General features: G+C 61.5%; 58 protein-coding genes and 1 tRNA gene (2 of these 59 cut by a window edge). 27 read left to right on the top strand and 32 right to left on the bottom strand.

Annotated features, from left to right (window positions below):
* Positions 1-111: the final stretch of a malate dehydrogenase gene (locus tag C8D92_RS10485; protein WP_095610333.1), read on the top strand. The gene continues 984 nt to the left of window position 1, outside the view; 111 of the gene's 1,095 nt are visible here — the last part of the coding sequence; its start codon lies off the left edge, out of view; the stop codon is at positions 109-111.
* A 104-nt stretch (positions 112-215) separates the two neighbouring features.
* On the opposite strand, the gene astE is transcribed toward C8D92_RS10485, so the two are convergent.
* From astE to C8D92_RS10460, 5 genes are all read right to left on the bottom strand, one after another.
* Positions 216-1,223, bottom strand: coding sequence for a succinylglutamate desuccinylase (gene astE / locus C8D92_RS10480; protein ID WP_116919331.1), 1,008 nt, complete (start codon positions 1,221-1,223; stop codon positions 216-218).
* Between the two features lie 4 nt (positions 1,224-1,227).
* Entirely contained in the window at positions 1,228-1,950 is a 723-nt protein-coding gene (locus C8D92_RS10475) for an ABC transporter permease (protein WP_095610335.1), read from the bottom strand.
* A 3-nt stretch (positions 1,951-1,953) separates the two neighbouring features.
* Complete coding sequence (locus tag C8D92_RS10470; protein WP_116919330.1) at positions 1,954-2,658, bottom strand: ABC transporter permease; 705 nt, start codon at positions 2,656-2,658, stop codon at positions 1,954-1,956.
* 57 nt (positions 2,659-2,715) lie between these two features.
* Entirely contained in the window at positions 2,716-3,468 is a 753-nt protein-coding gene (locus C8D92_RS10465) for a transporter substrate-binding domain-containing protein (RefSeq protein WP_095610337.1), read from the bottom strand.
* A 151-nt stretch (positions 3,469-3,619) separates the two neighbouring features.
* Complete coding sequence (locus C8D92_RS10460) at positions 3,620-4,411, bottom strand: ABC transporter ATP-binding protein (protein ID WP_095610338.1); 792 nt, start codon at positions 4,409-4,411, stop codon at positions 3,620-3,622.
* 366 nt (positions 4,412-4,777) lie between these two features.
* Here C8D92_RS10460 and C8D92_RS10455 point away from each other — a divergent pair, with 366 nt between their 5' ends.
* Positions 4,778-4,966, top strand: a complete 189-nt coding sequence (locus tag C8D92_RS10455; protein WP_116919329.1) for a hypothetical protein — start codon at positions 4,778-4,780, stop codon at positions 4,964-4,966.
* An 8-nt stretch (positions 4,967-4,974) separates the two neighbouring features.
* Here the strand turns inward: C8D92_RS10455 and C8D92_RS10450 are convergent, their stop codons facing one another.
* Positions 4,975-5,448, bottom strand: coding sequence for a DUF4442 domain-containing protein (locus tag C8D92_RS10450; RefSeq protein ID WP_095610340.1), 474 nt, complete (start codon positions 5,446-5,448; stop codon positions 4,975-4,977).
* Positions 5,449-5,604: 156 nt separating this feature from the next.
* Here C8D92_RS10450 and C8D92_RS10445 point away from each other — a divergent pair, with 156 nt between their 5' ends.
* The 4 genes from C8D92_RS10445 (at position 5,605) to C8D92_RS10430 (ending at position 8,799) form a co-directional block, all read left to right on the top strand.
* Positions 5,605-6,816 carry a multidrug effflux MFS transporter gene (locus C8D92_RS10445; protein ID WP_116919328.1) on the top strand — a complete coding sequence of 404 codons (1,212 nt, stop codon included), beginning with the start codon at positions 5,605-5,607 and terminating at the stop codon, positions 6,814-6,816.
* A 234-nt stretch (positions 6,817-7,050) separates the two neighbouring features.
* Entirely contained in the window at positions 7,051-7,587 is a 537-nt protein-coding gene (locus C8D92_RS10440) for a hypothetical protein (RefSeq protein ID WP_116919327.1), read from the top strand.
* A gap of 17 nt (positions 7,588-7,604) precedes the next feature.
* A complete protein-coding gene (locus tag C8D92_RS10435) occupies positions 7,605-8,408 on the top strand; it encodes a sterol desaturase family protein (RefSeq protein ID WP_095610343.1) in 804 nt (267 codons plus the stop codon).
* 175 nt (positions 8,409-8,583) lie between these two features.
* Positions 8,584-8,799, top strand: coding sequence for a hypothetical protein (locus C8D92_RS10430; RefSeq protein ID WP_095610344.1), 216 nt, complete (start codon positions 8,584-8,586; stop codon positions 8,797-8,799).
* A gap of 98 nt (positions 8,800-8,897) precedes the next feature.
* Here the strand turns inward: C8D92_RS10430 and C8D92_RS10425 are convergent, their stop codons facing one another.
* A complete protein-coding gene (locus tag C8D92_RS10425; protein WP_095610345.1) occupies positions 8,898-9,443 on the bottom strand; it encodes an NUDIX hydrolase in 546 nt (181 codons plus the stop codon).
* Between the two features lie 212 nt (positions 9,444-9,655).
* Here C8D92_RS10425 and C8D92_RS10420 point away from each other — a divergent pair, with 212 nt between their 5' ends.
* The gene (locus tag C8D92_RS10420; protein WP_095610346.1) at positions 9,656-10,042 is read left to right on the top strand and encodes a hypothetical protein; all 387 of its coding nucleotides are present in this window, start codon (positions 9,656-9,658) and stop codon (positions 10,040-10,042) included.
* A gap of 253 nt (positions 10,043-10,295) precedes the next feature.
* Here the strand turns inward: C8D92_RS10420 and C8D92_RS10415 are convergent, their stop codons facing one another.
* Positions 10,296-10,688, bottom strand: coding sequence for a DUF2306 domain-containing protein (locus C8D92_RS10415; RefSeq protein WP_116919326.1), 393 nt, complete (start codon positions 10,686-10,688; stop codon positions 10,296-10,298).
* Positions 10,689-10,811: 123 nt separating this feature from the next.
* On the opposite strand from C8D92_RS10415, the gene C8D92_RS10410 reads away from it, so the two are divergent.
* Both C8D92_RS10410 and C8D92_RS10405 read left to right on the top strand, forming a co-directional pair.
* Positions 10,812-11,351, top strand: a complete 540-nt coding sequence (locus C8D92_RS10410; protein WP_095610348.1) for a PadR family transcriptional regulator — start codon at positions 10,812-10,814, stop codon at positions 11,349-11,351.
* Positions 11,352-11,383: 32 nt separating this feature from the next.
* Positions 11,384-11,794: a DUF2141 domain-containing protein gene (locus C8D92_RS10405; RefSeq protein ID WP_095610349.1), complete on the top strand. Its 411-nt coding sequence runs from the start codon at positions 11,384-11,386 to the stop codon at positions 11,792-11,794.
* 476 nt (positions 11,795-12,270) lie between these two features.
* Here C8D92_RS10405 and C8D92_RS10400 read toward each other — a convergent pair.
* From C8D92_RS10400 to C8D92_RS10385, 4 genes are all read right to left on the bottom strand, one after another.
* Positions 12,271-12,346, bottom strand: a tRNA-Phe gene (locus C8D92_RS10400).
* A 322-nt stretch (positions 12,347-12,668) separates the two neighbouring features.
* Complete coding sequence (locus C8D92_RS10395) at positions 12,669-12,950, bottom strand: oxidative damage protection protein (RefSeq protein WP_095610372.1); 282 nt, start codon at positions 12,948-12,950, stop codon at positions 12,669-12,671.
* A 161-nt stretch (positions 12,951-13,111) separates the two neighbouring features.
* On the bottom strand, positions 13,112-14,191 hold the full coding sequence (gene mutY, locus C8D92_RS10390) for an A/G-specific adenine glycosylase (RefSeq protein WP_116919325.1): 1,080 nt from the start codon (positions 14,189-14,191) through the stop codon (positions 13,112-13,114).
* Between the two features lie 2 nt (positions 14,192-14,193).
* Positions 14,194-16,374, bottom strand: a complete 2,181-nt coding sequence (locus C8D92_RS10385) for an AsmA family protein (RefSeq protein WP_116919324.1) — start codon at positions 16,372-16,374, stop codon at positions 14,194-14,196.
* 262 nt (positions 16,375-16,636) lie between these two features.
* Here C8D92_RS10385 and C8D92_RS10380 point away from each other — a divergent pair, with 262 nt between their 5' ends.
* The 5 genes from C8D92_RS10380 (at position 16,637) to hisF (ending at position 20,021) form a co-directional block, all read left to right on the top strand.
* Entirely contained in the window at positions 16,637-17,098 is a 462-nt protein-coding gene (locus tag C8D92_RS10380) for an SRPBCC family protein (protein WP_095610375.1), read from the top strand.
* An 84-nt stretch (positions 17,099-17,182) separates the two neighbouring features.
* The gene (gene hisB, locus C8D92_RS10375) at positions 17,183-17,776 is read left to right on the top strand and encodes an imidazoleglycerol-phosphate dehydratase HisB (protein WP_095610376.1); all 594 of its coding nucleotides are present in this window, start codon (positions 17,183-17,185) and stop codon (positions 17,774-17,776) included.
* Between the two features lie 61 nt (positions 17,777-17,837).
* Positions 17,838-18,482, top strand: coding sequence for an imidazole glycerol phosphate synthase subunit HisH (gene hisH / locus C8D92_RS10370; RefSeq protein WP_095610377.1), 645 nt, complete (start codon positions 17,838-17,840; stop codon positions 18,480-18,482).
* Positions 18,483-18,507: 25 nt separating this feature from the next.
* Positions 18,508-19,251: a 1-(5-phosphoribosyl)-5-[(5-phosphoribosylamino)methylideneamino]imidazole-4-carboxamide isomerase gene (gene hisA / locus C8D92_RS10365; protein WP_095610378.1), complete on the top strand. Its 744-nt coding sequence runs from the start codon at positions 18,508-18,510 to the stop codon at positions 19,249-19,251.
* A complete protein-coding gene (hisF, locus tag C8D92_RS10360) occupies positions 19,248-20,021 on the top strand; it encodes an imidazole glycerol phosphate synthase subunit HisF (RefSeq protein WP_095610379.1) in 774 nt (257 codons plus the stop codon). Before hisA ends, hisF begins: the two co-directional genes overlap by 4 nt.
* A 218-nt stretch (positions 20,022-20,239) precedes the next feature.
* On the opposite strand, the gene C8D92_RS10355 is transcribed toward hisF, so the two are convergent.
* From C8D92_RS10355 to gpmI, 4 genes are all read right to left on the bottom strand, one after another.
* Positions 20,240-21,067 (bottom strand): divergent polysaccharide deacetylase family protein, encoded by an 828-nt coding sequence (locus tag C8D92_RS10355; protein ID WP_409456166.1) that lies wholly within the window; start codon positions 21,065-21,067, stop codon positions 20,240-20,242.
* Between the two features lie 8 nt (positions 21,068-21,075).
* Positions 21,076-22,497, bottom strand: a complete 1,422-nt coding sequence (locus tag C8D92_RS10350; RefSeq protein WP_095610380.1) for a S41 family peptidase — start codon at positions 22,495-22,497, stop codon at positions 21,076-21,078.
* A gap of 140 nt (positions 22,498-22,637) precedes the next feature.
* Positions 22,638-23,795: a murein hydrolase activator EnvC family protein gene (locus C8D92_RS10345; RefSeq protein WP_116919323.1), complete on the bottom strand. Its 1,158-nt coding sequence runs from the start codon at positions 23,793-23,795 to the stop codon at positions 22,638-22,640.
* A gap of 17 nt (positions 23,796-23,812) precedes the next feature.
* Positions 23,813-25,360 (bottom strand): 2,3-bisphosphoglycerate-independent phosphoglycerate mutase, encoded by a 1,548-nt coding sequence (gene gpmI, locus C8D92_RS10340; protein ID WP_095610382.1) that lies wholly within the window; start codon positions 25,358-25,360, stop codon positions 23,813-23,815.
* A gap of 150 nt (positions 25,361-25,510) precedes the next feature.
* Between gpmI and C8D92_RS10335 the strand changes: the two genes are divergently transcribed.
* Together C8D92_RS10335 and secB are read left to right on the top strand one after the other, a co-directional pair.
* Positions 25,511-25,930 carry a rhodanese-like domain-containing protein gene (locus tag C8D92_RS10335; RefSeq protein ID WP_095610383.1) on the top strand — a complete coding sequence of 140 codons (420 nt, stop codon included), beginning with the start codon at positions 25,511-25,513 and terminating at the stop codon, positions 25,928-25,930.
* Positions 25,931-26,064: 134 nt separating this feature from the next.
* A complete protein-coding gene (gene secB, locus C8D92_RS10330) occupies positions 26,065-26,562 on the top strand; it encodes a protein-export chaperone SecB (protein WP_095610384.1) in 498 nt (165 codons plus the stop codon).
* 135 nt (positions 26,563-26,697) lie between these two features.
* On the opposite strand, the gene trmL is transcribed toward secB, so the two are convergent.
* The 5 genes from trmL to traF all read right to left on the bottom strand — a co-directional run bounded on the left by trmL (position 26,698) and on the right by traF (position 33,602).
* A complete protein-coding gene (trmL, locus tag C8D92_RS10325) occupies positions 26,698-27,162 on the bottom strand; it encodes a tRNA (uridine(34)/cytosine(34)/5-carboxymethylaminomethyluridine(34)-2'-O)-methyltransferase TrmL (RefSeq protein ID WP_116919322.1) in 465 nt (154 codons plus the stop codon).
* Positions 27,162-28,340, bottom strand: coding sequence for an acetyl-CoA C-acetyltransferase (locus C8D92_RS10320; protein ID WP_095610386.1), 1,179 nt, complete (start codon positions 28,338-28,340; stop codon positions 27,162-27,164). The genes trmL and C8D92_RS10320 overlap by 1 nt, the downstream gene beginning before the upstream one ends.
* A gap of 65 nt (positions 28,341-28,405) precedes the next feature.
* Positions 28,406-29,530: a tRNA nucleotidyltransferase/poly(A) polymerase-related protein gene (locus C8D92_RS10315; RefSeq protein WP_095610387.1), complete on the bottom strand. Its 1,125-nt coding sequence runs from the start codon at positions 29,528-29,530 to the stop codon at positions 28,406-28,408.
* A gap of 68 nt (positions 29,531-29,598) precedes the next feature.
* On the bottom strand, positions 29,599-32,262 hold the full coding sequence (locus C8D92_RS10310; protein ID WP_133243125.1) for an EAL domain-containing protein: 2,664 nt from the start codon (positions 32,260-32,262) through the stop codon (positions 29,599-29,601).
* Between the two features lie 86 nt (positions 32,263-32,348).
* On the bottom strand, positions 32,349-33,602 hold the full coding sequence (traF, locus tag C8D92_RS10305) for a conjugal transfer protein TraF (protein ID WP_243402423.1): 1,254 nt from the start codon (positions 33,600-33,602) through the stop codon (positions 32,349-32,351).
* A 483-nt stretch (positions 33,603-34,085) separates the two neighbouring features.
* Between traF and C8D92_RS10300 the strand changes: the two genes are divergently transcribed.
* Together C8D92_RS10300 and C8D92_RS10295 are read left to right on the top strand one after the other, a co-directional pair.
* Complete coding sequence (locus tag C8D92_RS10300) at positions 34,086-34,619, top strand: LPP20 family lipoprotein (protein WP_095610389.1); 534 nt, start codon at positions 34,086-34,088, stop codon at positions 34,617-34,619.
* Positions 34,620-34,622: 3 nt separating this feature from the next.
* On the top strand, positions 34,623-35,813 hold the full coding sequence (locus tag C8D92_RS10295) for a flagellar assembly protein T N-terminal domain-containing protein (RefSeq protein ID WP_095610390.1): 1,191 nt from the start codon (positions 34,623-34,625) through the stop codon (positions 35,811-35,813).
* Between the two features lie 237 nt (positions 35,814-36,050).
* On the opposite strand, the gene C8D92_RS10290 is transcribed toward C8D92_RS10295, so the two are convergent.
* The 8 genes from C8D92_RS10290 to C8D92_RS10255 all read right to left on the bottom strand — a co-directional run bounded on the left by C8D92_RS10290 (position 36,051) and on the right by C8D92_RS10255 (position 42,996).
* Positions 36,051-36,512, bottom strand: a complete 462-nt coding sequence (locus tag C8D92_RS10290; protein WP_095610391.1) for a SufE family protein — start codon at positions 36,510-36,512, stop codon at positions 36,051-36,053.
* On the bottom strand, positions 36,512-37,054 hold the full coding sequence (gene sufT, locus C8D92_RS10285) for a putative Fe-S cluster assembly protein SufT (protein ID WP_095610392.1): 543 nt from the start codon (positions 37,052-37,054) through the stop codon (positions 36,512-36,514). The genes C8D92_RS10290 and sufT overlap by 1 nt, the downstream gene beginning before the upstream one ends.
* Positions 37,055-37,062: 8 nt before the next feature.
* The gene (locus tag C8D92_RS10280; RefSeq protein ID WP_095610393.1) at positions 37,063-37,419 is read right to left on the bottom strand and encodes a HesB/IscA family protein; all 357 of its coding nucleotides are present in this window, start codon (positions 37,417-37,419) and stop codon (positions 37,063-37,065) included.
* 13 nt (positions 37,420-37,432) lie between these two features.
* Positions 37,433-38,680, bottom strand: coding sequence for a cysteine desulfurase (locus tag C8D92_RS10275; RefSeq protein ID WP_095610394.1), 1,248 nt, complete (start codon positions 38,678-38,680; stop codon positions 37,433-37,435).
* A 5-nt stretch (positions 38,681-38,685) separates the two neighbouring features.
* Positions 38,686-39,972: a Fe-S cluster assembly protein SufD gene (gene sufD, locus C8D92_RS10270; RefSeq protein ID WP_116919321.1), complete on the bottom strand. Its 1,287-nt coding sequence runs from the start codon at positions 39,970-39,972 to the stop codon at positions 38,686-38,688.
* Positions 39,973-39,984: 12 nt separating this feature from the next.
* Positions 39,985-40,752, bottom strand: a complete 768-nt coding sequence (gene sufC, locus C8D92_RS10265) for a Fe-S cluster assembly ATPase SufC (protein WP_095610396.1) — start codon at positions 40,750-40,752, stop codon at positions 39,985-39,987.
* 64 nt (positions 40,753-40,816) lie between these two features.
* On the bottom strand, positions 40,817-42,262 hold the full coding sequence (sufB, locus tag C8D92_RS10260) for a Fe-S cluster assembly protein SufB (protein ID WP_095610397.1): 1,446 nt from the start codon (positions 42,260-42,262) through the stop codon (positions 40,817-40,819).
* A gap of 290 nt (positions 42,263-42,552) precedes the next feature.
* Positions 42,553-42,996 carry a hypothetical protein gene (locus C8D92_RS10255; protein WP_116919320.1) on the bottom strand — a complete coding sequence of 148 codons (444 nt, stop codon included), beginning with the start codon at positions 42,994-42,996 and terminating at the stop codon, positions 42,553-42,555.
* 122 nt (positions 42,997-43,118) lie between these two features.
* Between C8D92_RS10255 and C8D92_RS10250 the strand changes: the two genes are divergently transcribed.
* The 7 genes from C8D92_RS10250 (at position 43,119) to C8D92_RS10220 (ending at position 49,571) form a co-directional block, all read left to right on the top strand.
* Positions 43,119-44,039: an AEC family transporter gene (locus C8D92_RS10250; RefSeq protein ID WP_116919319.1), complete on the top strand. Its 921-nt coding sequence runs from the start codon at positions 43,119-43,121 to the stop codon at positions 44,037-44,039.
* Positions 44,040-44,183: 144 nt separating this feature from the next.
* Positions 44,184-45,050, top strand: a complete 867-nt coding sequence (locus C8D92_RS10245) for an MBL fold metallo-hydrolase (protein ID WP_095610400.1) — start codon at positions 44,184-44,186, stop codon at positions 45,048-45,050.
* A gap of 12 nt (positions 45,051-45,062) precedes the next feature.
* Complete coding sequence (locus C8D92_RS10240) at positions 45,063-45,482, top strand: protein tyrosine phosphatase family protein (protein WP_095610401.1); 420 nt, start codon at positions 45,063-45,065, stop codon at positions 45,480-45,482.
* 82 nt (positions 45,483-45,564) lie between these two features.
* Positions 45,565-46,857 carry an NAD(P)/FAD-dependent oxidoreductase gene (locus C8D92_RS10235; RefSeq protein ID WP_095610402.1) on the top strand — a complete coding sequence of 431 codons (1,293 nt, stop codon included), beginning with the start codon at positions 45,565-45,567 and terminating at the stop codon, positions 46,855-46,857.
* Positions 46,854-48,623, top strand: a complete 1,770-nt coding sequence (locus tag C8D92_RS10230) for a SulP family inorganic anion transporter (RefSeq protein ID WP_116919318.1) — start codon at positions 46,854-46,856, stop codon at positions 48,621-48,623. Before C8D92_RS10235 ends, C8D92_RS10230 begins: the two co-directional genes overlap by 4 nt.
* Before the next feature lie 82 nt (positions 48,624-48,705).
* Positions 48,706-49,164, top strand: a complete 459-nt coding sequence (locus C8D92_RS10225) for a YeeE/YedE family protein (protein ID WP_095610404.1) — start codon at positions 48,706-48,708, stop codon at positions 49,162-49,164.
* 2 nt (positions 49,165-49,166) lie between these two features.
* Entirely contained in the window at positions 49,167-49,571 is a 405-nt protein-coding gene (locus tag C8D92_RS10220) for a DUF6691 family protein (RefSeq protein ID WP_207775166.1), read from the top strand.
* 2 nt (positions 49,572-49,573) lie between these two features.
* On the opposite strand, the gene C8D92_RS10215 is transcribed toward C8D92_RS10220, so the two are convergent.
* Positions 49,574-51,088, bottom strand: coding sequence for an FAD-binding domain-containing protein (locus C8D92_RS10215; RefSeq protein WP_116919317.1), 1,515 nt, complete (start codon positions 51,086-51,088; stop codon positions 49,574-49,576).
* Complete coding sequence (locus C8D92_RS10210; protein WP_095610406.1) at positions 51,085-51,228, bottom strand: DUF2256 domain-containing protein; 144 nt, start codon at positions 51,226-51,228, stop codon at positions 51,085-51,087. The genes C8D92_RS10215 and C8D92_RS10210 overlap by 4 nt, the downstream gene beginning before the upstream one ends.
* A 107-nt stretch (positions 51,229-51,335) precedes the next feature.
* On the opposite strand from C8D92_RS10210, the gene C8D92_RS10205 reads away from it, so the two are divergent.
* Positions 51,336-53,015, top strand: a complete 1,680-nt coding sequence (locus tag C8D92_RS10205; RefSeq protein WP_228151121.1) for an HAD family hydrolase — start codon at positions 51,336-51,338, stop codon at positions 53,013-53,015.
* A 93-nt stretch (positions 53,016-53,108) separates the two neighbouring features.
* A complete protein-coding gene (locus C8D92_RS10200; RefSeq protein WP_116919316.1) occupies positions 53,109-54,386 on the top strand; it encodes an O-acetylhomoserine aminocarboxypropyltransferase/cysteine synthase family protein in 1,278 nt (425 codons plus the stop codon).
* Positions 54,387-54,430: 44 nt separating this feature from the next.
* Here the strand turns inward: C8D92_RS10200 and C8D92_RS10195 are convergent, their stop codons facing one another.
* Positions 54,431-55,230: the 3' end of a TonB-dependent receptor family protein gene (locus tag C8D92_RS10195; RefSeq protein WP_243402422.1), read on the bottom strand. The gene runs 1,261 nt beyond the window's last position; only the last 800 of its 2,061 coding nucleotides appear in the window; its start codon lies beyond the right edge, outside the window; it ends in the stop codon at positions 54,431-54,433.

Raw genomic sequence — 55,230 nt, 5'->3', positions numbered from 1 at the left:
ACGGAAGAATCCCATCGTAACCTCTCCGTCTGCCTGCGCTCGGGCATCACCCTCTACGACGACGGCATCTCACTGCCCAAGCAGTACCTGCAGACGGATCGGGTGCGGTAATCGTTTCGCCACGGAAAGACGCGGAAAACACGGAAAAGTGACGAGTTGCGACTCGTCCTCGCGCCCGAAGGGCGCCTGTCCGTGTCGTTCCGTGGTTTCCGTGGCTACTTCACCTCTCTCACCATCAACCCCACCCGATGCCCCTTGGGCACCTTCGGGTTCGGGAAGACAATGGCCTCCGGCCGGTCGCCCACTGTGTAGTCCGTTGTCCGGTCGCCCCAGATGATGATCCCGGGGGCGTATTCGGTGAAGTTGGGCGTGTCGTCGCTGACGTGGAAATGGAAATCCTCGCCGGTGTGAATGATCTCGTGGACGACTTCAAAACGGGTCAGTTTGCGGTCGGTGGCGGGCGCCGGTTCGCCGCGCAGGTGGCGGCGCAGGGCCCGGTCGATGCCCCGGAAGTCCTCAGGGTTGTTCTCGCCGAAGGGGCGGACCTTGCCCAGCTCGATGGTCAGGCTCTCGCCGCCCAGATCCACCGCAGTGAAGGCTGAGAAGGTGGTGGCGCCGGTGTGCTGGAGCAGTAACGTGTCCACGTCCGCATCCAGCAGGAAACGGCACTGGTCGTCGCTAATGGTTCGGTCCGGCACCCAGGGGTAGAGCGCGAACTTCTCCCGGTGGGAGGGGCGAATGGCCGTGTGCAGATCGTAATGCACCAGGCGCTCCGCGCTTTCGGCGAATGCCAGGCAGAACTGCTCCAGTTGTGCGGCCCGCTCGGTTTCATCGCACGGCTTGTAGTCCGGGTGTTGATGGGCGTCGCTGAACAGCCGGTTCATGTTGTACGTGACGAACCGCTGATCGGCGACCATCGCCGGTGGGTTGCCGAGGATCAGCAATGTCGGACAGGTGGCCGTGAGGTCGCCTTGCAGGAGTGACTGCACCAGCTCGTTGAGGATCTCGATGGGGGCGGTTTCGTTGCCGTGAACGCCAGCAGACAGGATGGTATGCGGGCCGGACACCTGCGCAGGGTGCACGCAAAGTACGCCGGTGGCCAGTCGTTGCAGGCGGCCCCCATCCGGCAGCGCGACATCGCCCACGGTCGTTGGCAGGCCCGCGTTGGCCAGAGTGTGGCTGAGCCAGTCCGGGTGGCCCTCGAACAGGTCGGTGTTGGTCATGGCGTTACTGATTCAGTGGTTTCAGGTGGCGGAGCATTCGACGCTCCAGACGCCTGAAACAATAAACAATCAGGAACGTCAGCGCCATGTAGATCACCGCGACGGCAATAAACGCCACGAAGGGGGCGTAAAACCGTGAGTAGATGTCCCGCGCGGCGCCGGTCAGGTCGACAATGGTCACCACGCTGGCGATGGCGCTGGCGTGGAGCATGAAGATGACCTCATTGCTGTACGCCTGCAAAGCCCGGCGGAAGGCGCTGGGCAGGATGATTCGGCGCATGCGCAGCAGCCAGGACATGCCGTAGGCCTGTGCCGCTTCGATCTCGCCGTGGGGTGTCGCCACCAGCGCGCCGCGGATGATTTCCGTGGTGTAGGCCGCTGTGTTGAGGGTGAACGCCAGCAGGGCCGGGTAGAAGGGCTCCCGGAAGATGTCCCACCAGAAGGTGTCCTGGATGCCGTCAATCTGCCCGATGCCGTAATAGATGATGTAGAGCTGGATCAGCAGTGGCGTGCCCCGGAAGATGTAGGTGTACAGCCACACCGGGCCGGAAACAAAGGGGTTCTTGACCGTTCTCAGGATCGCCAGCGGCACGGCCAGAAGCAGGCCAATGACCAGCGACAGGAAAACGAGCTGAACGGTTGTGACCAGGCCATCCCAGTAGTGACCGACCGTTGTGGCGGTAAAGATGGCGTTCTGGTTCAGCAGGTCGGCGAGAAATTCAGGCATGGTTCAGGCGCCTCCCGCAACGCCGACATTGGCGCGTTTGTTCAGCCATTTGATGGCCAGTTCCGAAATGGCGGTCAGCGTCAGGTACATGGCCGCCACCGGAATGAAGAATTTGAAGGGTTCGTGCTCGGCCTTACTGGCCTGTTCCGCGATGCGGACCATGTCCGACAGGCCGATGATGGAGACCAGCGCGGTGGTCTTGAGCAGCACCTGCCAGTTGTTGCCCAGCCCGGGCAGGGCGTGGCGCAGCATCTGTGGAAACATGATGCGGAAGAAGATCTGGACCCGGCTCATGCCATAGGCACGTCCGGCTTCGATCTGACCGCTGTCCACGGCCAGGAAGGCGCCACGGAAGGTTTCTGTCATATAGGCGCCGAAGATCAGTCCGATGGTCAGAACGCCGGAAATGAACGGGTCGAACTGAACAAAGAAATCGATTTCGTAGTTGTAGTACAGATAGTCGGACAGCCGGTTCATCAGCACCTGCCCGCCATAGTAGAACAGCATCATCATGACCAGGTCGGGGATGCCGCGAATGACGGTGGTGTAGAAGGTGGCAATGCCCTTGGCCGAGCGACTGCCGGACAGCTTCGCCGAGGCACCGAGGAGGCCGATACCCAGGGCCAGCGCCAGCGAGGCGAATGCCAGTTCGGTGGTGACGAGAGCGCCCCGGAGCAGCTCCGGGCCATAGCCATGAAAATCGAGCATGGACGCAGTGATCCGTGACGGTGCGGGGCCGGCACAAGGCCGGCCCCGGGGAGTGGTTTACATCTTGATGTTGTAGTCGAAGTACTTGTCCATGATGGTGTCGTACGTGCCATCATTCTTGAGCGTCTTCAGCGCGGCGTTGATTTTCTCCGCCAGCTCGGTGTCGCGCTTGCGCATGGCAACGGCCACGCCCTTGCCGAGCTTCACCGGCTCGCCAACCACCTTGTAGTTGTCTTCACTCAGGAAGTACTCCTCGCCGACCGGATAATCCACGAAGGTCAGGTCCAGGCGATCACTTTCCAGGTCCAGTACCATGTCATCGGCGGTGGTGTAGCGCTTGATGTCCACCACGTCACTCATGTTCTCGGTGACGTAATTGTCCATGGTGGTCCCGCGTTGAACACCCACGACTTTGCCCTCCATCGCGGACATGTCGGTGACGTCCACTTTGGTCTTCATCTTGCCGAACCAGGCGCCCGGCGTGATGTAGTAGGGCTCGGAGAACAGCACACGCTTGGCGCGGTCTTCGGTGATGGACATGGACGACATGATGAGATCGTACTTCCGGGCCAGCAGCCCGGGAATGATGCCGTCCCAAGCCTGGATCACGAATTCACACTCACGCCCCATTTCCTCGCACATGGCGCGCGCCAGCTCGACCTCGAAGCCGGTCAGCTCACCGTCGGGTGTCTTGTACTCGAACGGTTCGTAGGGCACATCAAAGGCAATCCGCAGCGGGCGGTCCTGCGCCTGGGCCATGCCAGCCATCATGGCCAGGATGCAACCCGCGGCAATCAGCAGTTTTTTCATGTCAGAAACTCCGTCGTTTTACTTTTTATCAACTGTGTTGATGGAATTCGGCGGTGCAGACACACCGCCGGAAACGCCATGCGTCCGGAAAGACGGAACGCATTGGACGAATCTTGGGAAAGCCTAGCAGGCATCGGGCCAGGTTGAGACGTCACGCCGTCGACCTCTGCTGAAAGTTGGGGGTCAGGAACTGCTTCATACGCTCCGAGGAGGGGTTGTTGAACACCTGATCCGGTGTTCCCTGCTCCTCGATCTGCCCCTCGTGCAGGAACATCACCTGATTCGACACGTCCCGGGCGAATGCCATTTCATGGGTCACCACAATCATCGTGCGCCCCTCTTCGGCCAGATCCTGCATCACCCGAAGCACCTCACCGACCAGTTCCGGGTCCAGGGCGGAGGTGGGCTCGTCGAACAGCATGACCTCCGGCTCCATTGCCAGGGCCCGGGCAATGGCTGCCCGCTGCTGCTGACCGCCGGACATCTGGGCCGGGTAGTAATCCTTGCGCTCGTAGATGCCCACCTTGTGGAGGTAGGCTTCCGCCCGCTCGATTGCTTCCTTTTTCGGAACCTTCAGGACGTGGACCGGCGCCTCGATGATGTTTTCCAGAACGGTCATGTGGGACCAGAGGTTGAAGCTCTGGAACACCATGGAGAGCTTCGCCCGGACGCGTTCCACCTGGCGCTGATCCGCCGGAACGCGGAGGCCTTTGCGGTTGTGTTTGAATCTCAGGGGCTCGCCATGAAGGATGACGTCGCCGGCCGTCGGGGTCTCAAGCAGGTTGATACAGCGCAGGAAGGTGCTCTTGCCGGAGCCGGAGCTGCCGATCATCGACACCACATCGCCCTTGCGGGTTTCCAGATCCAGGCCCTTGAGGACCTCGGTATCCCCGAACGATTTGTGGATGTCCCGGCATACAAGCGGGGCACTGTCATCGGCCATGGAATGCTCCTGGTTTATTGGGGCAGGCGTCCGACCCTGCCTTTGTCATTGGTTTACCTGTCAACAATAGTCCGATACCGCCACTGCCGAAAGCGTTCGGGGGAAATCGGGCGCTGTCAGCCGGTTCCATGGCGACGGCATTTTTTTACGGACTGTGGCCCAAAAAATCAATAGTGATCCCATTTCGGGCCAAAATCACCCTCAAGCACCGTTCCGCACGTGTCGCTTGGTACGTTTGTGCAGTATTTCAAAGACTGTCGCTCGTCCCGGGTGAGCCGGTTCGTTATGGTTCATAGTGGACATGTCGGTCGTGTGCCGACAGTCCGTTTCGATAACAACAACCACGCCCCCATCAGGATTGCGTCCATGGCAGTAACGCAGGAAGTGCTACTTGAACAGGATCTGCTCCGGATCGTTTCCCGGGCGGATGAGTCCAGCGAGGGCCGGGTCTACCTCGTCGAAATTGATGGCCGCGAGACCCTCCACAGTTTCAGCACCTTCGAAGCGGCACGTCAGTTTGTGGCGATGCTCGCGCCCGATTCCTCTCCGGAGTAGCTGGTCTGTCACGCCCGCTTCAGGCGCACGTAGAGCGTCTTGTGAACGCGGGCGACCACCTCTCCCTCCTCGTCGGTAATTGCCACTGTCCACTCCGGTAACTGCTTGTCACCGTTTGCGGCTGCCTTTCGGATCGCGTCGACGCGGTCGTCCGTCAGCTCGAAATGGGCCGTGACCGTGCCCCGCCCGGGGCGCAGGAAGTCGATGCTCGCCGACTTGTCCCAGACGATGTAATCGTTCCCCAGCCGCCGCATGAGCAGCAGCATGTACATGGGATCGACCATGCTGTAGAGCGAACCTCCAAAGTGTGTGCCCACATAGTTGGTGTTGAACCAGCGCTGGCGCATGGTCACCGTCGCCGAACTGAAATCGTCCTCAATGTGGGTGATTTTCACGCCGGCACCGACGTAGGGGCCGAACACATTGAGTGCTTTGCGCATGGCGCCGGCCGTGGCGAACCAGCGTCGGATAGTGGCATTCATCAACAGACACCTTGGTTATCTATGAGTAGACTGGGTGAAAATGTCGCGAGCTAACCGAACGCGACGCCCCTCATGGTACTGAATTCATACGACCGTTTGAATCCTCCGGCTCTCCGGATCGGCAGCCGGCTCGCGTCGTTCTGACAGGAGTCCCTCATGCCTCACCTTCAACTGGCCATCCTTCTCGGTATGACTGTCGCGCTGGGCCCGCTGGCATTGGATGCCTACCTGCCCGCCTTTCCGGATATCGCGGCCGCGCTGGGCGTTACGCAGGCGGATGTGGGTCTGAGTCTCAGCGCCTATGTATCGACGCTGGGTCTGGCACAGCTCGTGGGTGGTCCTCTGTCAGATCGCTATGGCCGAAGGGGGGTTCTGATGGCTGGGCTGACCGTGTTCGCGTTATCGGCGCTCATGGTGTCCCAGGCCGGCACGCTGGCGGAGCTGCTGGGATGGCGGATTGTGCAGGGCATCGGGGGCGCCTTCTGTGCCGTTTCCGTGCCCGCGATTGTGCGGGACCAGAGCCACGGGCAGGATGCCGCGCGCCTGTTCGGCCTGATCGGGCTGGTGATGTTTGTCGCTCCCGCGGTGGCGCCGTCACTGGGCACCCTGCTGCTGACCATCGGGGACTGGTCCCTGATCTTCCTGTTCCTGACCGGGTACGCGGTATTGCTGGCGATCACGCTCAATCTGCTGCTGTTCCGGCGTCTGCCGAAACATGAGCCGATTCATACGCCGGTTGCAACACTGGTCACGAACTACTGGCAGGTGCTGCGCCATCCGCTGACGATGCGCTTTATTGGGATTCAGGCCCTGTCGTTCAGTGTGATGATGGTGTTCATCACCCACGCGTCATTCATCTATCAGGAATGGTTCGGCCTGACGAAAACCGGCTTCTCGGCGCTGTTCGCCTCCAACGTGGCGGCCATGGCCACACTGAACCTCCTGAACCGGGCCCTGCTCAAGCGGTTCGAATCGGTGGACATCCTTCGCACGCTGGTCGTGATCCAGTGTCTGGCGATCTTTGGCGTGATGATCGCCGCCTCGCTCGGTGCGCCCTGGTACGTGTTCGCCGGGTTTGTCATCGCCTCGGTCGGCTGCATGGGCGCCATCATCCCCAACAACATGGCCAACGCGCTGGAGTATTTCCCCCATCTGGGCGGCACCGCCTCGGCCCTGCTCGGTGGTACGCAGTTCACCATCGCCGGGGCTATCAGCGCCATCTCGGCGAGCATCGGTGCCCACACCCTCACGCCCATTGTGGGAATGATGATGGTCGGGTCTGTCGGGGCGACGGTTCTGGCGGTCGGGGCACCCCGGGCCGTGCGTCGTGGCCGTGAACAACCTGCCCGGACCGAAGGCGCCATCTAACCCTCCCGTCTGGCCGCTCCAGACGGGGCGGTCGGATTTCCTCGCCGCTGTTCTCACTTGGTTCGCGGTCCATTTTGAGTGGATTTCACCGACCGCTGCACCCAAATCCGACTCCCGACCGTACAACCCCACTGAGAACACCAGCGCCGGGTTGGTTGAGATCTGATCAGCGGCGTAAAGTGATGGTTGCGCGCCCTTGTTGTGGCAGGGGTGTCGGGAGAGGAGAGCAGAATAATGACAAACGATCGAAGCCTGTGGCTCTTACGCAAGGGGCTGATCCTGTTGCCGGTCCTGTTGGTGCTGGCTCTGGCTCGCTGCACCAGTGAACCGGCCGATGAGGACAGCAAAATGGTGAGCGCGGCGGACTACGAACCGCCGGCGAAAGAGCAGTCGGAAGAAGCACGCCCTTTCACCGCCAACGATATCAAGGCGGCCATGCGCAAGCACATCCAGAAGCGCACAGAGCATGGTAATCCCGGCGTATTCGAGATCACCGACCCGCGCACCAGCCAGACGTTGGCGCTTCAGTTCCAGACAATCCACGACCCGGTGCGCACCATGGGCGGCGGACACTATTTCGCCTGTACGAACTTCGCCGCCGTCGGTAACCCGTACAAGACCTACGATCTGGACTTCTGGCTGCAGATGCATGACGGCGAGCTGGTGGTCTACGAGGAGAACGTGCACAAACTGCCGGTGCATGAGGGCGGCGAATGGCGTCAGCAGCCGCGCTATAATTTCGTCAACGACCGGATCAATCTCCTCCGGTAAATGGTGGAGGGGCAGCGATGGATGACGTGAAGCTTCCCGTCTTCCTGGCCGGGTTCGCCCTGTTCTTCCTGCTGGAAGGACTGATGAGTGCGCGCCCATGGCAGGATGCGCGGGGCAAGCGCCTGCGTATGCACGCCACTGTGGCGGTGGTGAACACCGTCCTGCTTCGCGTGGTCCTGCTGGCTCCCTTCCTGTACTGGACTGAGTATGTGTTCCAGCAGGGCTGGGGGCTGGCGCCGATCATCGGCTACAGCGGCATTGGCGGCATCGTGGCCACGATCATCGTGCTGGACATGTTCGACTACTGGTGGCACCGCTTCAATCACCGCGTCGGACTACTCTGGCGGTTCCACAAGGTGCATCACGTCGACACCCATGTGGATGTGACCACCGCCCTGCGGTTTCACCCGGGCGAGCTGTTCATCTCGTTCTTCGTGAAGCTGGTGTGGATTGCACTCTGGGGACCGTCGGTCGTGGGGTTCGTCGCGTTCGAGATCGCCGTGAGTCTGGCCAGCCAGTTCCATCATTCGAACATCGATTTTCCGGACCGCTGGGAGCGTCTGCTGCGCTGGGTGATCGTCACGCCCCGGTTCCACACCAGCCACCACACGGTGAAGCGGCGGACTGGCGACGCCAATTTTGCCACCATCTTTATTATCTGGGACCGCTTGTTCGGCACCTATCAGGAGCCGGACGCGGAGGAAATGAAAGAACTGGGGTTGTCGGAAGGGCGTGATGATTACCTGTCACTCGCCACCTGGCTGACCGAGCCGCTGACGCCGCGAAACCAGAATCAGGCCAACCCGGAACGGTCATTGTGAAACCTGTATGGCCGTCACAACGTAAGAGCTAGTGAGGTTCTGATTGTCGCGGGTGGCCGCAGGTTGTCGGGACCAGACCCTTGAAGTGCCAGCCGGAGGGCGCACGGTGTGCTCCCAATGTCGCGTTGCGGGCGCGCCCTTCGGGGACATGAATGACAAAAACGAGGAGAGACCCATGAGACAGTTTCGATACATCCTCGCGCTGCTCGCCTTCGTCGCAGGCCTGGCCATGACCGGTCCGGTGATGGCGGCCGATGAGCACGGTGGTGATGCGGTGGAAACCGAAAGCGGTGATGAGCATGCCGGCGAAGAAGCCGAGGAAGAGTCCGATGAGCATGCGGGCGAGGAAGCCGAGGACGAATCGGACGAACACGCTGGCGACAGCTGGTAACGCGTTTTCCCGGGTGAGGCTCGGGGCCCATCTCGTTATGAACTCCTTGACCTGGCAGGAGGCGTAAAGCGCCCCTCTGCCCGGTTTTTTGTGAGCCGTCACGCGCGGCGCTGGAAGTCCCGGAGCATGCTGTAGCTTAGGCCCCAGATGCAGTGCCCATCGTACCGGTAGCAGGGCACTCGCAGGGTGCCCAGCGACGTCCGCCAGAGTCGGACGGAACGCACGAGATCTGTGTGGGGAATCCACACCATCCGATCCACCTCGTGATTCTGCATTGAATCCTCAGGCCCCCGCCACCGATACACATACGGCGTCACCACCATCGGCCGCCAACGGCTGTGCTCTCGCGTCACCAACTCCGCCAGACGCCCCTCCAGCTCACCGTGCGACGCCAGATCCAGACCCGTTTCCTCCAGCGTCTCCCGCTCCGCCGTCCGCTGCGGATTCCGATCCTGAGCTTCCATCCGCCCACCGGGAAACGCCATGTCTCCGGACCACGGATCGCCATCCCGAACGGCGCGTTGGATGAAAAGCAGCTCCTGCTCGCCCGACGAATTGGTCCGGTGGATCAGGGCGACTGACGCGCGGGCCAGGTAGCGGCGTAGGGGGATTTTCTGGGGGCGGAGGGTGTGAAGCGTTGGCATGGTGGGCGGTCTTGTTTCTGGGATAACCGCACCGTAACGAAAAAGCCCCCAGCGTGGTAGGCGCCGGGGGCTTCCAGAATTCGTGGTGCCCGGGCGGGATTGAATCACCCACACGAGGGTTTCAAACCACCATCTGTGGTGGACACTTCGTTGACACCTGAATCGGGGTCGATAGCATGCGCTGTAGTGCCTTCAACAGGGAGAGTGAGCGCATGAAGTTTCTTCGGCTCGTCGCGGCCATCGTGGTCGGCAATCTGATAACCATCGCCATCATGACCGCGTTATGGGCGTGGGTCATGTCGGAACTGGTCGGGGCGATGGATAGTGTCTTTGAGTCGAGTGATTCCCCGTACCATCACGACGACTCGACCCACACAGCGCCTCCCATCGACTGGGAGCCGGATCTCTCGACCATTTCCAAACCGTCTGGGCCAACAGCTGAAGAGAGGGAAAAGGCTCAACAGCACCGCCGAAACCTTCGAAGTGCCCGTCAGATGTGCCAGTTCTGGCGCGAACAGTATAGGGACGAGCCGACCAAGCGAAACGACGCTTACAAAACGAACGCCTGTCTTCGATTAAAGAACTTGCGTAGTCGGTGAGTGTCGGTGCTCTCTGATAGCCGCTTGAGAAGTCGACATTGTTTCGGATCTGTCACGGTTTTTGGACAGTCTCGTCAAGGGCATTGGGGGGGGGCAGAGCCTGGCGCCTTGTTTGTATGCTTTAGCTATCACGCCAACAGTATGAAAATGACCTTGGTTCAACGACCTATGAGCTATGCGCAGAGCAAGCTTGCTTAACGGTAGATATTGAAACCATCCAAGTCATCAGAGAGCTGGCTGCGACTGGTACTTTTTAAAGCAGCATTTCGTGCATCATCCGACCAGGTAACAGGGTCAGGGCGCCCGTTAAAATCAGAGCTAAGAAGTAGGTTGCAGACATGGTGATTGCATGGGTTCTGTGTTTACCAACCCTTGCCGCCCAGACGCCAACTCCCAAGATAATCAGGGTAAATATCGACAGCCCGTGAATAGGGCTCCATAGACCCCACAGCTGGATTTCGTGGATGAAAAACGAGGTCAGAGATACGGCCGCCATGAAAACTACCCAGCTCCATCCCGCTATCCGATGAACTCGGGTTCCTCTCGGAAGAACTAGCTGCAATCCGCCGATGACGACGGCGATGGCTGCCAATACGACATGCCACTGTATGGGCAACGACGCCTGAGCGAACAACTCCAGATTCATTAAAACTTCTCCAAGTCGGACGTCCGAGTGTGTTGATCATTTTACGCACAGAATACTTATATGCAACAATGTGCATATAGTTTATTGGTCGCTCGATAGGGCTGAGAGAAGGAGAACACAGCAATGGCTCTCAAATATGCGCTGCTGAGCTGCCTGAACGAATCCCGGGCAACCGGATACGAGTTGACGCAGTTGCTTCGAGAGCGAATGGGAAATGTCTGGAATGCCAGTCACCAGCAAACCTATCGTGAACTTGCGAAGTTGCGTGACGAGAAATGCGTGACGTTTGAAGAAGTGCCGCAAAGCGATAAACCGGACCGAAAGGTGTATGCCATTACTGAGCGCGGCCGCGGAGACCTGGCGGAGTGGGTAAATGAGCCTTCAGAACGACCGAGAGTACGGGATCCCCTGTTGCTTAAAATGTTCGCCGGTGAGCTATGGGATATAGCCAACCTCAAGGCAGAAATTGAGGGACATAGGATCCATTGGCAGGCGACTTTGGATCGCTATCTGGCAATTGAGTCGCGTTACTTTTCCGATCCGGAGAACCTGCCGTTTCATTACAGGCTTCAGCATCTCGCGCTTTTGCGGGGGATCGACGTCAACCGGTCCTGGCTCGAATGGTCCGACAATGCCTTGAGCGTGATTGAGAAAGAGAAATAAGCGCCAAATCTGTCGAAAGAGAGGAGAAATCTATGAAAATGCTAGCGTTGATGTTGCCGGTGATCGGTTTCAGTGGCGCACTTTCGGCGGAGACCATTACCGTTTCCCTGAACAGCAGTGAACCGTTGCTAGGAGAGCTAAGCCTCGCGCTTTTTGATAAAGATTCTGAATTTCCAGATGGCAAGCCTTTGGTGGGAATACGAAAGCGATGGAGTGGCGAGTCCATGAAGTTGACGCTGAAAGACGTCGAGCCTGGCCTTTATGCCATTGCTGCGTACGTCGATGAGGATGGCAATCATAGCCTGAGCAAGAACTTTGTCGGCATACCTACGGAGCATTATGGGTTTAGCGGCGAAGCAGGCTTTGGTGAGCCGTTGTTTGAAGATGTGTCCTTTGAAAAGGGTCCTGAAGAAAGAACGGTTCGGGTTTCCCTTGATCAGTAATCGCCTTCGAACCGAAAGGGAGAATAAGTGTTGAGCCAGGCGTTCTGGCGGCCTGCTTCCAGGGTATTCGGTTTGAATGCGCGAGGCTGGGAAATGAGGTGGACTGAATCAGTTGGACCATCTCATGGTGCCCATAGGCGTGGTATTTCGCCCGTAACCGGAAAAAAGCCAGTACGTCGAGATCGTCGTTGTTGATCGGAAACCCCTTCGAGCCTGTTTTGGTCGATCGAGCCGGATGACAAGAATCACCGACCATAGAAGAGGCAAGAGCGCGACGAATTTCTGGATAAGGCGTCTGCGGCAGCGGATTTTTCCCTGATTCGCTTTCCTGCTCAGTTAAGTGACAACAAAGTCGATATCCTTTTGAAGCTTGGCATCGCTCAGGAGAGCATTGAGCGAAGAGAACGTTGGAATGCGTGATCTCGACCAACGAAAAAGCCCCCAACACCAAAGGCGCTGGGGGCTTTCAGAATTCGTGGTGCCCGGAGGCGGAATCGAACCACCGACACGAGGATTTTCAATCCACTGCTCTACCGACTGAGCTATCCGGGCACATTGTCAGCAATTTTTTGTTCAGTGCTTGCCTGACACCGGCAGCCTTCCGGCTGCTCCACTGCTAGCTCCTGCCGCAAATCGTAGATTTGCGTCGTTCGGCTGCGCACAAAGCGTTGCTTTGTAACCGCTTGCCTCACCCAACTGAGCTATCCGGGCACATTGTCGACGGTTTTGATGTCGGTGCTCGCCTGACACCGGCAGCTTTCCGGCTGCTCCGCTGCTGGGGATACCCCGCGAGCAACGGGGCGCTATTAAACCGATTTCCCGTTTTTGAGTCAAGGGCCGGGCCGGAAAATCGGTGAGATCGGCCAATCGGTGATCAGTTTTTGTCGTCCTCGGGTGGCACGAAGCCCTCGGCCTGGTCGAAGGGCTCGTTGTCGAGGAACTTCTCCATCTGCGACTTGAGGTATTTGCGGGCGAACGGGTCCATCATGTTCAGGTGTTTTTCGTTGATGAGCATGGTCTGCTCGTTCTGCCACTCCTGCCAGGCCTGCTTGGAGACGGTTTTCCAGATTTCCTCGCCTTTGGCGCCGGGCATGGGCGGGTAGTCGAGGCCTTCCATTTCTTTCTGGTATTTGCGGCAAAAGACGGTGCGGCTCATTCGGGTGTCCTCGTTTTGGAGTCTCCGGTCCGGCCCGCCCCGGTGGTCTTGCCGACAAGACACGCTGTGAATACATCCCTGTACGCTCGGCAGATGCCATCCGTGGCATCTGACGGTCTGTCGGCAAGACCACCGGGGCGAGCCTCCGTGTTGGGGGAACCTTAAACTGCGTCGGTTCCTTCCAGCAATGATGTCTGGTGTCTCGATTCCAGTAGTTTCCGGATTGGCGCGGGCAGGCCGAGTTCGGGAATCGATGATTCGGCGACGAAGGACTGGTCGTTGTCGGCGATCGCCGTCTGGCCCTGCACGACCATGCGCACTGGGTGGATCTGCAGGTGGTAGTGGCTGAAGGTGTGGCGAACGTCGGGCAGTGGGTCCGGTTCGCTGCAGGCGAGCCCCAGTTGGCGCTCAACGGCTTCGGGCAGTTCGTCGAGGGTGATGGCCGGGTCCAGTTCCGGGAGGCTCCAGAGGCCGCCCCAGATGCCGTTGGGCGGGCGGCGCTCCATCAGCAGCCGGCCGTCGCCGTCTTCCAGCACCAGCGCCCAGGTTTCCTTCTGGGGTTTGGCTTTCTTTGGCTTGCGCTCCGGGAGGTGTTCGGTCAGGCCCTGAGCGTGTGCCTCGCAGCCGTCGTTGACCGGGCAGAGGTGGCAGTCTGGCTGGCGGCGGCCGCAGACCATCGCGCCCAGATCCATGATGGCCTGGGTGTAGTCGCGGATGCGCGTGTCGGGCGTGTGCGCCTCGGCGTGCCGCCAGAGCTCGCGTACGACGGCGGTCCGGCCCGGCCAGCCGTGGACGGCGTGGTAGCGGGCCAGTACACGTTTGACGTTGCCATCGAGAATCGCCGCGCGGATGCCGTGGGACTGGGCGAGAATCGCCGCCGCGGTGGAGCGGCCGATGCCGGGGAGGGCTTCGAGCGCGTCCTGATTGGTCGGGAATTCGCCGCCGTGCTCCGCCATAACAGCCTGTGCGGCTTTCTGGAGGTTGCGGGCACGGGCGTAGTAGCCCAGCCCGGACCAGTGCTGCAGCACATCGTCTGTCGGTGCCTCGGCCAGCGCCCGCACGTCCGGGAAGCGCTCCATGAACGCCCGGAAGTAGGGGATGACCGTGGCGACCTGGGTCTGCTGGAGCATGATCTCTGAGACCCAGACCCTGTACGGCGTCTGGTTGTGGTGCCACGGCAGGTCCTTGCGGCCGTGGCGGTCGTACCAGTCGAGCAGTCGTTCGGCGAAGGTGTCGGTCATCGTCAGAACAGGTTCTTCAGTTTGTCGCCGACTTCATCGCCCAGCTTTTCCTTGATCGTTTCCTCGGCCTTTTTCTTCGCTTTTTCCTTGGCCTTGTCGACTTCTTCTTTGGCTTTCTGCTTCGCGGCGTTGGCGGCCATGTCCTTCAGGGTGTCGCGGAAGCGTGAGCCGTCGAAGGAGCACAGCGCGGCGGGATCACCGGCCAGATCGCCGCGGCATTCGACGGGGATGACGGTCCCTTCCACGTACTTCGTGACGCGGCAGGCTTCGTCCCGGTGGATCTCACCAACCACGCGCAGGCCGGCCTCATAGTCGAGCACCCGTTCCTTCGCGTCCACCGTGCCTTTCCCGCCCAGCTTCATGCCGGCGAGGGCAGCGGTCAGATCGTTGTTGGTGAGGGTGTTGCCGTCAATGGTGAATCGCCCGCTCATGTCATTGAAGGGTGTCTTGTCGCCCCAGTCGTTGGTGCTGAGGCTTTCCTGATTGGCCATGGCAATGCCCTGGCAGGCCAGGTGAGTCAGGTTCATGCCCCGGAAGGCGCCCTTGTCCAGGTTGAAGTCGATGGTGCCGGCCACGTTGTTGCGCAGGGTGGCGATGCGGTTGCCGCGTGTGGTGATGTCGGCACTGATGTTGGCGCCGCCTTCCAGCATGTCGACTTCCGCCAGATCGATCAGCAGCGGCAGGATCTGGACGTTTTTCGTGCGCTCTGTGATGGTCCACTTGGGATTATCCGAGCGGGCATCGAGCTTGGCCTGGAGGTTAAAGCTGCCGTCATACAGATCGCCGGAAACCGGTTTGACGTTGACCAAGCCGTTGTCGGCGGTCACCACGGCCTTGAGATTGGAGATGGTCAGGCCACTGGCGATCAGTTCGTCCAGGCCCAGGTCGATGTCCAGTGCCAGCGAGCGGATGGTTTCCAGTGGCAGCAGGTCGGATTCCTCGGTCTGGCCGGTCGATGCCGTGTCTGAGGAGGCGGTTTCCTCGTCGCTTGGTGCGTTTTCCTCACCCTCCTTCTTCGGCGGCAGGTAGCGATCCACGTTCAGGCTGTTGCCCTGGAGTGTGAGGTTGATGCCGGTGTTGGCGAGCGTCAGGCCGGCGTCGCCCTGGAACTGTGTGTCGTCCAGCGTCAGCAACAGGTCGCTCAGGCGGATGACGCCCGGCTTGCCGCCGATGGTCGTGGAGAAGGCGGCGGCATTGAGCACGTCCGGATCACGGGTCTCGATGGCGGGCAGGCCCATGGTGTCCATCGTGTCGCGAATTGAGAACTCGGCAAGGTCGATGTTGCCGGAAAGCTGCGGTTCGGCGCCGAAGCCCTTCACGTCCAGGTTGGCGGTCAGTTCCAGGTTGGCAAAGGTGGCCACCAGTTCGGAGAGGCTGGCGGTTTCGGTGTCGAGATTCGCGCTGGCTTTACCGGCAATGCCGGCGGTGACGGTGTTGCCATTGAAGGGCGCACCGGTCAGATCAAACTCGCCGTCCAGGTCGTTCAGGGTGAAGGCGTTCAGGGCCTCGTTGGCAGACAGCGCTGCGCTGAGCTGGCCATTCACGGTCAGCTCCGGTTGATTCGTGGCGACGCGGAAGCCCAGTTCCAGCGGGAAAGTCTTACCAAGCGCGATATCCCGGGCGGTCACGCTGACGTTCTCAAGGGTCAGTGACTGGCCCGTGGTTTCGTCCGAGTAATGCAGGCGGGCGTTGTCGATCAGCACCTCTTCGACGCTGAAGGCGAGCGGCTCGCCGCCGCCAGCGGATGTGGGCTCTGCCGGTTCGCTTTCCGGGGTGGCGGTCTCGTCCGGCTCACCCTCGGGCATGATCCGGGTCCAGTTCCCTTGCCCTTCCTTGTTTTTGACCAGGTGCGCATCCAGCCCGCTCAGGGCGAAGGTGTGAACGGCCGGCGACATGGTGATCAGCGACCACAGGCTGACCCGCGCTTCCAGGCGGTCCAGCGCGACCAGGCGCCTGTCGTCGAGCTTCGCTTCCACGTCGTTGATTTCCAGCCCGATCGGCATGAAGGACCAGCCGATGTCCCCGGTCAGGATCAGGTCGAGGTTGGTGCTCTCCTCGACGGCGTTCTCGATCTGCGGTTTGTAGTCGTTGGGGTTGATCACGGCCACGGCGATGCCGACGGCGATGACCAGCAACAGGAACAGGGCGGCAATCGCGATCAGGGCGTAGCGAAGCGCTTTCATAGCGTGGGCATCCTTTTAAATGAATCCATGTTGGGCGTGGTGCCCTGTCTGGCTCAGTCGGCCAACGAATTGGCCAGACAGGGCACCAGCATAATGCACAGGCTCGCGGGGCGGCCAGAACCACCGCATGACGGTTTGTTGAACCGCCACTGTCTGAACGAGTGTCGCCATGAAGAAGGTTCCCATTGACGCGTAGGGCGAGTGCGGTAGCCTTGAGGTTCCTCAACAAAGACAATAACGATCAGAGACGAAGGAGTCTGCGGTGGCGATTACCATCACGATTGAATTGAACCGCGAGCTGGATCTGCCGGCCGGTTACGACGACGTATTTGACCTGCTGGCGGACGTGCCAAAATCCGCTGCGCACTTTCCCAAGCTGCATGAAATGGTCGATCTTGGCGACAACACCTACCGCTGGGAGATGGAGAAGATTGGCGTGGACCGCCACTCCATCCAGTCCATCTATGCCTGCCGGTATCAGGACGACCGGGATGCCGGGCGCATCACCTGGGAACCGGTGAAGGGCGAGGGCAACGGGTTGGTGCAGGGGAGCTGGACGCTCAAAAAGAAGAGCGACAGCGAGACTCACGTCGTCTTTCGCACGAATGCGGAACTGACCCTGCCACTGCCGGGGATGCTCAAGCTGGCCATCAGCCCTGTCGTGAAACACCAGTTCAATGACCTGGTGGACCAGTACATGGAGAATCTCAAAAAGGCGTTCTGATCGGCCCGCGTTGAGCGACGCACGATGAGAATTGCCGCCAGAATCGGTATACTGTGCGCCTGATCTGGCATTTCTGGAGTCACCATGGCCGAACGCAAGGCAGAGGTCGAGCGTAATACGCTGGAAACCCGCATCACTGCGAGCATCAATCTCGATGGCACGGGGCAGTCGTCGTTCAAAACCGGCGTGCCGTTCCTTGAGCACATGATGGATCAGATTGCCCGGCATGGCCTGGTGGATCTGGACATCCGTGCCGAGGGCGACCTGCACATCGATGACCACCACACGGTGGAGGACATCGGCATCACGCTGGGTCAGGCGTTTGCCAAGGCCGTTGGTGACAAGAAGGGCATCTACCGCTACGGCCACGCCTACGTGCCGCTGGACGAAGCGCTGTCCCGCGTGGTGATCGACCTGTCCGGCCGTCCCGGCCTGCACATGGACGTTCCGTTTACCCGCGCCTCGGTCGGCGGCTTCGACGTGGACCTGTTTGAGGAGTTCTTCCACGGTTTCGTGAATCACTCCATGACGACCGTCCACATCGACAACCTCAAGGGCAAGAACAGCCACCACCAGATCGAAACGGTGTTCAAGGCGTTCGGCCGGGCCCTGCGCATGGCCGTCGAGCAGGACGAGCGCATGGCCGGCGTGATTGCCTCGACCAAGGGTGCCCTCTGAGGGCGCCCCATTCACCCGACAACCTCTGACCCATTCAACCAATAACCTCTAAAGAGTCTCCATGGCGACATCCACCATTGCCATCATCGACTACGGCATGGGCAACCTGCATTCGGCCAGCAAGGCGCTGGAACACGTGGCGCCGGACCAGCGCGTGCTGGTGACCGATCAAGCCGATGACGTGCGCCAGGCCGACCGGGTGGTGCTGCCCGGCGTCGGCGCGATCCGTGACTGCATGGCCGAAATCCGCCGTCAGGGCGTGGACGAACTGGTGCGTGAAGTGGCCGCCGACCGGCCGCTGCTGGGCATCTGCGTGGGCATGCAGGCACTGATGGCGCGCAGCGAGGAGAATGGCGGCGTCGATGGCATCGGCCTGTTCCCGGCAGAGGTCCGCTATTTCGGCGACCATCTCGAAGAGGAGGGCCAGCGGCTCAAGGTGCCCCACATGGGCTGGAACCGGGTCTGGCAGACGCGCGATCACCCGCTGTGGAATGACATCGACGACGGTGAACGCTTCTACTTCGTGCACAGCTATTACGCCGAGGCAGAGGGCAATGACGCCATGGTGGGCCGTGCCCGTTATGGCGTGGACGTCGCGGCGGCCGTGGCGCGCGAGAATATCTTCGCGGTCCAGTTCCACCCGGAAAAGAGCCACCGCGCCGGCCTGCAACTGCTGAAGAACTTTGCCCACTGGTCCGGTCACTGACACAACCTGATAACCGAGTTCCCCAATGCTGATTATTCCCGCGATTGATCTTAAAGACGGCCACTGCGTTCGGCTTCGCCAGGGCCGTATGGATGACTCCACCGTGTTTTCCGAGAACCCGGTGGACGTCGCCGCCCGCTGGGTTGAGGCGGGTGCCCGTCGGCTGCACCTTGTGGACCTGAACGGGGCGTTTGCCGGCGAGCCGGTCAATGGTGCGATCGTCCGCGAGATTGCCCGCGCGTATCCGGATCTGCCGATACAGATTGGCGGGGGCATCCGCTCTGGCGAGACCATTGAGGCCTATCTCAAAGCCGGCGTCCAATGGGTCATCATCGGTACCAAGGCCGTCAAGGAGCCGGATTTTGTCACCCGCATGTGCAAGGAATTCCCGGGCCATATCATCGTCGGGCTGGATGCACAGGACGGTCGGGTCGCCACGGATGGCTGGGCCGAAGTGTCCGAGATAAAGGCGACGGATCTGGCCAGCCGGTTTGCCTCCGACGGCGTGTCCTCGATTGTGTACACCGACATCAGCCGGGACGGCATGATGCAGGGCGTGAACGTCGAGCAGACCGCTGCGTTGGCGGAAGGATGCGGCCTGCCGGTCATCGCCTCCGGCGGCATTACCGACATGAACGACATCCAGCGTTTGAACGCCGTCGCGGACCGGGGCATTCTCGGCGCCATCACGGGCCGCGCGATCTACGAAGGCTCACTGGACGTGGCCGAGGCGCAGCGCTGGTGCGACGAGCAGGAGACAGGCGCATGACCGTCGCCAAACGCATCATTCCCTGCCTCGATGTGGACAAGGGTCGTGTCGTGAAGGGCGTGAACTTCGTCGACATCCGCGATGCCGGCGACCCGGTCGAGGTGGCTCGCAAGTACAACGAGCAGGGCGCGGACGAAATCACGTTCCTGGACATCACCGCCAGTCATGAGAGCCGGGACACCACTTACGAGACGGTCGAGCGCATGGCCAGCCAGGTGTTCATTCCGCTGACCGTCGGCGGTGGCGTGCGCACGGTGGAGGACATCCGCAAGCTGCTCAACGCCGGTGCCGACAAGGTGTCGATCAACACGGCGGCGGTGTTTAACCCGGAATTCGTGCGCGAGGCGGCTGAGCGCTTCGGGCGTCAGTGCATCGTCGTGGCGCTGGACGCCAAGCAGGTCAGCGAAGACGGCGAGCCGCTGCGCTGGGAGATCTTCACCCATGGCGGTCGCAAGCCCACCGGGCTGGATGCGGTCGAGTGGGCGCAGAAGATGGTCGACCTGGGCGCGGGTGAGCTGCTGCTGACCAGTATGGACCGGGACGGCACCAAGGCCGGCTTCAACATCGGCCTGACCCGCGCGGTCAGCGACGCCGTCTCCGTCCCCGTCATCGCGTCAGGGGGTGTCGGCACGCTCCAGCACCTGGTCGATGGCATCAAAGACGGCCACGCCGACGCCGTCCTCGCCGCCTCCATCTTCCACTTCGGCGAACACACCATCCCCGAAGCCAAGCGATTCATGGCGGAGCAGGGGATTGAGGTGAGGGAGTGAGGTGAGGTGTTTTTGCCGCGGAATCCGCGGAAAACAATGAGTAGCAAGTTGAAAGTGGCAAGTGCTTGATCCCCGGCTCGTTTCTCATGGGGGCTGAAGAGCTTGTCTTTATCCCGCCCGCTGTCCCTTCTTGTAACTTGCGACTTTTAACTTGTAACTAAAGTGGCCGCCCGCAGGGCGATTTCCGCGTTCTTCCGCGCCTTTCCGCGGCGAATCGATCACTCGTCCTTCTTCGCCAACGCCGGTGCGACGGCCTGCTTTTCGCCTTCCACAAACATCCGCCGATTGTCGTGCCGCATGGCCCAGAGGCTGCTGACGGTGGCGACGGCGATGCCTTGCTGGTCCAGTTCCGGCAGGTGTTTCTCCAGATAATCCACAGTGACCTTGTGCGGATGCCCGATGGCGATGGCGGTGCCATTGCGCCGGGCCGTGGCGATCAGTTTCTGGAACTGGGCATCGACGTACTCGGTGGTGGTCTTATGGTCGAGGAAGACGTCCCGGCTCAGGTGGGGAATCCGCCGGTCGCGGGCGGCGTCGGCGGCAACAGAGCTGGCAATGGTGCGACTGTCGACGAAGTAGAGCGGGTAACGGTCGAGTTCCGACATGATCCAGCGCATGGGGGCGAGCTGCTGCGTCAACAGGCTGCCCATATGGTTGTTGACGCCTTTGACGTGGGGGATGGCCTTTAGCGCCCGGCGCAAGGTGCCGGTGATACCGTGCTCGCCCATGCCCGCTTCCAGCCCGCCCGGGCCAAGCGACAGACGGCGGGTGTTCGCCATGGGGGCGTGGAGCATGATTTCCTTGCGGTTGGCGTGGGCCGACTTGGCCAGTGCCCGGGTATGGCGGCGGTAGGGCAGGAAGGCGAGCGTCAGGGGCTGATCCATTTCGATCAGTCGCCGGCCCTGGGTGATGTTATTCCCCATGTCATCGATGATGATCGCGATGGTTGGCGGTGGCCCCTCGCCACCGGCCTGCGCGCCGATACTCGACAGCGCCAGTAGCAGGCCGGTCGCCAGAGACCGGAGCCGCGTTGATCGTCGCGTCACCGCCCGGCTCACTCCGTGCTGACTCCCTTTTTCTCGCCAAGAATGTTCAGCCCCTGAAGCAGGTTGAGGGCACTCTGGAGCTGGAAGTCCCGCTCCAGCAGCGAGGCCTCTTTCCGGTCCTCGTCTTGTTCCTGCGACGGGTCACTGTTTGCCGGTTTGTCCTCAGGCGCTTCGCCTTCGAGATGGCCGCTCAGGTCCGCCTCGGTGAAGAAGGGCTGGCTGTCCAGCTCAGTCAGTTTCGCGGGGCGCACGACCACATCGGGATGGATGCCCTTGGCCTGGATCGAGCGCCCGTCCGGTGTGTAGTAGCGGGCCGTGGTAAGTTTGATCGCGTGGGTTTCGTCCAGTGGCATGATGGTCTGGACGGAGCCCTTGCCGAACGACTCGGTACCCATGATGACGGCGCGGTCGTGGTCCTGCAGCGCACCGGCGAGGATTTCAGAGGCCGAGGCGGAACCGCCGTTGATCAGCACGACGATCGGGGTGCCGTTGGTCTCGTCGCCCGGTTCGGCGTTGAAGCGCAACTTGGAACTCTTGATGCGGCCTTCGGTGTAGACCACCAGCCCGCCATCGAGCAGCGCGTCGGCGGATTCCACAGCGGCCTGCAGGACGCCGCCCGGGTTATTGCGCAGGTCGATGATCAGGCCATCGAGCTGGCCGTCGTTCTTCGACTCGAGTTCGTCAATGGTCTTCACAAAGTCCTTGCCCGTGTCGGCCTGGAACTGGGTGACACGCAGGTACCCGTACCCCGGCTGAAGCATGCGGGAACGGATGCTGGTGACCTGGATGACGTCACGCTTGACGGTAATCTCCAGCGGTTTGCTGCGTGATTCCCGCACGATGGTGAGCGTGAGCTCGGTGCCGGGCTTGCCGCGCATGATGTTGACGGCTTCCTCCAGGTTCATGCCCTTCACCGGTTGGTCGCCGAGTTTGACGATGGTGTCGCCCGCCTGCACGCCGGCCTTCTGTGCCGGGGTGCCGTCGATGGGCGCGATCACTTTGACGAAGCCGTTCTCCATGCCGACTTCGATGCCAAGCCCGCCGAACTCGCCGCTGGTGCTTTCTTCAAGCTCCTCATAGGCCTTGGGCGCGAGGTAGGCCGAATGCGGGTCCAGACCGGACAGCATGCCCTTGATCGCATTCTCCAGCAGAGTGCGGTCGTCGACTTCCTCCACGTAGGCCTCGCGGATGCGGCCGAACACCTCGGTGAACTGGCGCAGATCCTTCAGTGGAAGCTGCTTTTCCGGGTCCGGCAGGTCGACTTCCACGGTCTTCCCGTCGGCTGTCTCCTGAATCAGCGTGTTGCCGTCGTCCTTCTTGCCACCGGTGGCTTCGGGAACCTCGGGTTCCGCGGCGTGGGTGGCAACGGGCACGGCCAGCACCAGGCTGGTGGCAAGGAGTGCAGAAGCGGTCAGTCGGGCAATCGTCATTGTCGTCATGTTGTATTGGTCGAAGCCTTCGAGTGGGTTCGGTACCGCTGAACCCGGAGGATTTCCGGCGCAACGGATGTCACAAGTATGCCGCCTGCAACGGGTTTTGTCAGTCCGGACCGTGCAGGACTGTTACTGGTTCACTGTTTCAGCCAGCTTTCCGGGTCCACAGGCCGGCCGCCCTGGCGAATCTCGAAATACACACGCGGCGTGTCGTCTGCGTCACCATTGCCGGCAATCGCGATGGTTTCGCCCGCCCGGACCCAATCGCCTGGCGACTTGAGCAGACTTGAGTTGTTGCCGTACAGGCTCATGAAGCCATCACCATGATCGATGATGGTCATCAGGCCAAATCCGCGCAGCCAGTTCGAGAACACCACCCGGCCATAATGCACGGCTGAGACGTTGGCCTCCCGGCGGGTCTCGATCGCCAGACCGTTCTGGCGCAGGCGCCCTTCATGGAGGCTCTCGCCGTAGTGGCTGATGACGCGTCCGTCGACCGGCCAGGGCAGCTCGTTGCGCCGGGATTTGAACGGTGCGGCGTCGGTGGGCGCGGAGAGGTTCGCGACGGCTTCCTGAACGTCCCGGAGCAGCTCTTCGAGCCGTTCACGGTCCGCGACCAGTTGCTCACGGCGGGAGCGTTTCTCCTCAATATCGGATTCCAGCAGGGCCAGCGTGCGCTGACGCTTGTCCTGCGCGTTCTGAAGGTGCGTTTGTTGCCGGGCAAGCTCGCGCTCCGAATCCCGCAGCGAGGCCTTGGCGCGGCGTGCCTGCCGCCGGGTGGTCTCGAGCTGTTCGAGCGTGCGGTTAAAGTCGTCGATCTGCCCCAGGGTGTGCTGGCTGATGTGCTGGTGGTAGGTCATCAGCCGGGCCAGTTTCTGGGGGTCGCTCTCGTTGAGCAGGACCTTGAGGGCAGGGGCATCCCCGGTCATCCAGGCGGCCCGCAGCTGAGCGGCGAGTTGTTCGCGGCGATTGTCCAGCTCACGGCTCAGTCGGCGTTCCTTCGCTTCCAGCGTTTCCAGCCGGTCCTGCTGCTCACGGATGCGGCGGCGCAGATCCCGGCGTTCGCGTTTGAGATCGCTGATGCGGCGCTCGGCGGTGGCGAGCGCCTCCTCGAGTTCTGACCGGTCCTGCCGGGCGTCGTTCAGCCAGTCGTCGATGTCTGCGATCTTTTCCTTGAGCGCTTCGATCTTCTCGGGAGAGACATCCGGCGCAGCGAGGGACGCACCGGACGCTCCCAGCGCCAGTGACGCGCCCAGAACCCACCGGCGCAGTGTCGCGCCGGTGATGCGATTCATCCCACTGCGCACCCGGATCAGTTGAGTGTGACCAGGGAGTGTCCGGTCATCTCCCCGGGCTTTTCCAGGCCCATGAGCGTGAGCAGTGACGGCGCGACATCGCTGAGACTGCCATCGTCGTGAAGCGTGACCGGGCGATGGCCGAGGTAGATCAGCGGCACCGGGCCGGTGGTGTGCGCGGTGTGCTGCTGGCCGGTTTCCGGGTCGGACATCTGCTCGCAGTTGCCGTGGTCCGCGGTGATCAGCGCCTCGCCCTGAACCTCTTCCAGCGCGGCGGCAATCTGGCTGAGACTCTGATCCACGGTTTCCGCTGCCGTGACGGCCGCTTCCAAGCTGCCGGTGTGGCCCACCATGTCGCCGTTGGCGTAGTTGCAGACCACCAGGTCGTACTTCTGGCTGCGGATGGCCTCGCACAGCTTCTCCGTCACCTCGGGGGCACTCATCTCCGGCTGGAGGTCGTAAGTGGCCACTTTCGGGGAAGGCACCAGGATGCGGTCTTCACCCTCGTACGGGGTCTCACGGCCGCCGCTGAAAAAGAAGGTGACGTGGGCGTACTTCTCGGTCTCGGCAATGCGAAGCTGGGTCTTGTGCTGGGACTGCATGTACTCGCCCAGTGTGTTCACAAGTGTTTCCGGCGGGTAGGCGCAGGCCGTGTCGATGTCCGCGGAATACTCGGTGAGCATGACGAATTCGGCCAGCTTCGGGTGCTTGTCACGCGTGAAGCCGTCGAAATCGTCCTCGACGAACACGCGGGTCATCTCGCGGGCCCGGTCGGCACGGAAGTTCATGTACAGCACCGAGTCACCATCCTGGATGGTGGCGTCCGCATCGCCATCGGCCTGGATGCGGGTGGCGCGCACGAACTCGTCGTTCTCGTCCCGCTCGTAGGCGGCGTTCAGGCCCTCGACGGCGGAACTGGCGGCATAGGGGGCGTCGCCGGTGGTGAGGAGGTTATAGGCTTCTTCGACCCGCTCCCAGCGGTTATCCCGGTCCATGGCGTAGTAGCGGCCCACGATGGAGGCAATGCGGCCCACGCCGAGTTCCTTCAGTCGGGCGTCGACCTTCACCAGTGAGGCTTCGGCACTGCGCGGTGGCATGTCGCGGCCGTCCAGGAACGCGTGGACGTGGACGGTTTTTGCGCCCCGGGCGACGGCCATCTCCGCCGCGGCAATGATGTGGTCCTCGTGGGAATGAACGCCCCCCGGTGACATCAGGCCCATCAGGTGCACGGTGCGGTCGTTCGCAACGGCCTTGTCGACGGCCGCGGCCAGCACCGGATTTTCAGCAAAGCGACCGTCTTCGATGTCCTTGTCGATGCGCGTCAGGCTCTGGTACACGACCCGACCGGCGCCGAGATTCATGTGACCCACCTCGGAGTTCCCCATCTGGCCGCTGGGCAGGCCGACGAACATGCCGGAGGTGTTGATCAGCGTCTTCGGCTGCTCCTGCCAGATACGGTCATAGAATGGTGTATTGGCCGAGCTGATGGCGTTGTCCTCGCTCGGGTCACGGTGACCCCAGCCGTCGAGAATAATCAGTGCCGTCGTCTTGCGCGATTCAGTCATGGTGTTGTCCGGTCGGTCATGAACGGGTTTAGAAACTGGACCGCAATTTTAACGGTTTTGGGCGCTTGCGGCTATGTGCCGCGGTTTCTGTGGCCTCCCCGCCGTGTGTATAATCTCACCCTCTTTTCACTTCGTGTTTAAGGCCCAACCATGGAACAGCTGTTCGAATTCGTCACCAATCACTACATTCTGGTGTCCGCTTTTGTGGTGCTGCTGGTGGCGGTGATTTTTGTGGAAACCCAACGGGGTGGCAAGAAGGTCAGCCCGCAGGAGGCGGTGAACCGGATCAATCGTGATGAGGCCGTGATTCTGGATGTCCGCGAGAAGAAGGAATACTCGGAAGGGCACATCAACGGCGCGATCCACATGCCGCTGTCGACCCTCAAGGATCGGATGGATGAGTTGAAGAAAGAGGGCGAGAAGCAGATCATCGTCACGGATAAGATGGGCCAGCATTCAGCGACCGCGGTCAAGCAGCTGGTGGCCGCCGGCTACCAGAATGTGGTGCGGATGAACGGCGGTATCGCCGAGTGGAAAGGGGCGAATCTGCCGCTGAAAAAGAAGAAGTAACCGGTGCCGTTGGTCGGCCTGCGCTTGAATCGCGGTGGTAACTGACGCACGGTTTCACAATACGGTGATGATGTTTGGGGTAGAGTAGCGGATCTGTACCGACATCATCCGATGACACAACAAAGGAACGAACCATGGCTGAGAACGATCAGGCAGCTGCCGGAAACGAACAGAATCAGGAAAACCAACCGCAGTTTGCGCTGCAGCGGATCTACATCAAGGACCTGTCCTTCGAGTCGCCGAACTCGCCGACGGTGTTTCAGGAGCAGTGGAAGCCGCAGGTCAATCTGGACCTGAACACCAGCCACACCCAGATCAGCGAGAACCAGTACGAAGTCGTTCTGTCCCTGACGCTGACCGCGAAGGCGGAAGAACAGGTGGCCTACATTGTTGAGATCCAGCAGGCGGGTGTGTTCATGGTGAAGAACATCGAAGGCGCCCAACTGGGCCAGATGCTCGGCGCCTACTGCCCGAACGTGCTGTTCCCGTATGCCCGTGAAAGCATCGACAACATCGTCAACAAGGGCAGCTTCCCGGCGCTGATGCTCGCACCGGTCAACTTCGACGCCATCTACCAGCAGGCGCTCAAGCGCAAGCAGGAAGAAGCGGCTGGCGAAGAGCAGGCGCACTGATCCGGGGTTAGCCACGGAATCCACGGAAAAACACGGAAATACCCTTCGGGCGAGATTTAGAACGGTTCTTTTTCCGTGTTCTTCCGTGGATTCTGTGGCTCAACCTCTATTCTTTTATCGACCTCTCTTTTCACGCTATACCCCGCCCTCAAACCCGTTCTGCCGCCAGGCTTCATAGGTCACGATCGCCGCGACGTTGGCCAGGTTCAGGCTGCGCCGGTCGGGCAGCATGGGCAGGCGGATGCATCCATTCTCTCCCAGTCGATCCAGCACCGGGTCGGGCAGGCCACGGGTTTCCGGGCCGAGCATCAGGTAGTCGCCGGGCTGATACCGAATTTCGTGGTAGTGGCGTTGGCCTTTCGTGGTGAGGCCGAACAGGCGCGTGGGCTGCTCCGCCTGCAGGAAGGATTCGAAGTCGTCGTGGACGTTGAGGTGGGCGTATTCGCTGTAGTCGAGTCCGGCCCGGCGCATCTGGCGGTCCTCAAGCGTGAACCCGAGGGGCCGGATCAGATGCAGCCGGAAGCCGGTGTTGGCGCAGAGCCGGATGATGTTGCCGGTGTTCGGCGGAATCTCCGGCTCGTAGAGCACCAGGTCGAGCATCAGCGCTCGACCGCGAGGGCGACACCCATGCCGCCGCCGATGCACAGGGTTGCCAGACCCTTCTGCACGTCACGGCGCTTCATCTCGTGCAGCAGCGTCACCAGAATGCGGCAGCCGGAGGCGCCGATGGGGTGACCCAGGGCGATGGCGCCGCCGTTGACGTTCACCCGGTCCGTGTCCCAGCCCAGATCCCGGTTCACGGAGATCGCCTGGGCCGCAAATGCCTCGTTGGCTTCCACCAGATCCACGTCCGAGACCGCCCATCCGGCCCGTTCCAGGCAGCGGCGCGTGGCGGGAATCGGACCGGTGCCCATGATTTGCGGGTCGACGCCGGCGTTGGCATGGGCCCGGATCGTCGCCAGCGGCGTCAGTCCCAGTTCCTGTGCTTTCTCCGCGCTACAGACGACCACCGCTGCCGCCCCATCGTTCAGCGAGGAGGCATTGCCCGGGGTGACAGAGCCGTCCTTCTTGAATGCGGGCTTGAGCTTGGCCAGGCTCTCGGCGGTCACGCCCTCGCGGGGGCACTCATCCCGGTCCACCACCAACGGGTCGCCCTTGCGCTGCGGGATGGTGATGGGAACGATCTGCTCGTCAAAGTGGCCGGCCTCACGCGCAGCCGCGGCCTTCTGTTGGGAGCTGGCCGCAAAGGCGTCCTGCTCATCACGGCTGATGTCGTACTTCGAGACAATGTTCTCGGCGGTCACGCCCATGTGGTAATCATTGAACGCGTCCCAGAGGCCGTCTTTGACCATGGTGTCGACCATCTTCCAGTCGCCCATCTTCTGGCCGTTCCGGCTGTTGGGCAGCGCGTGCGGTGCCTGGCTCATGCTTTCCTGGCCGCCGGCGATCATCAGCTCGGCGTCGCCGCAGCGGATTGCCTGGACGGCCATGTGCACGGCTTTCAGGCCGGAGCCACAGACCTTGTTGATGGTCATTGCCGGCACGCTCTCCGGCAGGCCGGCGTTGATGGCCGCCTGGCGTGCCGGGTTCTGGCCGGCCGCCGCCGTCAGGACCTGGCCGAGAATCACCTCATTGACCTGATCTCCGGCGATGCCCGTCTCTTCCAGCAGTGACTGGATGACGGCAGTGCCGAGTTTGTCCGCGGACTGGCTGGCGAGGCTTCCGCCAAAGGCGCCGATGGCCGTCCGGCGAGCGGCGGCAATCACAACGTCACGCATGGGAATGCTCCTGTGTCGAAAAATGACTGTGGGCGGATTGTACCATTGCGAGGCGGGCGTCCCGATCACCGCTCGGCAAGGGCCTGCTCAATCCGGCGTCGTTTCTCCCGGCTGATGGCCTTGCCCAGCTCCGCTCCCCGGTAACCCTCGGCCATGAGTGTCTGGGGGTCGACCTGTCGGGCCCTGGCCGATGCGTCCCGGATGACCGCGACCGGGCTGGTGCGGCCCATGGCCGTCGCAATGGCGTCGGCTGCCGTCAGCAGTCCTTCGAAGCGCTCCGGTCGTCGCCAGGCATCACAGCTGTCCATCAGCCTCTGAAGCGCGTCAGCGGTCAGATCATTCGTTCCGGTCAGCAGATCCCGATGCCTGGCCACCAGCCCGGTCAGGTCGCGGCAGTCGTTGGGCGCGCGGAGCTGGTCCACCCGTGCGGTCAGGGCCTCGGCATCGTCGGTTGGTGCGAGCAGGGCCGCGAGCCGGACTGCCGTGTCATCGCTACGATCAGCGGCGGCCAGCAGTGCTTGCAGCGCCAGCGGTTGTCTCGTGTCGTCGAGAGCCCGGGCCAGTGACGGAATAATCCGGGCCAGCGCGCCGCAGTGGTGGAGAACCCGGAAATAGACATCCGGTGCCTTCTCGTGCAGTGCGCGACGTGTTTCCTGCCAGATGCGTTCCGGGACCAGATGGTCGACCTCTCCGGAGGTGACCATGGACGCCATCAGGCGCTGAGTATTGTCGGCCACCCGGAAGCCCAGCGGATGAAAGCGGGCGGCGAACCGGGCCGTCCGCAGAATGCGAAGCGGGTCTTCCTCAAAGGCCGGAGAGACATGGCGCAGGCACCGGTCGGCGAGATCCTGCTGGCCACCGAAGGGGTCGATCACTGTGCCGTCGGTATCCTGTGCCATCGCGTTGATGGTCAGATCCCGGCGGCGCAGATCCTCTTCCAGTGTGACGTCCGGCTCGCTGTGGATGGTGAATCCGTGGTAGCCGTGCCCCTGTTTGCGCTCTGTCCGGGCCAGAGCGTACTCCTCATGGGTGTCCGGGTGCAGGAAGACGGGAAAGTCCGCCCCGACCGGACGGAACCCTTGAGTCTCCATTTCCTGGGGTGTCGCGCCGACCACGACCCAGTCCCGGTCCGTGACCGGTCGGCCCAGGAGGGCGTCACGAACGGCGCCGCCCACGAGATAGGTGTGCATGACGTTCCTCGTTGCTGTGGGAATGGAGGCGTATTATCCCCGGGTGGGTGTGGCGCTCCAAGGGGGGCTCACTCCGTCGCTCTCCGGGTTTTTTGGTGTAGCAGCTGTTTACCCCGGTGGTGCTGTTCGAGCCATTCCAGCAACTGGTCTTCAGGGAGCGGTGCGGACAGGTAGTACCCCTGGGCACCGTCACAGCCCATGGCCGTCAGTTGGTCCAGTACGGACTGGGTTTCCACCCCTTCGGCCACGACCTGATAGCCCAGGTCGTGACACAGGTTGACGGTGGCACGGACGATGGTGGCGTCGCCCTCGTTGGCGTCCATGTACATGACGAACGACCGGTCGATCTTGATCTCGTCGACCGGCAGACGACGGAGGTAGGACAGGGAGGAATGGCCGGTGCCGAAGTCATCGATCGACAGACTGATGCCGTGATCCCGGAGCTCACTGAGGACCGCGAGGGAACGCAGTGGTTCCTCCATGGCCGCGGTCTCGGTGACCTCCAGCTTGAGGCGGGTTGCTGCCATCCGGTGAGCATCCAGCAGATTCAGCACATCCCGGATGAACTCCGGGTCCCGCAGGTTCACGGCGGAGATGTTGATGGAGACCGTCAGGCTGTCATCCACCTCATTCAGCCGCTCGCAGAATCGTAGCGCCTCGTCAAGCACCCAGCGGGTCAGTGGGCGGATCAGGCCCGTGCGTTCGGCCACCGGGATGAATTCGTCCGGTGGAATCGGTCCGCGTCGTCCGTGTGGCCAGCGCACGAGGGCTTCGAAGCCGCTGACAAGGCCGCTTTCCAGATGACGTTGTGGCTGCAGATGCAGCGAGAGCTCATTGCGTCGGATCGCCTCGCGGAGGTCGGTCATCAACGTCAGCCGGTCCGGGCTGTAGGGGTTCATGACCGGGTCGTACATGGTGGCGAAGGTGTCCAGATTGCCGGCATGATCCAGTGCAATCGCCGACTCGCGCAGCAGTGACTGGACATCGTCCGTGATCGTGGTGGCGAAGCTGCACCCCACGGAAAACGGCATCTCCAGCGACAGTCCCATGAAGTCGATGGGCTGGCGAAGCGGGTCCGTGGCGCTTTGGACCCGTTCCAGCAGTCGCGTGCGGCTATGACCGCGAGTGAGTAGGGCGAAGGTGCTGCTGTCCACCTGAGAGACTGAGAAATGACCGTAGGGGCCGCGCTCGATGACGGACACTTCATCGGTCCGCACGGCACGTTCGTTGAGCCGCCTTGCGAAACGGGCCAGGAGCTGTTCGGCGTGCTCGTATCCCAGAGTCTTGTAGATTTCCTCAAAATCGTGAATCTGAAGTTTGAAAACGCCAATCAATTCGGGCGGTTTCAAGCTCTCCAGATTGTTCTGCAGTGCACGCTCGAACATCCCCCGGTTGGGCAGGCCGGTGATTTCATTGTGGCTGGCGGCCCGGTATAGCGCAGCCTCTGCGGATTTCTGCTGTTCCATGGCCTCGGCCTGATGCTGGCGGGCCTGGAAGTAGGCGACACGTTGTCGGTTGAAGCGAACGGCAAGCGCCAGCGAAAACAGAACGGCCTGGAGCGTTGTGCCGATCGGAATGCTGTGTTGAACGATCTCGAGGTTGGGGATGACGCCGACCTTACTCAGGCCTGTGGCCAGTATTCCAACCACCATCAGGGCCCACGCGAACGAAAACAGGCGGATCTCGGTTTCTCTCTGGCGAAAGAGCATGAGCCCCGCCATCAGGTTGATGGTTGCGACCGGGATGCCGATCAACACGGACAGGCGTGTTGAAATGGCATAAGGGAGAATGAACGCGCCGAGCACACAGAGCCCTGAACCGATGGTCATGACCTGAAGCAGTCGGTGCATTTTCGGATGGCTTTGTTGCAGCTTCAGAAAACTGCTGTTGAACAGGCAGAGTGCCAGCAGGAACAACGGAACCACGACCAGAGTCGCCTCGTTATTCAGCCAGGGAACCTCCGGATAGAAGTGCTGATAGCTGAAGCCGGTAATGGTCATGACCAGAGCCAGCACTGAGAGTACAAGAAACACGTAACTCAGGTGAGCAGGTTCCCGACTCGACATGAACAGGAATAGATTGAATGCAGCGAACACGATGAGCATGCCGTAGAAAACGCTGCGCCAGATGAGCGTGATTTCGCGGTCGGCGTAGTACGCCTCCTCCTGCCATAACTTCAGTGGTGCCTGAACCGATCCATCGGTTCGGATTCGCAGATACGTGTGAGTGTCACTGTCGGGTGGAATTGTGACGGGGAACACGAAATCCGGTTGGGGAAGTGGGCGCTGTGAAAACGGCTGGGTATCGCCGGTAACGGCCTGATCCAGCATGAATCCACGCCGCATATGATAGAACTCGATGTGGTCCAGCAATGGGTATTCAAGCTGTATCAGTCGTTTGACGGGGCGATCATACGGGTTGCGCAGTATCAGACGAACCCAATGGCCACTGCGGTCATAGCCCGCGTTGATGCCGTGCGGTGGTAGTTGCCAGGCTGAGGCAGGCTGGCGCCGGACTTGATCGATGTTGAACGGGGCGGGCTCGACGAACAGGGCAACGCGCCCCGCTAAATCCAGCTCACCGCGGTCCTCGGACACCGTGACAACGGGCAGGGTTGTGTCGCTGACAGACGGCAGCGGGGTCGCCAGCAGGCAAAGAAAGACCAGCATCCGGCACGCGGATGTGAACAGATGGTCCGTGGTCTCGTCAGCGCCAAAGCGTCCATTGAGCATGGGGTAGGCACCACCGATCAATCATGTTGTTCTGGTTTTGATACTGTCAACGTGCGACATCCCTGTCGCATTGTCAAAGCGAACGATCAGAAGGCGGTACCAAGCTCGATAGAAGCGCCTTTCTCGGTGTCGCTGATCAGGCCGGCGAGTTCGAGGTGAGCGCCGAAGGGCGACAGGCCGATACCGAAAGTGGCTTGGGTATCCTCGGCAATGCCGTTGCTGTCGCCGTTGCTGGCCAGGTTATGACGAAGGCCAGCGCGCAGCTGGGCAAAACGCCAGGCGTCGAACTCGGCACCGAGTGCGAGCCACTGGGTGTCGTCCTCATAGCCGAACGCCTCATTTTTCGTCAGGTCCAGCTCGGCCGTGACCACATGGTGCTGGCCGATATGGGACACGCCCGTGGTGATCAGCGGGCCGACCTCCAGTGTGCGCTGCTGTTCCAGCAGGGGCTTGCTTCGGGCGGAATCGAGCTCCATTGGGACGAGGTTCTTCACCACAGCGCCGGCTTTCCACTGCTTCTGCTGGCCGAATGAGTAGGCCGCGCCGAGATCGACGTTCAGTCGGTTCTTTGTCGTTTCCGCGTCTTCGGCATCGAAGTTGTCATCATCGAAGCCCGAGACGGTCTCGGTGTACTGGAAGGTCCGCAACTGCACGAATTTAGGAGACACCCCCAGTTGGAGCTGCTCGCCGTTGCTGAGTTCGATGCTTCGGGCGAAGCTGATACCCGCTTCCGAGACTGCGGAGGCCAGTACCTTGCCTCGGGACTGCAGGTCCTGATCGAGATCTGCCGTTGCCAGCTCGGTCGGGGTGCCGTTCTCGAGTGTTGCCAGCAACGCTTCGTCGCTCTCATCGAATTCGCCGCGCGCGGTGGCTCTCAGGTTGCCGTTGGCAAAGAAGCCGACGGCGAAGTTCGGACTGGGCACGGCCAGAGCCAGCCCGAGACCGGCATCGACCCGGACCGTGTCCCGGTCAAACGCGTTGAGCTGGTCGCGGAGCTGACCGGCATTCTGGCGGGCCCCGGAAACGTTGTTGTTGGATTGCGCCTGTTGGAAGGCGTCGATGGTCTCCTGAATCCGGTCAATCTGGTCGACCGTTTCCTCATCGTCAGCGAACCGGGCGTTTACCGAGGGGAGCACCATCGCAAAGTCATCGCTCCACTCGTGGTGGTTGGCGGCCAGCATGGCCGGGTTCGAGGTGCCTGCCCCTCCCGGGTGGGCAATGGCGACACCGGTGCCCCCCATGGCGAACGAGCGCGCGCTGGAAAAGGCCTGAGGACCGGCCAGGGCGGTCGAGGCACAGAGGGTCAGGCTAACGGCGGTGGTGAGGGGAAGTCGTCTCATGAACGGAGCGTCTCCTGTTGGGTGTTGGTCGGGCTTGCTGTCATTCGTCAGAATAGCTCACAGGAGGCGGCATGATGCCTCCGGTGCGGTAACGGTCTGTGGTTTTCTGTAAAAGCGTCGGGCCTTCTCCGTCTCGCGCCGGGAGCGACCTGCGGGTTCCCGGTAGCGGCAGTTTCTTGCCGGTCAGGCCGCCAGGGTGGCAGAGCATGACGGCCTTTTGGCTGGTGAACAGCGAGTGTCTCGTCCGGTTCATTCGCTGACCGACTGCGTACCTGTGACGGTTTTGGGCAAGGCGTCAGTCCGCAGGCGGGGCCACACTCCCCGTCAAGGGCTGACAACGCCGCTCCAGAGTCGTCAGCGGCGCGCCCTCAGGAGGCTTAGTCAGTCAGCGAATGGACCGGACGAGACACGAATGATCGGTTCTGGCGCGATTTTTTCATGGTTGCTCCCCAGAGGCCTTCAAAGCGATGTCGGAGACAGGACATGAAACGAGTGGCAATCACCCTGACGGGGCTGTGCCTGGTGCTGGCTGGATGCACTGGGTTCCAGCGCAATCAGCAGACCGCCGAACCGGTAGCCATGGAGCCGATCACGGTTCGAGTGAGCGGTTACGGCACCTATGAGGACGTGCGCAAGGATCGTCTGAATACGCGCAAGCGACTGCAGGCGCGTCGGGCCTCCAAGCTCGATGCCTTCCGCAATCTTGCCGAGCGCGTTTATGGGACGGTGATTCAGGGCAACTCCACGGTGCAGGACTTCGTGCTCCAGAATGACCGGTTTCGGGCCTATGTCGACAGCTACATCCGGGGCGCCAGGCTGGTGGCGGTCAATGAACACAGCGACGGTGTTGTGGAGTCCGTCATGGAGCTCAAGCTGGAACCGCGCTTTCGTGAGTGTGTCGCCCGGACCAGCGATGACAATGTGAAAGACAAATGCCCGATTCCCATGCCCCGCGGTAATGACAGTCAGGGCGATGTGCATAGCGAGAGCGTCGATTCCCTCTACTACCTGGAGTAACGAATGATCCGGACACTGGTGTGGCTCTGCCTGCTGATGATCGCCTGGCCTGCATCGGCCCAGTGGGTTCGTGGCACCGGCGAAGCTGCCATTGAGAACGGCAATGTCGCGGAAGCCCGGGAAAAGGCCCGTGAGGCGGCTCTTCGGGACGCGGCGTTGAAGCGCGAAGCGACCATCAGCAGCCAGGACACGATGAAGGATGGCCGTCTGACCGAATCCCGGCTGACGGTGTCGGCGCAGGCTCGGGCCCGTCACGTTCAGGTGATCCGCGAGGAGCGGGAAGGTGGGGTTCTGCGCCTGACTATCGAGGCCGATCTGACCGGGCAGGGACAGTGCGAGGCCAACGACGCCTATCGCATGCAGAAGCGGGTCGCCGTCACGGGTTTTCCCGTCGCCGAGCCGGACCAGGGGCGGGTCGGGCGACTTGAGGATGCCGGTCGGGTGGTGTCGGCGCGTCTGGGCCGTGCGTTGCAGGCCGAAGGCCGGGTTCAGGTTCTGAATGCCCATCGCATGCAGTTGTTCGGCAATGTCGGTAATGCGCCGACGCACCAACGTTTCGATAACAGCCTGTCTAATGTCGTGAACGTGGCCCGGGAGCTGGATGCCCAGTTTGTCGTCGCGGGCGTGATCCGGGACATGAGTCTGGTCGAGCCGGACGCCTGGGGCACCTCTGTGCTGGACCAGATGCAGCGCGGCATTGGGCTGGCGGACACACGGCGTCGGTTTGTGGTCGATCTGATGGTCTATGACGGCTACAGCGGCTCACCGGTCTACCAGGAGCGCCTGTCGCGCGTGGCTGACTGGGACGAGGGCATTAATGTCAGTGAGGGATTGGGTTCCGATGCGCTGCGGAATACGGACTATGGGCGCGTGGTTGCCGGTGCCGTCGAGGCGATGGGCAGCGCCGTCCAGCAGTCACTGGCCTGTCAGCCGTTCATCACCCGGATCCGCCGGGTGGACGGTCGCCAGGTCCAACTGTCATCGGGCGCCACGGCCGGCCTGCGTCCGGGGGACAAGCTGCACCTCTACCGGAGCTTCCGCTACAGCGATCAGCCGGATGCCATGCCGGAGCTGAGGGACACCGGCCGCATCATGTCCGTGAACAATGTTCATCCGAACTTCAGCAGCGGTGTGATGAACGCTCAGGGCGGGCAGGTGAACCTGCAGCAGGATGATGTGGCGATTATTTGGTGAGGGTGATTTTATTGGCCACGGAAGGACACTGAAAACACGGAAAAGCGCGCTTTGGGCGGTACAGAAAGGTCTGAAAGTTTTAAAGTCTGAAGGTCTTAAAGGTGCTAAGGCACGTGTCTCAAGGCCCCCTTTTTCGCCTTAAGACTTTCCAGCTTTAAGACCTTAAAACCCTTTTCCCTGTCTTTCCGTGGCAACCACTCAATCTCTTTTCTTCCGCGTCCTTCCGCAGCGACGTCATCAAGCGGCCGCTTCCGCGGCAACCCCCCGGATCTGGGTGATCATCGCCCGCAGACCATTCCCCCGGGTCGGGGAAATGTGGCGGAACAGGTCGAGCTGTTCGAACAGGGTGTCCAGGTCGACGTCCAGCAGATCTTGCGGCGTCCGCGCGTTGAGCGCGACAAGGATGATGGCGGCGAGGCCGCGCACAATCATGGCGTCGCTATCGATCAGCAGGAAGAGTTTGCCGGTATCCGGATCAACGTGGTGGATCAGCCAGACCTGGCTCTGGCAGCCGTGGACGTAGTTGTCCTCGACCTTCTCTGATTCGGGAAACGTCGGCAGCTGTCGTCCCAGGTCAATGATGTAGGCATAGCGCTCTTCCCAGTCGTCCAGGAATTCGAAGCCTTCCACCACATCGTCAATGGTGACCTTCTGGCCGAGCGGGTTATTAATGAAAGAGTCGGCGACAGCGTCGGTCATTACAGCATCCCCAGTTCCAGTTTCGCCTCGTCGGTGAGCATTTCGCTATCCCACGGCGGATCAAACGTGAGCTCCACCTCGACCCGGTCCACATTGGGAACGTGCTCGATCTTGCGCTTGACGTCTTCAGTAATGACCGGGCCCATGCCGCAACCGGGCGCGGTCAGGGTCATGCGTACGAACACCTCGTTGCCCTTCTCAGCGTCGTTGGTGACGTGGCACTCGTAAATCAGGCCAAGATCGACGACGTTGACCGGAATTTCCGGGTCATAGCACTCGCGCATCGCTTCCCAGACCTGGCTTTCGTTGATCGTGCCGTCTTCCGGAGTCTCGTAGTTGCTCTCGGGCGGTTCCTTGCCGAGCGCGTCAGCATCGTGACCTTCGACGCGCGCCAGATTGCCGTTGACGGCCACGCTGAACGTGCCGCCCAGCGACTGGGTGATCGTGACGAAGGTATCCGAAGGAATCCAGATCAGAGTGCCATCCGGCACCAGCCGTGCTTCGACGTCACGCTTGGTCAGTACAACTTCCCGTTCCTTCATTGTCCGTCCTAGGCGACTGTGAAGCTCTCGCCGCAGCCGCACTCAGCGGTCGCGTTCGGATTTCGGAAGTGGAACATATAGTTCAGTCCCTCCCGGATAAAATCGATCTCTGTGCCGCTGACCAGCGGCAACACACTGCGATCGACGTAAACGGCCACGTCGTCGACGCGGTAGATTTCATCGGAGTCGCTCTCTTCAGTGACCCACTCCGTCTCATACATGTAGCCGGAACAGCCGCTCTTTTTCACGACGAGCCGAATACCGTGGGCATCCGGCTTGCCGGCCAGCTGTTTGCGGATATGGCTGACGGCGGCATCGGTCAGCGTGACGCCACCGGCATTGGGATCAAAGGTTTCCGCAGTCATGACCTTTCCTCCGTTACTCGGCGAACAGGCGCTGAATCTTCTGCAGCGCCTGGAAAAGCTGTTCCACCTCGTCCAGCGTGTTGTAGAACGCGAAGGAGGCGCGCGCGGTGCCGGGCACCCCGTAGTAATCCATCAGCGGCATGGCGCAGTGATGGCCCGTGCGGATGGCGATGCCCTGCTGGTCCAGCAGTGTCCCGATATCGCTGGGGTGCAGTCCTTCCATTTTAAAGGACATTACGGGCACCTTGTGAGTGGCCGTGCCAATCACCGACAGTCCCGGTACCGTCTCTACCAGTTCGTTGGCCCTCTGGAGCAGTGCCTGCTCGGCGGTTTCCAGTGATTCGCGGGAGAACTGCCCCAGGTAATCAATGGCGGCGCCCAGTCCAACGGCCTCGGCAACCGGCGGTGTGCCGGCCTCGAACTTGTAGGGCAGCGTGTTCCAGGTGGTCTTCTCGAAGCTCACCCGTTCAATCATTTCACCCCCGCCCTGGAGTGGCGGCATGGCCTCCATCAGTGTCTCGCGGCCATACAGCACGCCGATGCCCGTCGGGCCGAACAGCTTGTGACCGGAGAAGACATAGAAATCGCATGCCAGCGCCTGAACATCCGGCTGGTAGTGGGGCACCGCCTGGGCGCCATCCACCACTGTGTACAGGCCACGCTCGCGGGCCTTTGTCAGCAGCCGCTCCAGCGGCACAACCGTGCCGAGCACGTTGGAGACGTGGGTGATCGCCAGGATCCGGGCCCGGTCGGAGGCAAGACGCCCATCGAACGACGATTCGTCGATCTCCCCGGCGGGCGTGATCTCGATGGGCCGGATCACCGCACCGGTGCGTTCGGCGATCATCTGCCAGGGCACGATGTTGGCGTGGTGCTCCATTCGGCTGACGAGGATCTCATCCCCTTCGGAGAGTGTTTCCGCCAGACCATTGGCCACCACGTTGATGGCCTCGGTCGTGCCGCGGGTCCAGATGACTTCGTTGGTGCTGCGCGCGTTCAGGAACGACCGGACCGTCTCCCGAGCGCCCTCGAACAGGGTAGTCGCCCGGTCACCGAGCGTGTGCGCGCCCCGGTGTACGTTCGAGTGGGACGTCCGGAAATAGTGATCCATGGCGTCCAGTACCGCCGTGGGCTTCTGCGCAGACGCACCATTATCCAGGTACACCAGGGGCTTGCCGTTCACTGTCTCGGACAGTATCGGGAAGTCCTGACGAATGCGCGTGATGTCCAGCGCTTTGCCGGCAGCGGCCAGGTCCGTCATGAGTTTCAGGCCTCCTCGAACGCTTGCTCGATGAACTGGTTGAGCCGGGCCTGGGTGGTTTGGCGAACCGCCTCGACCGGAATCTGCTCCACCAGCTCGTTGATGAATGCCATGGTCAGCAGCGTATTGGCATGCTGACGGCTGATGCCGCGTGACACGAGGTAGAACAATGACCTGTCGTCGAGCTGCCCAATGGTGGCGCCATGGGCACAGGTGACGTCGTCGGCGTAGATCTCCAGCTCCGGCTTGGCGTCGATCTCGGCACCGGTCGTGAGCAGGAGATTCTTGTTGTTCATGTCCGCGGCGGACTTCTGCGCATCCTCATGGATGTGGATACGACCGTTGAACACGATGTGTGACTCGTCCGCGGCAATGTTGCGATACGTCTCTTCGCTGTTGCAGTGCGGCGCGACGTGCTCAATCGTTGTGTGGTTATCGTAATGCTGCTTGCCCTGGCTGACGGCAACGCCGTTCAGCCGGCACTCCGCGCCGGGCTGCTCCAGGCGGACCTGCAGGTCGTGGCGCCGCAGTGGACCGCCAAAGCCGACGGTGTGGCTGTCCAGCCGGGCGTGCCCCAGCAGCCGGGCGCCGGTCGCACCGATGTGCTGGACGGAGTCGCCTTCCAGAGACAGCCGGATGCTGGTCAGGTTGGCGCCTTCCCCGAGGCTGAATTCGGTGACGCTGTCCACCAGTGCCGCATCGTCGCCGCTGGAGATGTACTCCTCAACCAGTGTCATCTGGCTGTTGGCTCCCACGTCGACATAGAGTCGCGGGTAGGCAGACCCACTGGCGCCGGCATCGGTCTCGATAATGACGTAAAGGGGCTCTTCCAGGACTGCGCCCGGTTTCAGGCGGATGTAGAGCCCGTCCTCGAAACGTGCGGCATTGAGTCGGGCCATCTGGATGGCCTGGTTATCGAGCGTGTTGTCCAGTCTTTCGGCGAGCTGACCGGCCGTGTCGTCGTCCAGATCGGCGAAGCTGCTGATCTCGATGCCATCCAGTTCCGGAAAATCACTGGCTTCCGGGACCACAACCCCGTTGTGAATCAGGATGTGCGGATGGTCGAGAGCCAGCCCCGGCCCGGCTTTGCGGCCGGACGGCAGGCTGTTGGCCAGCTCCTCTGTCAATTTCAGGTGCCGGCTGGAGTATTTCCAGTTCTCCGTCTTGCGAGTCGGCAGGGGCATGTCGACCAGCGCCTTACCGCGTTGCTGACGCAGGGTCAGAAGCGGCTCAGGCAGCTTGCCACCTGCCGGCTGCAGAAAAGCCGGAGAGAGAGTTGGTGCGGCTTTCATGAATCCCCTCCCTCAGTTGGCGGTGGCTTCTTCGTCATCGCTGACGCCCAGGCCAGCGTACCCGTGCTCTTCCAGTTCCTTTGCCAGCTCGCTGTCGCCCGACTTGACGATGCGACCGCCGGCCAGTACGTGCACCTTATCCGGCACAATGTGGTCCAGCAGGCGCTGGTAGTGGGTAATCATCAGGATCGCCCGGTCTTCGGAACGGAGCTCGTTCACCCCCTGCGCGACGGTTTTCAGGGCGTCGATGTCGAGGCCGGAATCCGTTTCATCGAGGATCGCCAGTCGCGGTTCCAGCAACAGGGCCTGCAGGATTTCGTTGCGCTTCTTCTCGCCGCCGGAAAACCCTTCGTTTACGCCACGCTTGAGGAAGGATGCGTCCAGATCTACCCGCTGAGTGATGTCCTTGGCCAGTTTCATGAAATCAACGGCGCTGAGTTCTTCCTTGCCCTGGTGAGCGCGATGTGCGTTCACGGCCGTGCGCAGGAACTGGAGGTTGCTGACCCCGGGAATCTCGACCGGGTACTGGAATGCCAGAAAGATGCCCGCCAGAGCGCGTTCTTCAGTTTCCAGCTCCAGCAGGTTTTTGCCATCCAGCAGGACCTCACCGCTGGTGACCTCGAACGTCTCGTTGCCGGCCAGCACCTGGGACAGTGTGCTCTTGCCGGAACCGTTCGGGCCCATGATGGCGTGGACCTCGCCCGGCTGGATGTCCAGGTTGATGCCCTTGAGGATTTCCTCGCCTTCCACTGCGGCGTGCAGGTTGCGAATGCTCAGCATGAATCGGGGTCTCTCTGTCTGAAATTCGGTGCGTGTTCGTGGTGGTCCGGGAGCGGGTGGGCGATCAGCCCACCGAGCCCTCCAGACTGACTTCCAGCAGCTTGCCGGCTTCGACGGCGAACTCCATCGGCAGCTCCTTGAACACTTCCTTGCAGAAGCCGTTCACGATCATGGAAACCGCCTGCTCCGGGTCGATACCGCGCTGGCGACACAGGAACATCTGATCGTCGCTGACCTTGGATGTGGTGGCCTCGTGTTCAACGATGGCGCTCTTGTTCTTGCTCTCGATGTACGGGAACGTGTGTGCGGCGCTCGTATCACCAATCAGCAACGAATCACACTGGGTGAAGTTGCGCGCGTTACCGGCGCCGGGGCCGTATTTCACGAGCCCCCGATAGGCGTTGCTGCTGTGGCCGGCCGAAATCCCCTTGGAAATGATGGTGCTGGACGTGTTCTTGCCCAGGTGGACCATCTTGGTGCCGGTGTCGGCCTGCTGCCAGTTGTTGGTCAGTGCGACGGAATAGAACTCGCCGACACTGTCGTCACCGCGCAGCACGCAGCTGGGGTACTTCCAGGTCACAGCGGAGCCGGTCTCCACCTGCGTCCAGGAGATCTTGGCCCGGTTGTGGGCCATGCCCCGCTTGGTGACGAAGTTGAAAATGCCGCCCTTGCCTTCCTCGTCACCGGGGTACCAGTTCTGGACGGTGGAGTATTTGATCTGGGCGTCGTCCAGCGCCACCAGTTCCACAACGGCGGCGTGAAGCTGGTTCTCGTCCCGCATCGGTGCGGTGCAGCCTTCCAGGTAGCTGACATAGCTGCCTTCGTCGGCAACGATCAGTGTGCGCTCGAACTGGCCGGTGTTCGCCGCATTTATGCGGAAGTAAGTGGACAGCTCCAGCGGGCAGCGGACGCCTTTCGGGATGTAGACGAACGAGCCATCCGAGAAGACCGCCGAGTTCAGCGCGGCGAAGAAGTTGTCGCCGTGGGGTACGACGCTGCCCAGGTACTTCTGGACCAGTTCGGGGTATTTGTGAACCGCCTCGGAAATCGGGCAGAACACAACGCCCGCTTCGGCAAGCTGGTCCTTGAACGTGGTCGCGACGGAGACTGAGTCGAAAACGGCGTCGACGGCCACGCCCGCCAGTGCTTCCTGCTCGTGCAGTGGAATGCCGAGCTTTTCGTAGGTGCGCAGCAGCTCCGGATCGACCTCATCCAGGCTTTGGGGCTTGTCCTCTTCCCGCTTCGGTGCGGAATAGTAGGAGATGTTCTGAAAGTCGATCTTCGGGAAATTCACGTGGGCCCAGTCCGGCTCCTGCATTTCGAGCCAGCGACGGTAGGCCTTCAGGCGCCACTCCACCATGAATTCCGGCTCGCCTTTGACGGCGGACAGTCGCCGGATCACATCTTCGTTCAGGCCAGGCTCAAAGGTGTCCGCCTCAATGTCGGTTACGAAGCCCGCTTCGTATTCCCGTTTGATGGCCTCGTCCACCTGCTTTTCGGTGTTTGCCATGGTCGTTGCTCCGTCTCTCTGGTGCAGGCCCAATGCCGGGCGCTCGTCACGGAAAGTCCGAGGTTGACGGGCTTTCCATGGAAAATTCAGTACGTCATACGCCGCCTTTTATGCCCTGGATTCCAGGCGACAGCGTGCGCGGTGACGGCCCTTTTTCGACGTTATTGGGTGGGCTCTGGTGCGGGATTATACAATATCAGAGTAAAATAGTCAGGTATTTTTGTAGCCCGCCTCACAGGCGGGCCGGGCAAATTATACCGACTTTTTCGAGGCGGGGCAGATGGTGATTGTCAGCGGGTAACGGGCCGATAGAGACTCTCAAGGTCGGTGGTATAGGAAATGCCGACCAGCTTCCAACCGTCATCGGGCTGGTAGAAGGTGAACTGCCAGGCGACCGCCGCCGCCGGAAATTTCTGCAGCCAGGTCACGCGATGGAAGTCGTGGCCGATGGCCGCTTCCCGGGCCAGTGACACGCCAACCGGATCGCCAGCGCGCTCCCGGACCTGACGGGCATAGTCGTCGGCCTTTTTCGCCGCCTTGTCGAACGGTGTGGCGGGCACCCCAAGATACGGTCGCAGGCTGCGGTAGGCGCCCGTGGCATCGCCTTCGGACAGGGTGCCCATGAATGCGCGGGTTTTTTGTGTGAGGGCGTCCCGGTCGGGCAGCGTTTCCGCTACGACGGGGTGAACGCTGGCAATGAAGGCCATGAAGAGAATCCGTAGAATCCGGGACATTCTGATCGCTCCGTTCCGGTTAGCTTAAGGAATGAATCAGCACTTCCTTGGCGATGCTTACAAGGCTAACCGGCCCGGCTGAGCGCTTCAAAACCTGTTCCACACTTGCGACAAGGAATGCCATGTCCGCCGCACTGGCCCTGCTCTACGAACTGCTCCCGGTCTATATCCTGGTTGCTCTCGGGTGGGTTGCGGGTCAGTACATGTCCGCCAGCGGCCGTCACATTGCGGGCATCATGCTCTATATCGTAACGCCGGCCGTGGTGTTCTCCGGGGTCATGGAGGCACCGCTGTCTCCGGGCGTCCTGCTGTTGCCGTTGCTGACATTCGGGCTGTGCCTGACGGTGGCGTTGCTGGTCCGCCCGCTGGCTTCGCACTGGGTCCGGGATGGCAGTGGCGCCGTGCTACCGCTGGCCGTGGGGACCGGCAACACCGGCTATTTCGGCATTCCGGTTGCACTGCTGCTGTTCGGTGAAGAAGGCCTGGCGCTGTACATCGTCTGCATGCTGGGGACGACACTGTTCGAGAACTCTGTCGGCTTCTATCTGGCGGCGAGAGGGCGCTTCAGTGTGCGGGACTGTCTCGTTCGGGTGGCGCGTCTGCCAACGGTCTACGCCTTTGGTCTGGCGGCGGTCGTCAACCTGTCGGGCGGGGCGATCCCAGAGGTCTTCGTCCCGCTGTTCGATAACCTGCGCGGTGCCTACAGTGTCTTTGGCATGATGATCATTGGTATGAGCATCACCAGCTTCCGCGGGCTGGTTGGCAATCCGAGATTCACTGCTCTCGCCTTTTTCGGCAAGTTTCTGCTCTGGCCCATGCTCGCCATGGCATTCTGGTGGCTGGACAGTCATGTCTTCGGGTTGTACGAATCGGCGGTCTATCAGGCTGTGTTCCTCATCTCGATCACCCCGATCGCGGCCAATACGGTCGTTATTGCGACGCTCCTGGAAACGGCGCCCCGTCAGGCGGCCGGGACGGCGCTGCTCAGTACCCTGTTCTCCCTGATCTATATTCCGCTGATGGTCACCGCCATCGGCGGCTGACCAGACACTGCCTTCCTCATGATGGCTGTTCATCTCGTCAGAGCTCATATATAACAAAAAAGTCTATGCTTAGATTAAAAAGTTGGGTTATGGTGGCCTAAAGATCATGTGAAACGTCAAACCGAGCGGTTTGTGGGAGGAGCCATGCAACGCCCGATCGTCACCCATTTCTTTGATGAGCCGACCAGCACATTCAGTTACATCGTTCAGGACCCGGACAGCCGGTCCTGCGCCATTGTGGATTCCGTGCTGGATTTCGATTACGACGCCGGCCGGACCGACGTCCGCTCAGCGGACGCGATCATTGACTACGTTCGAACGCACGACCTGTCGGTGGAGTGGGTGTTGGAGACGCACGTGCACGCCGATCACCTTTCCGCGGCGCCGTACCTGCACGAGAAGCTCGGCGGGAAAACGGGCATTGGCGCCCGGATCGTGGAGGTTCAGGACATATTCGGTAAGGCTTTTAATGCCGGAACGGAGTTTGCCCGCGACGGCAGCCAGTTCGACCGCCTGTTCGAGGAGGGGGATTCGTTCCGCATCGGGGAACTCGAGGCCCGAGTCCTTCATACCCCCGGTCACACACCGGCCTGTCTGACGTATGTGGTTGGTGACTCGGCCTTTGTTGGCGATACGTTGTTCGCCCCGGACTTCGGAACGGCCCGGTGCGACTTCCCTGGTGGTGACGCCCGAACGCTCTACCACTCCATTCAGAAAGTACTGTCTCTTCCCGATGAGACGCGGATTTTTCTGTGCCACGACTACAAGGCGCCAGGGCGCGATGAGCACCAGCATGAGACCACGGTCGGCGAGGAGCGCCGGGCGAACATCCATGTTCACGATGGTGTTAGCGAAGATGACTTTGTTCAGATGCGGACCAAGCGGGACTCCGGGCTGGGTATGCCTCGGCTGATCTTGCCCTCCGTACAGGTGAATATGCGGGCCGGGCACATGCCGCCGGCCGAGGACAATGGTCAGATTTATCTGAAGGTGCCGATCAACCGTTTCTGAGAGGAGGTTCTGATGAAGATTCAGCAGATAGAGCCTGCGGTTTCCATCGCGGATGCCGTGACGCCGGATGACCTCAAAGAGGTGGCCCACCGGGGATTCCGGACAGTGATCTGCAACCGTCGTCCCGGTGAGGCCGAGGATCATCCCGGAGAGGAGTCCCTCCGGGCAAGGGCCGAGGCCCTTGGGCTGGAATGGCATAGCGTGCCGGTCTCGCCGGGAGAGTACTCCGACGACGATATCGAATCCTTTGGCCAGGCGCTTGACCATGCACCATCGCCGGTTCTGGCCTTTTGTCGGACAGGTCGTCGAGCGGTCCACCTCTGGGCCCATGCCAGGAGCAGGAAGCCCGGTTGCGATATTCCCGGACTCCTCAAAGCCGCCCATGAGGCGGGCCATGATCCCGAGCCCATCCGCGAGATGATCGATGGATGACGGCGCGTCCAAATATACGCTCATAGGGCGTGAATTCGGAACCTGAACGTTGGGGTTCTCTTCAGCAATCGATGAGGTGTGGATGATGACGGCAGAAGCGGACCGGAGAACGGGGGTGAATCACGCCCACCAGATCGTGGTGATTGGGGGTGGCGCTGCGGGGATCGCGGTCTCCGCGAGCCTGCTCAAGCGGAAGTCCTCACTCGATATCGCGATCGTTGATCCCGCCACCACTCACAGTTACCAGCCGGGTTGGACGATGGTGGGCGGCGGTGTGTTTCGCCCGGAATCCACCCGCAAGAGCATGTCCGGCGTGATCCCGTCCAAAGCGACCTGGTATAACGTGGGAGCGGAGCGGGTCGACCCTGGTCGGCACGAAGTGGTTCTCTCCGATGGACAACGGCTTGCCTACGAGCGCCTCGTCGTGGCCCCGGGACTGGCATTGGACTGGGGTGCCATTGAGGGCCTCACGGAAACCCTTGGTGCGAACGGGGTGACGTCCAATTACCGCTATGACCTTGCGCCCTACACCTGGTCCCTCGTCCAGAAACTGAAGGGTGGCACTGCCCGCTTCACTCAGCCGCCAATGCCGATCAAATGCGCGGGTGCGCCGCAGAAGGCCATGTATCTCTCGTGCGATCACTGGCGTCGGCAGGGGCGTCTCGGTGATATCGACGTTGCCTTCCATAATACAGGGGCAAAGCTGTTCGGAGTGGATGCCTATGTACCGGCCCTTCAGGAGTACATCGATCGGTACGGCATTGATCTGTGTTTTGAGGAGCAGCTCGTTGGAGTCGACGGCCCTCAACAGATCGCCCGGTTTCGACAATTGGGTGTGGATGGGCAACCGGTCGTCGAGCGATCATTTGACATGCTTCATGTGGTCCCCCCGCAGACAGCGCCTGGGTTCATCGCCCAGTCGGGGCTTGGCAATGAGTCAGGTTGGCTCGATCTTGAGGACGATACGCTGCGACACCGCCACTATCCGGATATTTTCGGTCTTGGGGATGCCAGTGGCACGCCGAACGCAAAGACGGCCGCTGCGGTCCGAAAACAGGCGCCGGTTGTTGCCGAGAATCTGATGGCATCGCTGGATGATCGCCCGCTTGAGGCGGCTTACCTGGGTTATGGCTCCTGCCCGTTGACGGTTGAGCGTGGTCGTATTGTTCTTGCCGAGTTCGGGTATGGTGGGGCGCTGCAGCCGAGTTTCCCAAAATGGGTGAACGATGGTACGAAAGCGACGCGGGCGGCCTGGTTTCTGAAAGCAAACCAGCTGCCGTTGCTCTATTGGCACGGGATGCTCAAGGGCCGTGAATGGCTCGCCTCGCCGGCACGGCGATCCGCTCTGAAAGCCAGCCAGGATAACGCTCAATGAGGTTTGGTCGACTGCTGCCGATTGCCAGCTGGTTGGAAGGATATCGTGGGGACGCGTTTGTCAGTGATTTGCTGGCGGCGGTGATCGTTACCCTGATGCTGGTGCCGCAGGCATTGGCGTATGCGCTGCTCGCTGGGCTCCCTCCCGAAGTCGGGCTGTATGCCAGCATGCTGCCGCTGGTGATATACGCGGTTTTTGGGACCAGCGCCACGCTGGCCGTTGGCCCGGTTGCCGTGGCCTCGTTGATGACGGCCTCAGCGTTGAGCGGTATTGCTGAAGCTGGAAGCCCGGAGTACGTCGGGGCCGCCCTGGTTCTGGCGAGCCTCTCAGGTGTGGTGCTGGTCGGTATGGGCGTCCTGCGACTCGGGTTTCTGGCGAATTTTCTCAGTCATCCGGTGATTTCAGGATTCGTGACCGCTTCCGGCATTCTGATCGCCGCGAGTCAGCTGGGGCACTTGCTGGGCATACCATACCGGGGCAGTAACCTGATCGAGATGGGGGCGGGGCTCATCAACGGGCTGGATAGTGCCAATGTGACGACGATGGTCATCGGGTTTGGTGTTCTGGCTTACCTTTACCTGTGCCGGAACTATCTGCGCTCTGTTCTAACGGGAGTGGGTCTGACCCAGCGGGCCGCGGATCTGATCACGAAGGCGGCGCCGGTCTCTGCCGTCATTGTGACGACCCTGGTGGCATGGGGGCTCAAGCTTGGCGGTGATGGTGTCAATCTGGTTGGGCAGGTACCCAGTGGGCTGCCGACGCTGGCAATGCCCTCCATGGACACGTCCCTTTGGCGCACGCTACTGCCGGCGGCGGTTCTCATCAGCCTCGTGGGCTTTGTGGAGTCCGTTTCCGTCGCTCAGACGCTGGCGGCAAAACGTCGCCAACGGATTGATCCCAACAAAGAGCTGATTGCGCTGGGGTTGTCGAATGTGGGCGCCGGCGTCAGTGGTGGGTCGCCGGTATCCGGTGGTTTTTCGCGTTCAGTGGTGAATTTCGAGGCCGGTGCCGTGACGCCGGTCGCGGGGGCTCTGACGGCGGTTGGCATTGCCCTGGCGACGCTCACGCTGACCGAACCGCTGGCGTTTCTTCCCAAGGCCACGCTGGCGGCGACGATCATCGTTGCGGTTGGCACTCTGATTGACCTGCCAGCGATTCGTCGGACCATGGCCTATTCCGTACCCGATGGTATCGCCATGCTGGCCACGCTCCTGTTGACGCTTCTTCATGGGGTTGAAAGCGGTATTCTCGTGGGCGTCGGGCTTTCCATTGGATTACACCTGTATCGCAGCAGTCGACCGCACAGCGCGGTCGTCGGTCGGGTTCCGGGAACGGAGCACTTCCGGAATATTGAGCGGCATGATGTGGAAACCAATCAGCGAGTCGTGTTTCTGCGAGTGGACGAGAGTCTGTATTTCGCGAACGCCCGGTATCTGGAAGACACCGTGCTGGCGCTGGTGTCCAATCAAGCCTGCCTGACCGATCTTGTGCTGACCTGCCAGGCCGTCAACATCATCGATGCCTCTGCGCTGGAGAGTCTGGAGGCGATCAATGCCCGCCTCAGAGACGCAGGTGTACGCCTGCATCTGGCGGAAGTGAAAGGCCCGGTTATGGATCGTCTGGAAAACACGGAGTTCTGTCACGAGCTGACGGGGCAAGTGTTCCTGAGTACCTATGCGGCCTGGGAGGCTCTCACCAATCGGGATGGGGCGGGGGCTGCCCGGGGGCTGAAATCAGCGTCCGGCTTTTCGTCACGCACAGCGTGATGGTGCATTGCGGAGCTCTTGGACGCAGCTCTGTCGGTATTGACGTCGTTTTGATGCGGCTTTATTGGGGAGGTCATCAAGTATGGATTGGGGGTCGGCTCTGCAGGGGCTACTCGGTGGTGTTTTAATCGGCGCGTCCGCCAGTTGGCTGATGGCGGCGCTGGGTCGGGTTGCCGGTATCAGTGGCATTGTGTCCGGATTACTGTTTGATCGCCCGACCGGCGACACGGCCTGGCGACTGACATTCCTGCTGGGACTGGTCAGTGGGCCGGTTCTGCTTTTGTTATTGGGCGAAGGTGGCAATGTCGCCGGTCAACCAGATGCGGTCGTCGGCCCCCCAGTCGGCGGCGCTGGCCTGATGTTGGCGGCCGGTGCGCTGGTCGGTTTCGGAACCGGTATCGGTAGCGGTTGCACCAGTGGTCACGGTGTCTGCGGTCTGTCGCGCCTGTCGGTTCGTTCGTTAATGGCGACCGTCACGTTTTTGGTGGCGGGAATGGTGACGGTTTATGTGTCGCGGCATCTTATGGGAGTTGGCGCATGAACCTGAAAGCGTTGATGGGGTATCTGGCCGGTCTCCTGTTTGGTCTTGGCCTGGCGGTATCCGGCATGACCGATCCTGCCCGTGTCATCGGTTTTCTGGATATTGCAGGTGCCTGGGATCCGACACTGGCGTTCGTCATGGGCGGGGCCGTCGTCACCACCTTTGTTGGCTTTCGTCTGGCCTGGCACCGTGGCGACCCTTTGTTTGGGGACGTATTTCATATCCCCACGCGCCGGGATCTGGATGGCCGCCTTATCGGGGGCGCCGCGCTGTTTGGCATCGGCTGGGGCCTGTCCGGATACTGTCCCGGTCCAGCCGTTGCCTCGATAGCGGGGCTGTCGTGGCCGCTGGCGGCCATGCTGCTGGCCATGGTGGGTGGTTGGTTTCTCGCCCGGCGCTGGTCCTGAGCTCAGAACAGGGTCATCTGGTCATCCCCGGCGTTTTCCCGGGGTGGTTTCGGTCGTTTCTGAGGTGGTCCCTTGCGGCTGCCATGCCGGTCGAGAACACGATTCGTCTCCGCCTCGCTGACGTGTTGGCGTCGGAATTCGCGCACCGCTCGCCGCGCGGTCCGGGAGGCCTCTTCATGGTCACAGATGGGCTGCGGATAGGTGCCAACGCCAAAACGGGCCTGTTGATCCGCTGACATCAGCCAGGGCTGATGAATCCATTCGCAGGGCACGTCAGTCAGCTCCGGAATCCACTGGCGGATGAAGCGACCGTCTGCATCCAGTTTCTGGCTCTGAAGCACCGGGTTGTAGATCCTTAGTGCATTGATGCCGGTCAGCCCGGACTGCATCTGGGCCTGCGGATAGTGGATGCCGGGCTCGAAGTCGGTGAACTGTCGGGCCAGGTGGAGCGCCGGCTCACGCCAGTGTAGCCAGAGGTGGTAGTTGGCGACGGCCATTAGCATCGCGCGCATGCGGAAGTTGATCCATCCGGTGGCGTGAAGGGCCCGCATGGAGGCGTCTACCAGCGGCCAGCCTGTTTGCCCCTCGCGCCAGCGCTCCAACCGCTCAGGGTCATTCGGACCGGATTTGAGGTGCTCCATCTCTCGATGAATCGCCCGGAATTCCAGCTCCGGCTCATCTTCCAGTTTCTGGATGAAGTGGCAGTGCCAGTGCAGCCGGGAACGAAAGCTGGTGAGGCTGCGCTGCTTGCGGGGCAGTGCCCGTCGGTCAGCACCGGCCATTTTCGCCGCCTGATAGACCCGTCGAAGGCTGATGGTGCCGTGCGCCAGGTGTGGGCTCAGCCGGGACGATCCGTGGGTCGCGGTGTTCGGACTGGAGATGTTGTGTTGATAGCCGACGCAGCGGCGTTCCAGAAACGTGTCAAGCAGCTTGCGCGCGGCGCGGTCGCCGCCAGGTTGCCGTCCGGGGCAGGAGCGTCGGTCCGCGAGCGTCGGCTCGCCTGGCCAGTTCGTGTCGAGTCCGTCAGGCAAGGCCGGGATCGAGCTGGGGGCCGGCACTGGTTCCGCCCGCATGATGCGCTGCCATTCGCGGTCCCAAAGATCCCGGTCCGGCAGCCGGCGCACCACTCCATAGGGTCGCCACTCCCGAAAGGTGACCGACTGATCCCGGCACCAGGCCAGAACGTCCCGGTCACGCTGGAACGTCCAGTCGTTGCCCGTTTCCTGGTGCGCCAGAACCGTGTCCACATCGAAACGACTCCGCAGTTCTGACAGGACGTCTGTGACCCGGCCAACCCGGACGATCAGGGCGCTGCCGCGTTCCCGAAGCCGGTGGTCCAGTTCCACCAGACTCTCACGCACGAACGCCCACTGACGCTCGCTGGTATCCGGCAACTGCCAGTACGCCGGTTCGATGACGTAGAGCGGTAATACGTCCCGGCCCGAGGCCACGGCGTGATGCAAAGGCGGATGATCGTCCACCCGCAGGTCGCGCTTGAACCAGACGACGGTTGTCATACACCCCTCCGGCGCTGTCGGCGGCATCGCTGGGAGCAATAGCGTACCTGATCCCAGTCTTTCGCCCATTTGCGACGCCAGGCAAAGGGGCGCCCGCACACGGCACAATCCTTTGTGGGTAGGTGAGGTTTCTGATGCATGGAGTCCGGTTATCAACAACTGGGTAGCGGTTTTACGGTGCCGGAAGTGGTTTGGGTCAGTCTATACTGGCTGGTAGCGAACCAGTTGCGATTTAATGGAGAGCGCTTTGACCGTTGAAAACCGCGATCTGCTAGCACCCCACACGCTCCTGTTCGACTGGCATGGCACACTGGCGGACACGCACGATGCCATGTTCAGCGCGATGGAGGAGATGCTGCCCCAGCTGGAGGATCTTGGGCTGGTGGAGCGACTGCTGCCTGAGGCCGATTGCGCGACCTCCGACGACGCCCGGCTTGTGCGCTACATCCGTATCTTCCGCCGTCTCCATCCCCGCATCCTCGCCGAGCGCCGGGTGTCCCGGACGGATATTTTCAACGCCATCTTCGGGGACGACCGCGAGGCGAAACGCATTGCCCACGAGGCCTACAATGCCTGTTACCGGCGCCACTTTGGGGAGGTCAAACCCTATCAGCAGGGTGTCCGGGCCTATCTGGAGGCGATCGGGAAGCTGGGCATTCGGCGGGTAATCGCCACCAACCGCAGTCGGGAGTTCCTGGAAAAGGAAATGGCATTGCTGGGGTGGGACGATCTGTTTGACGCCATCGTCTGCGCGGATGATCTCACCCGCTACAAACCCGATCCGGAGATGATTCTCCGGGCCGTCGAGAAGGTCGGTGTGGCGCCGGATCGGCATGTCTGGTACGTCGGCGATGGCAAGACGGATATGGTGACGGCCAACAATGCCGGGGTCGCGCCGGTGTTCTTCAATGGCTCCGGCTGGGAGGACGACAAGATCCGGAGCTGGTTCCGCAAACCGGCGCGCCCGGAAGCGATCCTGCACAGTTTCGAGGAACTGATGGGCACGCTGGCCGGGCTGGACCACCCGCCCGGTGAGTTCGCGGCCCGTGTGGCCGAGGTGCGACCGGAACCCTATCCCGCGCCGAAACCGCCCGAGCCCCGCCAGGAGGCGGATTGGCACCCGGCGGTGGCGAAACTGATCCGCCCCCGGGTGATCCTGTTCGACTGGCACGCGACGCTGGTGGATACGCTGGATGCCATGTACCACGCCGTCGACGACATGCTGCCCGAGTTCGATTCACTCGGACTGACCGAGCGGATGATGACTCCCGAGGACAGCAAGACGCCCGAGGATGCCCGCTTGGTGGCGTATGTCCGGGAGTTCGCCCGGCTTCATCCGAAGGTCCGGGCAGACCGTAAAATCTCCCGAACCGACATCTTTGAGGTGCTGTTTGGCGAGGATCAGGCGGCCAAGAAGGTGGCCCATGAGGCCTTCAACCGTCACTACCGGACGCACTATGGCGAGGTGAAATCGTTTGAGCCCAAGGTCAGCCAGATGCTGGCCAGCCTCCGCAATCTGGGCATCCAGGTGGGTGTGATCACCAATCGAGACAGTGAATTCTTCCAGCACGAACTGGATTGTGTGGAGGACACCGGCTGGCGTCACCTGTTCGACACCACCGTCTGTGGCGACGATGTCGAGCACCGCAAGCCGCATCCCGATCAGCTCCTGCTGGCGGCGGAGAAGCTGCATTATCCCGCCGACCCGAGCGTCTGGTACGTCGGCGACAGCACCACCGATATCATCGCCGCAAAAACGGCTGGCATGACCGCCGTTTTCTTCAACGGCGCCCAGTGGGATCTACCCTGGCTGGAGAAGATCTTCCCCGGCACCCACCGGCATCCTCACAAGCCCGATGTGGTGGTGAACGATTTTTCCGAGTTCTGGGCGCTGGTGCTGGCCTGTGAGGTGGGGCCGGCCGGTTGAGAAACCGGTTGGCAATCGCCCGCTGACTCCGGGAGAATGCTGTAGCACATAACAACACGAATCCTGCCATTCAGATGCACACAGGGAACTGACATGAAAATAGAGACCAAAGCCATCCACAGTGGCTTCGCCCCAGACCCCACCACCCGCGCGGTTGCACAGCCGATTTACCAGACCACGTCCTACGCATTCGACGACACCCAGCACGGGGCGGATCTGTTTGATCTTAAAGTAGAGGGCAACATCTATACCCGCATCATGAACCCGACCAACGGGTCTCTGGAGCAGAAGGTTGCCGAAATGGAAGGTGGCATTGGTGGCCTGGCTGTGGCCTCCGGTATGGCGGCGATCACCTACGCCATTCAGTGCATCACGCGCGCCGGTGACAACATCGTGACGACCAGTCAGCTGTATGGCGGCACCTACAACCTGTTCGCCCACGGTTTGCCGAACATGGGCATCGAAGCACGCTTCGGCGACGGGGAAGACCCCCAGTCACTGGCGGCGTTGATCGATGACCGGACCAAAGCGGTGTTCTGCGAAACCGTCGGCAACCCGAATGCGAACGTCGTGGATGTCGAGAAGCTGGCGGTCATTGCCCACGAGGCGGGGGTGCCCCTGATTGTCGACAACACGGTGCCGACGCCGTACCTCTGGCGACCGATTGAGAGCGGTGCGGATATTGTGGTGCACTCGCTGACCAAATACATGGGCGGCCACGGCACCACCGTGGGCGGTGTCATCGTCGATTCCGGGAAGTTCCCATGGGCGGAGCATGGTGACCGCTTTCCGATGATGGTCGAGCCGGACCCGTCCTACCACGGGGTGGTGTATACCGAGGCGCTGGGCGAGACGGCGTACATTGGTCGCTGTCGCGTGGCGCCATTGCGGAACATGGGTGCAGCCCTGTCGCCGTTCAACGCCTTCCTGCTGATGCAGGGCATTGAAACACTGCCGCTGCGAATGGACCGGCACAGCGAGAATGGTCTGGCCGTGGCGAAGCATCTGGAGAATCATCCACAGGTCCGCTGGGTGAAGTACGCCGGACTGGAAAGCAGCCCCTCCTATCCGCTGGTGCAGAAGTACATGGATGGCAAGGCCGGGGGCATCCTCAGCTTTGGTATCGAAGGCGGAGAGGAGGCCGGCGCCCGGTTTATCGACGCCCTGCAGCTGATCGTCCGATTGGTGAATATCGGGGACGCGAAGTCGTTGGCGTGTCACCCTGCGACCACCACCCACCGTCAGCTCGATGACGAGGAGCTTGCCAAGGCGGGTGTCAGTCGGGACATGGTGCGCCTGTCGATCGGAATCGAGCACGTCGACGATATTATTGCCGACATCGACCAGGCCCTCAGCGCTGCTCGCGGATGATGCCGGGCCGCCCCGCCCGCAATGGGTTGGGGCAGCCTCGTGTTTCACAGATTCAGTGCCACGCCGAGATAGATCGTGCGCCCCGGGGCGGGTTCGAAATAGCCCCGTTGGTCAACGGGCTGGTCTGAGTTGGCATTGACCCGGATATTGCTGAAGTACGCCTCGTCCGTGACGTTCCTGAGCCCGCCGTAGACGTCGATGGTCTGCTCGCCGATTGCAAACGAGTCACCGGCGCGCAGGTTCACCAGCCAGTAGTCGGACACCCGGGTCTGGTTGCTGTTCTCGGCATAGACCTCACCCGTGTAACTGAGTTCCACGGCCGCGAATGCCTGGTCGGTGGAACGCCGCGTCAGTTCGCTGACCCACTGCTCCTGGGGCAGACCGGGAAAGCGGTTGCCGTCTACGTTATTGCCCTGGCTGTCCCGAAAGTTCTCCAGGCGGTAGTCCGCCAGGGTCAGCGCACTGGTGAGCCGCCACGCATAGGAGAGGGACCAGTCCACGCCCAGCTCAATACCGTCGCGCTGGGTTTCCCCGGCATTTTCGTAGAAGGTTCGGCCATTCTGTTCGAAGGGCAGAATCTCGTCGTCAACGGTGATCGAGAAGGCCGCCAACTCGTAACTGAGTCCACGCCCCACCGTGCCACGCAGGCCAATCTCCCGATTCAGGGCGTCCTGAGGACCGATTTCGGGGTTGAACCCGCCACTGCCGTCCGGATTGGCGAATTCCGTGAATGTGGGGGATTCGAAAGCGGTTCCGATCGTCGCGTAGGCCTGATGGCTTGGTGTAATGCGGTAGTTCAGCCCCGCTGAGCCGCTGGTTTCCCGGTAGATCCGTTCGCCGGAAT

The sequence above is a fragment of the Tamilnaduibacter salinus genome (assembly GCF_003096655.1).
Lineage (GTDB): Bacteria > Pseudomonadota > Gammaproteobacteria > Pseudomonadales > Oleiphilaceae > Tamilnaduibacter > Tamilnaduibacter salinus.
This window is presented reverse-complemented; position numbering and strand designations above follow the sequence as displayed.

Bases quoted from the DNA above. Each gene is read 5' to 3' on its own strand.
- hisB (WP_095610376.1), top strand. From the start codon at position 17,183: ATGGCCGAACGCAAGGCAGAGGTCGAGCGTAATACGCTGGAAACCCGC.
- sufC (WP_095610396.1), bottom strand. From the start codon at position 40,752: ATGCTGAGCATTCGCAACCTGCACGCCGCAGTGGAAGGCGAGGAAATC.
- C8D92_RS10425 (WP_095610345.1), bottom strand. From the start codon at position 9,443: ATGCCAACGCTTCACACCCTCCGCCCCCAGAAAATCCCCCTACGCCGC.
- sufT (WP_095610392.1), bottom strand. From the start codon at position 37,054: ATGAAGGAACGGGAAGTTGTACTGACCAAGCGTGACGTCGAAGCACGG.
- C8D92_RS10295 (WP_095610390.1), top strand. From the start codon at position 34,623: ATGATCCGGACACTGGTGTGGCTCTGCCTGCTGATGATCGCCTGGCCT.
- C8D92_RS10440 (WP_116919327.1), top strand. From the start codon at position 7,051: ATGACAAACGATCGAAGCCTGTGGCTCTTACGCAAGGGGCTGATCCTG.
- gpmI (WP_095610382.1), bottom strand. From the start codon at position 25,360: ATGACTGAATCGCGCAAGACGACGGCACTGATTATTCTCGACGGCTGG.
- C8D92_RS10470 (WP_116919330.1), bottom strand. From the start codon at position 2,658: ATGCTCGATTTTCATGGCTATGGCCCGGAGCTGCTCCGGGGCGCTCTC.
- astE (WP_116919331.1), bottom strand. From the start codon at position 1,223: ATGACCAACACCGACCTGTTCGAGGGCCACCCGGACTGGCTCAGCCAC.
- C8D92_RS10310 (WP_133243125.1), bottom strand. From the start codon at position 32,262: ATGCTCAATGGACGCTTTGGCGCTGACGAGACCACGGACCATCTGTTC.
- hisH (WP_095610377.1), top strand. From the start codon at position 17,838: ATGGCGACATCCACCATTGCCATCATCGACTACGGCATGGGCAACCTG.
- C8D92_RS10235 (WP_095610402.1), top strand. From the start codon at position 45,565: ATGATGACGGCAGAAGCGGACCGGAGAACGGGGGTGAATCACGCCCAC.
- C8D92_RS10225 (WP_095610404.1), top strand. From the start codon at position 48,706: ATGGATTGGGGGTCGGCTCTGCAGGGGCTACTCGGTGGTGTTTTAATC.
- secB (WP_095610384.1), top strand. From the start codon at position 26,065: ATGGCTGAGAACGATCAGGCAGCTGCCGGAAACGAACAGAATCAGGAA.
- C8D92_RS10420 (WP_095610346.1), top strand. From the start codon at position 9,656: ATGAAGTTTCTTCGGCTCGTCGCGGCCATCGTGGTCGGCAATCTGATA.
- C8D92_RS10275 (WP_095610394.1), bottom strand. From the start codon at position 38,680: ATGACGGACCTGGCCGCTGCCGGCAAAGCGCTGGACATCACGCGCATT.
- C8D92_RS10435 (WP_095610343.1), top strand. From the start codon at position 7,605: ATGGATGACGTGAAGCTTCCCGTCTTCCTGGCCGGGTTCGCCCTGTTC.
- C8D92_RS10455 (WP_116919329.1), top strand. From the start codon at position 4,778: ATGGCAGTAACGCAGGAAGTGCTACTTGAACAGGATCTGCTCCGGATC.
- C8D92_RS10245 (WP_095610400.1), top strand. From the start codon at position 44,184: ATGCAACGCCCGATCGTCACCCATTTCTTTGATGAGCCGACCAGCACA.
- C8D92_RS10300 (WP_095610389.1), top strand. From the start codon at position 34,086: ATGAAACGAGTGGCAATCACCCTGACGGGGCTGTGCCTGGTGCTGGCT.
- C8D92_RS10200 (WP_116919316.1), top strand. From the start codon at position 53,109: ATGAAAATAGAGACCAAAGCCATCCACAGTGGCTTCGCCCCAGACCCC.
- C8D92_RS10430 (WP_095610344.1), top strand. From the start codon at position 8,584: ATGAGACAGTTTCGATACATCCTCGCGCTGCTCGCCTTCGTCGCAGGC.
- mutY (WP_116919325.1), bottom strand. From the start codon at position 14,191: ATGACCGACACCTTCGCCGAACGACTGCTCGACTGGTACGACCGCCAC.
- sufD (WP_116919321.1), bottom strand. From the start codon at position 39,972: ATGAAAGCCGCACCAACTCTCTCTCCGGCTTTTCTGCAGCCGGCAGGT.
- C8D92_RS10255 (WP_116919320.1), bottom strand. From the start codon at position 42,996: ATGTCCCGGATTCTACGGATTCTCTTCATGGCCTTCATTGCCAGCGTT.
- C8D92_RS10250 (WP_116919319.1), top strand. From the start codon at position 43,119: ATGTCCGCCGCACTGGCCCTGCTCTACGAACTGCTCCCGGTCTATATC.
- hisA (WP_095610378.1), top strand. From the start codon at position 18,508: ATGCTGATTATTCCCGCGATTGATCTTAAAGACGGCCACTGCGTTCGG.
- C8D92_RS10445 (WP_116919328.1), top strand. From the start codon at position 5,605: ATGCCTCACCTTCAACTGGCCATCCTTCTCGGTATGACTGTCGCGCTG.
- C8D92_RS10475 (WP_095610335.1), bottom strand. From the start codon at position 1,950: ATGCCTGAATTTCTCGCCGACCTGCTGAACCAGAACGCCATCTTTACC.
- hisF (WP_095610379.1), top strand. From the start codon at position 19,248: ATGACCGTCGCCAAACGCATCATTCCCTGCCTCGATGTGGACAAGGGT.
- C8D92_RS10240 (WP_095610401.1), top strand. From the start codon at position 45,063: ATGAAGATTCAGCAGATAGAGCCTGCGGTTTCCATCGCGGATGCCGTG.
- C8D92_RS10410 (WP_095610348.1), top strand. From the start codon at position 10,812: ATGGCTCTCAAATATGCGCTGCTGAGCTGCCTGAACGAATCCCGGGCA.
- C8D92_RS10385 (WP_116919324.1), bottom strand. From the start codon at position 16,374: ATGAAAGCGCTTCGCTACGCCCTGATCGCGATTGCCGCCCTGTTCCTG.
- C8D92_RS10290 (WP_095610391.1), bottom strand. From the start codon at position 36,512: ATGACCGACGCTGTCGCCGACTCTTTCATTAATAACCCGCTCGGCCAG.
- C8D92_RS10465 (WP_095610337.1), bottom strand. From the start codon at position 3,468: ATGAAAAAACTGCTGATTGCCGCGGGTTGCATCCTGGCCATGATGGCT.
- traF (WP_243402423.1), bottom strand. From the start codon at position 33,602: ATGAGACGACTTCCCCTCACCACCGCCGTTAGCCTGACCCTCTGTGCC.
- C8D92_RS10210 (WP_095610406.1), bottom strand. From the start codon at position 51,228: ATGCATCAGAAACCTCACCTACCCACAAAGGATTGTGCCGTGTGCGGG.
- C8D92_RS10315 (WP_095610387.1), bottom strand. From the start codon at position 29,530: ATGCACACCTATCTCGTGGGCGGCGCCGTTCGTGACGCCCTCCTGGGC.
- C8D92_RS10230 (WP_116919318.1), top strand. From the start codon at position 46,854: ATGAGGTTTGGTCGACTGCTGCCGATTGCCAGCTGGTTGGAAGGATAT.
- C8D92_RS10415 (WP_116919326.1), bottom strand. From the start codon at position 10,688: ATGAATCTGGAGTTGTTCGCTCAGGCGTCGTTGCCCATACAGTGGCAT.
- C8D92_RS10450 (WP_095610340.1), bottom strand. From the start codon at position 5,448: ATGAATGCCACTATCCGACGCTGGTTCGCCACGGCCGGCGCCATGCGC.
- C8D92_RS10280 (WP_095610393.1), bottom strand. From the start codon at position 37,419: ATGACTGCGGAAACCTTTGATCCCAATGCCGGTGGCGTCACGCTGACC.
- trmL (WP_116919322.1), bottom strand. From the start codon at position 27,162: ATGCTCGACCTGGTGCTCTACGAGCCGGAGATTCCGCCGAACACCGGC.
- C8D92_RS10335 (WP_095610383.1), top strand. From the start codon at position 25,511: ATGGAACAGCTGTTCGAATTCGTCACCAATCACTACATTCTGGTGTCC.
- C8D92_RS10215 (WP_116919317.1), bottom strand. From the start codon at position 51,088: ATGACAACCGTCGTCTGGTTCAAGCGCGACCTGCGGGTGGACGATCAT.
- C8D92_RS10345 (WP_116919323.1), bottom strand. From the start codon at position 23,795: ATGAATCGCATCACCGGCGCGACACTGCGCCGGTGGGTTCTGGGCGCG.
- C8D92_RS10405 (WP_095610349.1), top strand. From the start codon at position 11,384: ATGAAAATGCTAGCGTTGATGTTGCCGGTGATCGGTTTCAGTGGCGCA.
- sufB (WP_095610397.1), bottom strand. From the start codon at position 42,262: ATGGCAAACACCGAAAAGCAGGTGGACGAGGCCATCAAACGGGAATAC.
- C8D92_RS10350 (WP_095610380.1), bottom strand. From the start codon at position 22,497: ATGACGATTGCCCGACTGACCGCTTCTGCACTCCTTGCCACCAGCCTG.
- C8D92_RS10460 (WP_095610338.1), bottom strand. From the start codon at position 4,411: ATGGCCGATGACAGTGCCCCGCTTGTATGCCGGGACATCCACAAATCG.
- C8D92_RS10395 (WP_095610372.1), bottom strand. From the start codon at position 12,950: ATGAGCCGCACCGTCTTTTGCCGCAAATACCAGAAAGAAATGGAAGGC.
- C8D92_RS10320 (WP_095610386.1), bottom strand. From the start codon at position 28,340: ATGCGTGACGTTGTGATTGCCGCCGCTCGCCGGACGGCCATCGGCGCC.